This is a genomic window from Longimicrobium terrae, from assembly GCF_014202995.1.
GTDB classification, from domain to species: domain Bacteria; phylum Gemmatimonadota; class Gemmatimonadetes; order Longimicrobiales; family Longimicrobiaceae; genus Longimicrobium; species Longimicrobium terrae.
On the sequence record NZ_JACHIA010000001.1, the window covers coordinates 1 to 56832 of the forward strand.

A 56832-nucleotide genomic window follows, 5' to 3' on the forward strand; every position below is an offset into this window, starting at 1 on the left:
CTCCTGTCGTTGGCGGTTCTCGACAGGATAGACGGGGTCCGGCACCACTTTCAAATCGGCGCGTCCAGATTTACGACGCAACCCACTGTGCTAAAACAATTTATGGCATCCTCATCTGACAGTTAGCCGGACACTAGTGACCCTCCCCCAGTCTTTTTTGGGGGAGGGTGGGCCGGTGGTGCCGGCCCGGGTGGGGGCCGCCCGCGAACTCCGCCCATCGCACCCGAGCCTCGCTCACGGACAACGGACAGCGGGGCGAAGAAGCGCATCCGCTTCCCCGCCCCGTGTTGTCCATCCGCCCATCCGTCAGTTCCGGCCAGCCAACATCTGGGGATCATCATCTGATGAGAACGATCATCTGAGAACGATCATCCGATGATCACAATCGGCCTGATTACGCCGATCCCGCCTAGAACAGCACGCGGTAGACCAGCGACAGGTTGCGCCCCGGCGACGGCACCAGCAGGCGGCTCGTGGGCTCGCGGTACGCCTCGTCCAGCAGGTTGTCTGCGCGCAGCACGATGCTGTGAATGCGCGACCCCTGCCGCAGGCTCACGCCCGTGCTCAGGTTCAGCAGCGTGTACGCGTCCGTGCGGAACTCCACCAGGTCCGTGCGGTCCTGCTCAAACGCGTGGCGCCCGTCCAGGCTCACCGAGTACTTCCCGTCATCCCACCGCACCGAGCCACCCACCCGCGCCGCCGGCATGAACGGCAGCGCGCCGCCATCCACGAAGTCGCCGCGCACCATGTCGCCCATCACCCCCACGACCACGTGCGGCAGCGCCACCACCTCGATCTGCCCCTCCACGCCGCGAAGCTGCGCGTCCGCCTGGCGGAAGATGTTGAGCGGAACGGTGACCTCGTCGTCCTCCTCGCCCACGATCGTCGTATCGCCCGCGATGTCGGCGGTGATGTAGTTGTCGATGCGGTTGTAGAAGGTGGAGAACTGCGCGTTCACCCGTTCCGACTGCGCGCGCACCACCGCCTCGGCGCCGCGGTTGGTTTCCAGCGCGAGTTCCGGGTTGCCGATGTCGTACGTGCCGACCGCGGCGTGAAAGGCGTTGGAGTACAGTTCCTCCACCGTGGGTGCCCGGAAGCTGCGCGCCACGCTCACGCTGGCCGACAGGTGGTCGTTCAGCGGCACGTTCAGCCCCAGCGAGCCGCTGAAGTTGTTGAAGTCGCGGTCGCGCGCGCCGGCAAAGCGCGCGTCGTCCGTCTCGTCCGGGCGCACGCTGTACGCGTCGAAGCGCGCGCCCGCCTGCAGCGACGGCCCCGTGCGCGATCCGGAAAGCGCCAGCTCCTGGTACAGGAACGCGCCGCCGTTCAGGCTGCTGGCCGCCGGAGTGAGCGCCTCTTCCCCCTCGGGCGAGTAGTCCTTGCGCAGCCCGGACACACCAAGCGCGCCCGTCAGCCGTCCGAACGCGGTCCGCGCGGTGACGCTTCCCGTCTGCGTGTCCAGCCGGAACCGCGTGCCGATCTCGCCGCCGGACTCGATCTCGTCATGCCCGTACCGCTGCGCGCTGCCGTCCACGCGCAGGTTGGTGAAGCCGCTGCGGCCCATCGCCACGTCCAGCCGTCCCGTTCCCTCAAAGCGGTCGCCGTCGATGCTCACGCCGGACTCTTCCGCGCCGGGCAGCGAGGGCAGGCCGTACTTGAAGGTGTATCCGCCCAGCGACACGCCGCCCTGCACGCGCTCCGTCACGTATCCCAGCCCCGCCGTGCCGTACAGGTTGCGGTAGAAGGTGTTGTCCAGCACGCCCCCGCCGCCGACGCGCGTATCGTCCACGTTGCGCCCGCCAGCGCGCGCTGTGACGGCCAGCGTGGAGCTCACCGGCGCCGTCAGTTCACCCGTGAGCGCCGCGCCCGGGTTCACCGACTCGCCCTGCAGCGCCAGAAAGCCGGAGGTGCGGCCGGGGATCGTCGTGGGGATGTCGGAGGCGATCACGTTCACCACGCCGCCCAGCGCGTTGTTGCCGTACAGCAGCGACGCGGGGCCGCGCACCACCTCGATGCGGCTCGCGGCCAGCGGATCGATGGAGAGCGCGTGGTCCGCCGAGGTGGAGGACAGGTCGCCCGTCCGCTGCCCGTTCTGCACCACGAGCACGCGCTCGCCCGCCAGCCCGCGGATCACCGGGGTGGAGGCCGCCGGCCCGCCGTAGCGCACGCTCAGTCCCGGCTGCGTGGACAGCGTCTGCGCCACGCTGGTCCCCACGCTGCGGTCCAGCGCCTTGCCGGACAGTTCCACCGTGGACTGCGTGATGTTCAGCGGATCGGCACTCCGCGCGGACGCGGTGACGTTGATCCCTTCCAGCGACAGCACCGTCGAACGCATGGTGATGACGACGCGCACGTCCGGCCCGCTCTCCGGAACGGTGACCACGGCGTGCCCCGGCGCGTAGCCCAGCAGCGTGGCATCCAGGTGATACGTCCCCGCCCGCAGCGCGCGGATGGTGAAGGTGCCATCGCTCCCCGTGATGGCGGTGCGGTTGACTTCGTTGATGATGACGCGCGCGTTGGCGAGCGGCGTCCCGGCGGTGTCGCGCACCACGCCCGTGATGGGCGGCGCGACCTCGGGATCGGCGGCCGCGTGGGCGGCGCCGGACAGAACGAGCAGAGCGGACAGCGCCAGCAGGGCGCCGCGCCCGAATCGGTGCGACATGGATGGAGACTCCTGAATCCGGTTGCGTGCGCACGCGGGCCGGCCTCCCGTGCGGGAGCCGTCCGGCCGGTGCGGATTGCGAATGCCGCGCGAGGGCGGCGTTGGATCAGGAGAGGACGGGCGGGGCGCGCGCGCGTGCGTCGCGGGCCAGCCGCGGCGCGGGGAACGTGGGCGCGGGAGTGAGTTCCACGCGTTCGCCGGCTTCGGAGACAGGAATCTCCGGGCCGTCCGCCGCCATGGCGGCGGAACCGAACGCGTGGCAGAGTACGCAGTGCTGGTCGTCGTGCGGCGGAGCGTTCTGGTCCTTCCGCTCGCCCGGCGCCGTATCGCGGGCGGACCGCTCCACGGCGGCGCCCAGGCTCCACGCATGCAGCGAGGGAAGCGCGGCGGCACCCAGCAGGTGCAGCAGCACTCCCAGCAGCGCCGAAAGACGGCGCGCACGCGAGAAGGAGCCAGACGGTCGATTCATGGACTACCGGCTACACCATTCTCAGGTGGCCGGTTCCCCGTCCGCGCAGTACGAGCGCAGCCGGGCCAGGTTGGCGAGGTCCATCGAAACCATGTCCTTGGGGTCGTCGCCCTTGGGCGTTTCCAGAACCTTGGGCACGTGCACGAAGCGCGCGTCCGTCATCAGCCGGCGGAACGGCGCCTCGCCCAGCGAGCCCTCGCCGATCCCCGCGTGGCGGTCCTTGCGGCTGGCGAACGGCGTGGCGGAATCGTTCAGATGAAAGAGGTGGATGCGGTCGAGTCCCACCGTGTCGCCCAGGTGGTTGATCACCCCGTCGTAGTCGCCGCGAAGGTCGTATCCCGCGGCAAAGATGTGGCAGGTGTCCACGCAGACGGCGACGCGCCCGCGGATCTCCGGGCGCACGCGGGCAATCATCTCCGCCAGCTCCTCGAAGCGCGAGCCGATCACCTTGCCGGACCCGGCGGTCGTTTCCAGCAGCACGGTGACGGATCCGCCGGCTTCCTCCAGCGCGCGCTCGATCAGTTCCGCGTTCTGCGCCAGGCCGCGCGGCAGGTCGCCGTCCGTGGCGTTGCCGGGGTGCGTGACCAGCGCGTGCAGCCCCAGCCGCTCCGCGCGGCGCAGTTCGCCCACGAAGGCGGCGTAGCTGCGGTCGCGAAGGACGGGGTCCGCCGTGGCCAGGTTGATGAGGTACGAGTCGTGGGCGTTGGCGAACACCACGCCGTGCTCGCCCACGCCGGCGCGGAACGACGAGCACTCGTCGTCCACCACCTCCACCTCGGCCCAGCGGTTGGGCTGCTTGGTGAACACCTGGATGGCGGTGGCGCCGATGGCGGCGGCGCGGGCGGGGGCGTTGCGGCACCCTCCCGCGGTACTGACGTGGGCTCCCAGCAGCACGGCTTTTCGCGGTCTCGGATGGGGATGAACGGATCGGCCGCCAAGGTAGACGGGGTGCGCGGGGGTGTCAACGCGGGCGCGCGGATGGTATCTTTGCGGCCCGGCGAAGCACCGTTCCGCCGGGCCCGACCCTGACCTGATCGTTTTTGACGGAGGATAGATGTTCCATCCCTGGCACGAGCTGGAGCCCGGCCCCGACGCGCCCGACCGCATGCACGTGGTGGTGGAGATTCCCCGCGGCAGCCGCAACAAATATGAGCTGGACAAGAACACCGGGATGTTCAAGCTGGACCGGCTGCTGTACAGCTCGGTGCACTATCCCGGCGACTACGGCTTTTTTCCGCAGACGTACGCGCAGGACGACGACCCGCTCGACGCCATCGTCATGACGACGGTGCCCACCTTTCCCGGGTGCATCATCGAGGTGCGTCCCATCGGCATCTTCCGGATGACCGACAAGGACGAGATGGACGAGAAGGTGCTCTGCGTCCCCGCGCGCGACCCGCTGTACGACGGGTACGCGGCGCTTACGGACGTGGCGCCGCACTTTCTGCGCGAGGTGGAGCACTTCTTCAGCGTGTACAAGGACCTGGAAGGCGGCCGCGTACATCCCATGGGATGGGAGGACGAGGCCTCCGCCCGCGCTGTGATCGTGGAGTGCATGGCGCGCTACGCCGTCAAGCGCCAGGCGGAGAACCTGGGCCGCATCGCCCAGCAGTCCGCTTCCGAGCGCGCCGGCCACGAGCTGTAGGAACAGGTCTCACACAGAGCCGCAGAGGCACAGAGAGAACGGAACGGGGCGTCCACGCGGGCGCCCCTTCTGCATTCTGCCGGCTCCGCAGTGTCCGGTTGAACAGGGCGCGGTGGATCTGTAGCTCATTTGCTCAGAGCGCACCAAGAGCAGATCCTTGGTCGGCTCCGGGATGACATGCTGTTGCGGGGAAGCCAGTTACCACGCCCAGCCATGTCATCCTGAGGAAGCGGGAGCCGCCCTCTCCACCGCGCCAAGGCCATGCGCGACCGAAGGATCTACTCTCCGCCGAGCCAACGTAGCGACACGCACGCCCGTTCTCGCGGGAAGAGCAGATGCTTCGTCGGTTCCGGGCTCCGGCGCGACCGAATCTCTCAACATCCTCGCAGGAGAGGACGGATGCCGATCTTCGGGGGAATCAACGTCGTGTCCATCGCGGTGCCGGACCTGGATGCCGCGCGCGAGTTCTACCGCGACGTGCTCGGCCTGGGCGCGCCTGCGTACGATCTGCCGGACGCGGGGTGGATCGAATTCGCCACCGGCGGCGCGGGCGGCAATCTCGCCGTCACAAGCGCCGAAGCGGGATGGGAGCCATCGACCGGCACCACCATCGTCCTGAGCACCGGCGACTGCCACGCCGCATGCGCCCTGCTGCGCGCCCGCGGCGTGCGCTGCGACGACCCCGTCGTCTATCCCGGCTACGTGACGTTCTGCTCCTTGTACGACCCGTTCGGCAATCGCCTCCAGATGTGCAGCCCCGCGCCGGACGAAGCTCCGGACCCGTAGCGCACCGCCGCTCACCGGCCGACGTCGCGTTCGCGCCTGCATGCATCCGCGCAGGGGTGACCCGCGGAGATGACGCCGGCGATCCAGACCCGCCTGCGGTGCATCCGCACCGCCAATCACGAGACCCGTTCGCCACCCCGGAGGACGGGCCTCTTCGTCATCCATCCCCGCTGCCTGATTGGTGTTCGGATCGCGAACGGGCGGGTGCCGTGTACGAATTTCGTACAAACAGCCGAGAACCCCCGCCATCGTGCGAATATCTCCTCCGATGACGGCTCGCGTGTACGAAATCCGTACAGAACCGGGCCTGGCACCCCGCCCGGCAGATTCCGCTAAACCCATCAACTGCATGTAGATACGAGACACGGCACGCCGGGAACGGAGCTCGCCTTAGGGGAGGCCGTCCAGCCGCGCATCATGCGTGGCGTCCCCCGACGGAGCCCGACCCATGCGCAACTACTCGCCGATCGCCACTCTGCCCATCCTGGCCCTGGTCGCCGCATGCAGCGGCGGCGGTTCCGGAGCCGGTTCCGTGACCGCGTCCGAGTCCGTTTCGGCCGGATGCGCCGCCGCCGCCAGCTTCGCGCTGCAGCCGGGCGAAACGCGGATGCTGAGCGAGGCCGAGGCGCGCTGCTTTGCGCTGACCAAGGCCGACGGCGAATACGCGCTGGCCGGGTACGACGCCCGCGCGCTGGACGGTGCGCGCGACCGGACGGGCACCGGCGGGTTCTCGGAGCCGCAGTACACCGTGTCCGACCAGAGCCGCGGCCCGGCCGCCTCCCGCGCCGCCCGCTCGGCCTCCGCCACGGACGGCGAGCTGGCCCCGGAAGGCGACCTGCGCCGCGGCGTCTCGTCCGCCATCGCCGAGGGCGAGCCGTACGCCCGCGCCACGCCCTGGCGCCAGGGCGAGCGCTTTCAGGTCCGGCCGATGGTGGGGACCTCGACCGTTCCGGCGAAGGTGGTGGCGGTGGCCGGCCGGTTTGTGCTGGCGGTGCTGGAAAGCGACGCCGACGGCGCGGGCGGGGTGCTGGACCAGAGCGAAAAGGCCCTGCAGTTCCTGGCGAGCGACGGCGAAGCGGTGCTGCGCAGCGCCTTTGGCGGCGACGTGCCGGTGACCAGCACGGGAAGCGGGCAGCTGCTGGTGCTGGCGGCGGCCTGGCCGGCGGCCAACGGCGCGGCGGCCACGTGGACGCAGGAAGACGCCTCCGGCACGCGCAGCATGGTGTGGCTCAACACCAACCTGCGCGCCGGCAAGGGCGACGGCTACGAGATGTACGACCACGTCAGCTACCGCGTGAAGGTGCTGGCCCACGAGCTGACGCATGCCTGGCAGGTGCGTTGGGTCCGCTCGGCGGCCAACGGCGGCCACGCGGCCCCGGTGTCGGCGGCCTGGTCGCTGGAAGGCGGCGCGGACCTGATGGGAATGGATCTGCTGCGCCGCTACATGGACGTGGGCGTGGCCGCCAACTGGCGCTGGACGGACTACCTGGATTCGCGCCGCCCCTCGGTGGTGTACGCGCTGGAGCCGGCGGACGCGCGCGGCCGGGTGCCCTGGGGCTACTACGACGCGGCCAGCCTGCTGCGCGACCTGCAGATGCGCCTGGTGGCGTCGGGGATGAGCGCGGACGCGGCGCTGGCCGAGGTTTCGCGCGGCGCGGTGGAGGGCTGGTACGGCGACGACGGCGAGGGCGGCGCCTGCAACGGACTGGTGGAGCGGATGCGCGGCCGGCTGGGCGCCTCGTGGGATCCGGCGGCGGCGGTGCTCACCTGGACGCTGACGCAGGCCGCGGACGACCGCACCAGCAACCCGGCGCTCAACAACCCGGTGTACTACTCGGCCAGCGGCTCGGACTCGTACTACGGCTGGAAGGCCGCCGCCAGCGTGCGCGCCGGCAGCGGCGAGATCGAGAACTTCACGCAGGTGGCCGGCGGCAGCTTCTTCGTCTCGCTGCGCGGTCCCTCTGCGGGCGGAACGCTCTCCGCCACGTCGTCGGCGCCGGGCAGCCGGTGGATGATCGCCCGCATCAAGTAGAAGACGCAGACCGGTTCACGCAGGGAGTGGCGGGGGTTCGTGATGGAACAGGGGGACAGGATCGGAAGCTCCTTCGCGACCCCGCCCTCCCGGCGTGACACGGCAGGCATGACGGATACAGGATCACGGATGACAGGGGGCCGCTTCGCACGTCGCGAGGCGGCCCCTTGTCGCGTCGATGGATCAGGCGCCCCGTCGGGATTCCCGGGACTGAGCGCGGACGGATCGCCTCGCGACAGCCTCACGCCGAGGCCGCGGGAGGGTGCGGGAGGTCGCGGTGTAGCAGCGCGCCTGTCGCCGCGCATTACCCTGTCCGGATAATTCCAGATATACGTTTCACGTCATATAAACAGACAATCAATCCGCTTGCACCCGCTTCTCACCCCAGACGGTACTGTGGCAAGATCACGCTTGTTCATCGTCCTCGCGCTGGCGGCGGGGACGGCATGGGGGTGCGGCTCCGGAGAGCAGGACGCCCCGCCCGCAGCGTTTGAGCTGCAGGAAGTCGCAAGCACCATGCTTCCCGACTCGTTCGAGGTCAAGGGCGCGGCGCTGTCGCGGGACGGCCGTGTCGTGGTCTGGTCAGGCAACCAGCAGCACCTGCTCGTGGACGGCGGAAGCGGCGTGAGCGTTTTTCCAGCCGGTATTCCCCTGTCGCCGCTGGCCGTGGGGTTCGCGGCGTCGGACTCGCTGCTGGAGGTCGTCGACGCGGAACGGCGCAGCCTGCTGGTTCTGTCGTGGGCGGGAAAGGTGGTGGCGGAGCACGCGCTGGACCTGCCCTGGCGGGTGGAGTCGGCGACGCGGACGGAGAGCGGATGGTTTCTGGGCGGCCGCGACACCGCTGGCGACTTCACCATCGTGCGGTGGAGCCCGGACGGCGGGCGGATCAGCCCCGTGTCGCGCATCCATCCGCACGGCCGCGACCGGCGCACCGCCGTCCTGCTGACCGCGGCGGGGCCCGACGTCACCGCGTCGGAAATCGGCGCGCCGCACCGGGGCAGGCTCATCTCCGCGGGCCAGAGCGGGCCGGACGGCGACGCCCAGTTCGCGGCGCCGGCGTTCCCCAAGGCCCGCGGCCGCGACGGCGCGTTCTGGATCTCGCTCCCCATCTTTTCCATCGATTCCGGATACGTGCGCAGCTTTTCGGACCTGCGCAGCGACAACCGCCTGATCGCCCTGTACGACCGGCGGGGCAGGCTCACGCGGGTCACCCAAGTCGCCGTTCCCATGGCCGTGGTGGCCGCCAATCCAGAATCCAGGGTGCTGCTGTTCGCGCGCCGCACTGATCGTATAGAACTGGTCCGCTACACGTGGCGCTGGGTAGGCCCCAACACCGCCTCAGACCTCTGACGAGCGCGAGTTTCTCCAGGTACGGCGGTCCTGCGACGCGCGGCGGTTAGCCAAGCGCCTTCGCACCGAGTCGTGGACGGTTCGGATCTAACCAGCTCCCGCATCAGCTCATCGCATGGCGTAAAGCAGAGGTGCTGTCCCTCCACGGCACTGATCGTATAGAGATGTCCGCTGCACCTGGCGCCTGGCTGTCCTGACATTTGCTTCTGAACTCTCGACAACGGAACGGAACGATGAAGAAGATTCTGCTTCTCTCCGCGCTTCTCCTCACGGCCTTCCTCGGCCTCCCCGCCTCCAAGGCGGTGGCGTGTGAATCGTGCATCAGTACCCAGGACCCCAGGAATCCGGTGGAGAACCCGATCGTGTCGTGCATCGACTCGCCCGGGGCCGGGGGTGAGATCTGCACTTCGGGGGGCGGGCATTGCAACCCGGAAGGAACCTGCCCGCCCGATCCCATGGCGGACGGATCGGCCGTGGTTGGCAAGCCCGACGCGTACCGCTTCTATGCGCAACTCGCCGCCAACCGTTTGAAGGGCGACGCTGCGCACACCCGCAAGTTCGTTCAGGTACGGCGGCCCTGTGACCGTGCGGTGGTCTCGCGCACGTATTCCTCCGAGACGGCCAAGCGCCTGCGCACCGAATCGTCGACCCTGCGGATCTGACCAGCTTTTCCTTCAGCCCAGCGCCAGGTGGATGCGGATATTTCTTTCGGTTTCGATGATGGCAATGTGCCTGCTTGCGGCCTGCGACCGTCCTGCGCGGGAGGGGACGGCCGCGGGCTGGGCCGTCACGCGCGACGCGGTCGCGGGCGAGGACGACGGTCCGGGCGCCCTGACCGTGGTGGGCGATGTGACCGTCGGAGCGGACGGGGTGGTGTACGCGACGCAGCCGCAGGAATCCATCATCCGGTCCTATGACCGACAGGGACGCTTTCTGCGGGAGGTTGGTCGCGAAGGTGAAGGTCCGGGAGAGTTTGATCAGCTTGGGGAACTGGGGTGGCGGGCAGACACGCTGTGGGTGCAGGACCCGGGAAACCGGCGCATCAGCTTCTTTGGCCCGGATCTCAGGTATGTGCGCTCAGTCTCGTTCACCAGCGAGGAGCCGATCACGCGCGACCGGCCCAACATTCCCGGCTACGCGCTCGCCGACGGTTCCGTGCTGGGATACTGGCAGGCACCGCTGGAACAGCTGGTAGGGCGAACGGTGACGGACCGGCTGGTGCGGTTCACCGAAGCGGGCGAACCGGCGAGCGTGCTCGACAGCGTGGAACTGCGAAACCTGTTTTCGGTCGTGCCGACCCCAAACGGCGTTACCTACGGGCCGCAGCCCTACACCGACTCGCCCATCATGCAAGTGGCGCATGATGGTTCGTTCGTTGTGATCGTTACGCGCGAGGCGGCGAAGTCGGCGGACCGCGCCGCTTTCGGGGTTCGGCGGGTTGATCTTGCGGGGCGCGTGCTCATCAACCGGCAGTATCCCTACACGCCGGTGCCGCTGGCGTCTCGCGCCGCCGACAGCACGGTGAACGCAATGAGCAGCACGCTCAGCAGCAACGGCATGGGCCGGGCGTCCGAGGCGTCGCTGCGGCGCGAGGTGCGCAAGACGCTGTACATTCCGTCCCACCTCACCCCGGTCAGTTCGATGGTGCTGGGGCGCGATGGCACGATCTGGCTGCGCCGCGAGAGAACGGGCGAGCCCACGATCGGGTGGACCGTGCTGGACTCGGCGGGGGCGAAGCTGGCGGACCTGCGGCTCCCCACGAGCACCATGGTGCACTACGCCGACCGGTCGCAGATCTGGGCGGTGGAGCAGGATTCGCTGGACGTGCCCACCCTGGTCCGCTACCGCGTCACCCCGCGATAAGCGAAGTCTCCACGCAACGAAAAAGGCCGCCTCGCACACGCGAAGCGGCCTTTCCTTCATCCCGCGCTCCCTGCCCCGGCGCGCGTGGACATCCGGCAAACTGCCCTCACGCGGAGGAGCGCGGAGGAGCGCGGAGGTGGCGGAGGTACGGGGGGGAACAGCGTGGAGCGATCCGCTGACCATGATGCAAACTCCCTCTGTATCCTTCTCCGTGCCCTCCGTGCATCCTCCGTGACCTCCGTGTGAAACGGCAGTTCTCCCTTTCTTTCTCTGCGCCTCTGCGGCTCTGCGTGAGGCCCATCTGTAGAAGCCGGCGGCCTTTGCCGTAGTTCGTCAGATCCTGCCCATCACACCGCGATCAGTCGCGAGCGCGGAAGTTGACGATGCTTTCGCGGCCGTCCGGAAAGCGAACCTGCATCGACACCACCTGCCCGGCGCGCACCGCCGAAGCCGCGGACCGCAGCCCGGCGGCGTCGCCGATCTCGCGCCCGTTCACCCGCTGAATCACCATTCCGCGGGCCAGCACGCCCGCCGCCGCGCCGGACGGATCCACCTCGGCCACCACCACCCCCTCGGCCCGGGGCAGCTTGAGCTCCTGCGCGATCTGCGGCGTCACCGGAATGGCCCGGAAGCCCAGCCGCGAGCCCGCGTCCGACACCTCGCGCACGTCCGACTCCTCCTCCACCGCGGCCGCGGCGCGATCAGCCTGGAACTCCTGCAGCCGCACCTCGGCGCGGCGGCGGTCGCCGTAGCGGATCACGTCCAGCACCACGCGGTCGCCCGGGCGCTTGCGCATCACCGCTTCCATCAGCCCGCCCGCGTCGCGAACCGGCGTTCCATCCACCCCCACGATCACGTCGCCCATCCGCAGCCCGGCGGTCTGCGCGGCCCCGCGCGGCGCCGTGCTCACCACCGCGCCGTCCGGCGAGGGGAGCCCGAACACCTCGGCGTCCGCCGGCGAGGCGTCGCGGATCTCCACGCCGATCATGGGCCGGTGCACGCGGCCGTCCTTGATCAGGTCGTCGGCCACGCGGCGCGCCAGGTTGATGGGCACCGCGAATCCGTATCCCGAGTAGAAGCCCGTGGGCGAGGCGATGGCGCTGTTGATCCCCACCACGCTGCCCTGCAGGTCCACCAGCGGCCCGCCGCTGTTGCCGGGGTTGATGGCCGCGTCCGTCTGGATGAAGTGCTCCAGCGGCGCCTCGGCCCCGTTCTGCCCCATGATGCCCAGGCTGCGGCCCTTGGCGCTCACGATGCCGGCCGTGGTGGTCTGCCCCAGGTCCAGCGGGTAGCCCAGCGCCAGCACCCAGTCGCCCACCTCCAGCCGCTCGGCGTCGCCCATGCGCGCCACGGGGAGGTTGCGGGCGTCGATCTTGACCACTGCCACGTCGGTGTTGGGATCGCGCCCGATGACGCGGGCCTCGAACTCGCGCTTGTCGCCCAGGATGACGGTGACGCGGTCGGCGTCGGCCACCACGTGGTTGTTGGTAAGGATGTATCCGTCCGGGCTCAGGATGAAGCCGGAGCCGCTGGACGCCTGCGGTCCCCTGCCCTGTCCCCGGAACATGTTCTCGAACGGCGTCCCGCGGATTTCGGGCGGGATGTTGGACACGTTGCGCGCGCCGCTGCTCACGCGGACGTGCACCACGGCGGGGAGCGCCGTGCGGCTGGCGGCGCGGAATACGCCGGAAAGACCTTCGGCGGTCGCGACCGCGGCGGGGGGCGCCACGGCCACGCGCTGCGACTGCTGGGCGTCCAGGTCCGTTACCGGATCGCGCACGATGTCGGCCGCCGTCATGGCCGCGGCCGTCCCCGCGACCAGCACGGCGGGCATGGCGAGCTTGCGTACCGTTCCGTTCATCGTCAGTTATCCTCTGTCCCTCGGTGAATCGGGCGGCCCGCCCCGCACGGCCGCCCCAGGTGCCGCGAATGGGTACACGATGCGCCGAAACCCCGTTCCTGTCAGGGATTAACGGATGATTAGCCCTCTCTTAACCGCGCTTAATCCAGGGCACGCATGCGCATTCTGATCGTAGAAGACAATCCGCGGATCGCCGGCTTTCTGCAGAAGGGGCTGCGCGAGGAGGGATACGTGGCCGAGGTGGCGGGCGACGGCGACACCGCGTTCGAGAAAGCGACCACGCAGGGCTTTGACGCGGCCGTGGTGGACGTGATGATCCCCGGCCGCACCGGCGTGGAACTCGTGCGAGACCTGCGCGAGCGCGAAGTGCGCATTCCCGTGCTCCTGCTGACGGCACGCGACCGGACCGAGGACAAGGTGGCCGGGCTGGACGCGGGCGCGGACGACTATCTCACCAAGCCGTTCGAGTTCAGCGAGCTGAGCGCCCGCCTGCGCGCGCTGCTGCGGCGGGCGGGAAGCCCCGGCGCGTCGGCCACGCTGCGGGCGGGGGACGTGGAGATGGATCCCGCCACGCGCGAGGTGCGGCGCGGCGGCAAGCCGGTGGACCTGACGCCGCGCGAATACGCGACGCTGGAGTACCTGCTGCGCAACTCGGGGCGCCCCCTGAGCCGCGCGGCCATGATGGAGCACGTGTGGGGAATCCGCTTCGATCCGGGGACGAACATCGTGGACGTCTGCATCAACTCCCTGCGCACCAAGCTGGACGACCGCGAACGCGGCCTGATCCAGACGGTGCGCGGGGTCGGCTACGCCATCAAGGCTCCGGCGGAAGAGAGCGAAGGGTGATTCTGGGCCGACGCTGGTCGCTGCGGCGGGAGATCGTCGCCGGGTACTCGCTCATCCTCCTGGTGGCGCTGATGCTCTTTGCCGGCGCCACCTACGCGCTGCTCAAGCGCACCCTGGCGCGGGCAGGGACGCAGTCGCTGCGGCAGACCGCCGCCGCCGCGGAGCGCCTGCTGGCCCCCGGCGTGCCCCGCGTGGCGGTGGAGGAAACGCGCATGCCGCCGGCGGAGGGCTCGGTAGAAACGCTGCGCCGCCGCTCGCGGCTGGTGACGGGCGACATGGTGGAGATCTACGTGGCGCGCACGGGCGACGTGGAGCACCACGCCCTGCGCTCGTTCGCGCTGATCGCGCTCGTCCTCATCCCCGTCACCACGCTGCTGGCCACCCTCGTCGGACGAACGGCGTCGGACCGCATCCTGATGCCGCTGAACCGCTTGGTGACAGCGTCGCGGGAGATCGGGATCGGCGGCCTGGCGCGGCGCGTGGACGAGCCGGAGCGGCCGGCGGAGCTGCGCGAACTGGCGCAGGCGTACAACGGCATGCTGGAGCGGCTGCAGCGCGCGGTGGAGGCGCTGCGCAGCTTTACGGCGGATGCCAGCCACGAACTGCGCACCCCGCTCACGGCCATCCGCGGCACGGCGGAGGTGGCGCTGGCCCGCCCGCGCGACGCCGACGAACTGCGCGACACGCTGGGCGAGGTGCTGGACGAGACGCGGCAGATGCTGCACCTGGTCGAAGATCTGCTGACACTGGCGCGAGGCGAGCAGACGGACGACGCGCACGTGCAGCCGGTGGACATTTCCGACGTGCTGCGCGACGTGGCCGACGTGGGCGAAGCGCTGGCGGCGGACCGTCCGCTGCAGGTGATTCTGGACGCGCCGCCCGGGCTGCGGGTGCGCGGGGACGGCGGCGCGCTGCGGCGGCTGTTTCTGAACCTGGTGTCCAACGCCATCAAGTTCACGGAAAGCGGTTCGGTGACCATTACCGCCGGGCGCTCCGCGGGCGAGGCGGCGGAGGGAGTGGAGCAGCCGGCGCCGTGGGTGGAGGTGGCCGTAGCTGACACGGGCGCGGGGATTTCGCCGGAAGCGCTGCCGCGCGTGTTCGACCGCTTCTACCGCGAGGACGCGGCGCGCATCCGCAGCGGCGGCACGGGGCTGGGGCTGGCCATTGCGCAGATGGTGGCGGAGAAGCACGGGGGGATGATTTCGGTGCAAAGCACGCCGGGCGCGGGGAGCGTGTTTCTGGTGCGGATTCCCGCGATGTAGGGAGGAGAAGTGCGTGAGTGCTGGGTGCGTTAGTGCGGGGAGTGCGGGGAGTGACGTGGGAACTGAGGCATCTCCTGCACCCGCAACGCCGCCGCCACGGCGTCATCCTGAGGCCCAGGCGCGCCGGACTGTCCCGAACGCCACCGATTGCGGGCCGAAGGATCTACCACTCGCGGCACCTCAGCACGGGCGCGGCAGCGGCACGGGGCGCCGCAGGGAGAACCTTGGTAATCGTGCGTTGCGCGACGTTGGCTCGGCGGAGAGTAGATCCTTCGGTCGCGAAGGGTTCGGCGTGACGGAAAGGGCGGCGCACGCTCCCTCAGGATGACGCCTTTGTGGCGTGGTGCGCCAGGTTGTGGTGTGGCAGGAAGTTGGGAGCACTCAGCGGCCTCCCACCTGCTCGCCCCGCAGTTCCCCCCGCGACCTCCGCGCACCCCCGCGGCCTCCGCGTGAGGGCAGTTTACGGAGTTGGCCGCCGCACGGCCGCGTGGAGCAACAGACAAATCGCCCCCGCCTGGACGAGCCAGGCGGGGGCGATTGCAACACGGAACCGGGCGTTCAGCTGCCCGGAACGGAAATGGGGACGGCCGGCCGGGCGCTCTCCGCGGGTGCGGGGGACGCGTCGGACCGGGCGAAGCCGGTGGGCCGCTCGGGGCGGCCCCGGCCATCGCCGCACAGCAGCGCCTCCGCCGCCTCCAGCACGAACCGCTTGCCGGGAAAGCGAAGCAGCCGCATGGCTTCGTCGTACGTGGCCCAGCGAAATTCCTCGGCCTCCCGCGAAATGATGACCCGCTCCTCGTCCGTCTTCGCGAGAAAGTAGATCACCCGCTTCACGATCAGCGTCCGCGACTCGCCCTTGCCCTGGGTGAACACGTACCGCTCCTCCTCGCGAAAGCCGTCGAAGAGCGAAATGCGGGTTTCCCCGATTCCCGCCTCTTCCCACAGCTCGCGAACCGCGGCCTGCTCGTCGGTTTCCCCGGACTCCACTCCGCCCTTGGGAAACTCCCAGATGGGACGCCTGGTCAGCGCGGAACGCATGAGAAGGTAGCGCCGCCCGTCCTCGCTGTCGCGGAACAGAACGACGCCGGCCGCCATCTGCGAAACCCTTTTCATCCTCCCTCCGGCGCGGAGAGGTGGGGACGGTATCACCACGAATCTGCTACAAAGTCGGTGCACAGGCAACGGGCACGATGGTTGCCCCCGCCCCGCGGCTCGGATTCGTGCGTTCAGAACCAAAAAAACGACAGAGATGATGGACACGCCCACACGCCCCCCCGTTCCCGATCCGGGTGCGCCCGACGGCCACGACGCACGTTCGCTGGGCGACCTGTTCCGCGCGCTCAGCAACGACGCCTCGGCCCTGGTGCGGCAGGAGATCGCGCTGGCGCGCACGGAGGTCAAGCAGAGCGTGACGTCCATGGCGGCCGACGCCGTCAAGATCGTCCTGGGCGCCATTCTGGCCGGGCTGGGCGGGCTGGTGCTGCTGGCCGCGCTCGTCGTTTCGGTCGGCGACCTGCTGGGCGACCGCTACGCGCTGGGCGCACTGATCGTGGGGCTTGTGCTGCTGGCCGGCGGCGGCGTGCTGGCGCTGATGGGCCTGCGCGACGCCAAGAAGACCAAGCTGGCGCCGGAGCAGGCCCTCTCCTCGCTTCGCGACACCGGCGAGTGGGCGCGCGGCGAGGTGTCCGGCATCCGCAGCGCGCTGGGCGGCCATGCGGCGGCGGATTCCGGGACGGCCACCCTGGGCCGTCCCATCGCCAGCGGCGGCGCGTCCGGCGGTCACTCCGGCGGCGGACAGGCACAGGGTGGGTCGCGCGGCGGCACATCGTCCATGCCACACGGGGGGAGCCCGGACGAGCCCGCGCCGCTTCCCGGACCGGCGGCGCGCACGTGGAGCGAGTCGGACTACCACGGGCTGAAGAAGGCGGACATCGACCGGGCCCGCAAGAAGCAGGAGCGCCTTCCCGCCGGCGCGCCGCTGTGGAAGCGGGTGATGAAGGAGTTCAGCGCCGACGACCTGAGCAACCAGGCCGCCAAGGTGGCCTACTTCTTCTTCGGCTCGCTGCCGCCGCTGATCATGGCGCTGTTCGGGCTCACGGGGGTCATCGGCGGGCAGAAGACGGGCGACTGGCTCACGGGGCGGCTCACCAGTTCGCTCCCGGCGGAGGCGTCGGGGCTGGTGATGGGGTTCGTGAACGACATCGTGCACAAGAACGCGCCGGGCCCGATTTCCATCGGACTGCTGCTGGCGCTGTGGGCGGGCAGCAACATCTTCAGCACGCTGGAAGACACGCTCAACCAGGTGTTCTCGGTGCCCGCCGAGCGCTCGTTCATCAAGAAGAAGCTGGTGGCGGTGGGGATGCTGGTGGCGTGCTCGCTGCTGTTCATCACCGGAAGCGCGGTGCTGCTGGGCGGCGGCAAGATCGCGGACGCGCTGGGGCTGGGCGAGGCCGGCCGCATCATCTGGGCGGTCGCGCAGATTCCGCTGGCGTTCGCGCTGATCACGGCCACGTTCTGGCTCATCTACTACGTGCTGCCGCTCAAGGACCAGAGCAAGTGCAAGAAGACGCTGCTCAAGGCGTCGGCGATCGTGACGGTGCTGTTCGTGCTGGCGTCGCTGGCGTTCCGCTTCTACGTGACCAACTTCGGCTCGCAGACGGAAACGTACGGCCTGCTGGGGACGGTGATCGTGCTGCTTCTGTGGATGTACGTCACCTCGCTGGTGATTCTGCTGGGGGGTGAGGTGGCTTCGGAGATGGAACGCGGCTCCTGATCGCGCCGGTTCGATGACGGAAAACGGCCCTCCCGCACGCCGGGAGGGCCGTTTTCTGTTGATGCGCATCGTAGTCGCGAATTGATGAGGTCGCACTCGTGGATCGATAAGGATGAACGCTTCGGATTCGTCGCAGCCGGCCGGGCAGGATCAGCGGCCAGACAGAAGACGACGATGGGCAGCGCGGTCGATCACCAGTGCCCGGCGTGAACATCCGTGAGCGGATGAATCCGCGCTCCAGAAGCGCTAAGCCCCGAGTCCGTTGAGCGGATGAATCCGCCGCTCCAGAAGCGCCAAGCCCCGACTCGCGGCCGCTGTCGCGTCCACGATCGGGGCTTCAACTGCGTTACGTCAGTGATGCATGTGGGGCGGGATGCGGCGCGGAGCCCGTCCAATCCAACCCCGCTCCGAGAAACAGCAGACGAACGAACCTAGTTCTGCTGCAGGAGCAGAATCGCGCCCGCGACCGATCCCAGGGCGGCGATGATGCTGGAGCCGAAGCTCACCGTTTCGCGCAGGCGCTGGGTGCGGCGCGGAAGGCGCAGGATGTCGCCGGACTGCACCTTCATCGCGGCGACCTCGGGGGTGGGGCGCAGCAGGTCGATGATCGTTTCCCGCCCGTCGCGCAGCAGCACCGCCTGGTCCAGCCGCGCGTTGTCGCTGGCGCCGCCAGCCGCCGCAAGCGCCTGCACGATCGTGGTTTCCGGCGTGAGGGTGTACAGGTTGGGAAGCCGCACCTCGCCGCTCACCCCCACGCGGTACAGAAAGTCGAACACGAACTGCGGCTCGCGCTCGTACCGCTGCAGCGTGCGCAGGATCTGCTCGCGGATCTGCGCCCGCGTGGCCCCCGCGACCCGCACCTCCGACAGCAGCGGATGCTGAATCGTGCCGTCCGGCGCGACGGGAAAGTCGCCCGAGAAGTCCGGCTGCCGCCACACCGCGAGGCGGATCTGGTCGCCCGGGCGCACCGAAACGTCCGCGCCGGTCTGGGCGGCGGCGGGCACGGCCCCGAACAGGGCCAGGATCACAAGGACGAAGATTCGGCGCATCGGTCTGGCGGAGAAAAGGAAATCATGAACCCGCCGCAACGTATGCCGCGGCCCGCGCCCTGTCCATCCGTTCGCCCATCTGCCACCATCCAACGTATCAGCCTTGTGGCAGGGGCAGAAACCCGGCATATTGCCCAAGTCGATTCGCTACGGTAGTTTGCGACAGTTCTCCGTCGGGACCGGTCCCCGCGCTCCGCTCCGCCCCCCTCGCGCCATCGCCCATGGGCATCGCCGCCTCCACGCTTCTCGCGCTGGCCATTGCATCCGGGCGACCGGATGCGCCGCCCGCCGTTCCGCCCACGGCCCGGGCTGCGTCCGAGTGCGACCTGGCCCGGTTCGGCATCCGCTACGTGCGCGGCATTCAGAGCGACACGCCCCCCGCGACGGAAGAGGAGTACGACCCGTGCGCCCCGCTGCCGCGGCGCCGCCCGCGGCCCGAGCCGCGCCTGCTGGGCACGCCCGTGCCGCCGCCCGTCGACGCACCGCCGCCGAGCGTGGTTCCGCCGCTGCCTCCGGTGACGGCGGCCCCGGCCACGCGGGTCTGCCTCCCCGACGGGAGTTCGCTGGCCGGTTCGGCGCTCTCGCCGGGGCTGGGCGGCACGCTCGTGGCCGCGCGCACCGGGGGCGACCGGCGCCAGGCGCGGCGCAACCGGGAGATGCTGGTTCTGCGCTCGCTGTCGGTGCGCGACGCGGTGCGGCCCGGCCCGGCGGGCAGCATCACCACGCCCACCGCGGCGGGGCTGGAAACGGGCGAGGTGTACGCCGGCGTATCGTACCAGGCGCGCACGCGGTACACGCAGAACTCGGACGCCGGCGCGGCGATCGCGACGGGGCTCGGCTCGCGCGACATCATCGCGGCGGAGTTCGCGCTCACCACCTACTCCACCCTCCGCGGCGCGGGCCCGCTGGAAACGGGCGCCCTGAGCGTGAAGCTGCACCGCTCGCTTCCACGTGAAACCTCCATCGCGGTCGGGGTGGAAAACGCGGCGCTGTGGGGAGATTCCGACACGGAGCGCAGCTACTACGGGGTGGTGAGCCACATCACGCGGCGCGTGCGCGACTCGTCGCGGCCGTTCAGCTCCGCGCTCATTTCGGTGGGCGTGGGCGACGGGCGGTTCCGCAGCGAAAATGCCATCAGCAACCGCCGCAAGGAAACCAACGTCTTCGGCTCCGTGGGCGTGCGGGTCATCGAGCCCATGTCGTTCATCGCCGACTGGACGGGACAGGACCTGAACGTGGCCGCCTCGTTCACCCCGTTCCGCAGGCAGCCGCTGGTCATCACCCCCGGGCTGGCCGACGTGACCGGCAACGCGGGTGACGGAGTCCGCTTCATTCTGGGCGTGGGGTACGTGACCGCGCTTCGCCGCCCCTTCTGAATCATCGGGAGTCCATCATGAAGTCCCTTGTCATTGGTCTGGCGCTGGCCCTGGCGCTGGTACGGCCGCTTGCCGCGCAGCCCTTTCTTTCGGATGCGCCGGGCCCCATCCCCACGGGGAGCGGGCTTGTGGGAATGGCGTTTCGCGACGTGGAAAACGCCATCTTCGGACGCAGCGACAACACGACCATCTTTCGCACGCGCGGCGTAGCCAACGCGATCGGGCGGCAGGCGGCAATCCTCTGCGGACAGATGGGCGAGGATTCGCTGCCCCACCCGCGCGGCTTGCCGGCCGCCATGCGGGTGAGCGCCGCGGCGCAGGATACCGCGCGGCAGCTGCTGTGCGCGCCGGACCCGGACTGCTTCGCGGCGCCGTGGATCGTGGCGGAGCTGCGCGGCGGCGCGGCGGGAATGGACGGCGATGCGGCCAGCCGGCTGGTGCGCGCCCTGCGCGGCCTGTTCGTGGAGCCCATGGTGACGCAGGACGAGCGCGGGCGGCGCATCGTCGGCACGCGGTGGCTGGCGGCCATGCGGGCGTACGACGAGTACCTGGAGGAAGCGCCGGAAGCCGTGCTCGCCGACCCGCCCGGCGTGCTGACCGCCATCGGGATCGCGCTGGCGCGGATGGTGGACGTCGGCGTGGAGGCCTCCGGCCGGTGACGCACGCCCGTCCGCTTGACGCCACGTCGCGCATCGTCGCGGCGGGCGACCAGGTTTCCACCGAACTCGAGGGGGAAGCCGTCATCCTGCACCTGGGCGACGGCATCTACTACGGGCTGAACGCCGTGGGCGCGCGGCTCTGGTCGCTGCTGGAGGAGCCCCGCGCCGTCGCCGAACTGCGCGACGCGCTGGTGGCGGATTACGAGGTGGATGCGGAAACGGCGGAGCGCGACGTCATTGAACTGATGGACGAGTTGATGGAGCGCGGGCTGGTAGAACCCGCCACGGACGGCTGATCTCGTCCACCGCGCGCGCGGCCTCCATGCCGGACCCGAACCGATTCCTGCTCGATCACGGGCGCCCCGCCAGACCTGGCTCGGGCGCCTTCTCCATCTCCGGAACCTGATGCAGTCCCACCCGCCCGCCGCACCATTCTCGTGCAGACCGCCCGCCCGGCCCACCCGTGGCGGGATGAGGGTGCGTGGCCGCTGATCCGGCGCGGATGGGTCGACGCACGGAGGACGCGCTGCTGCTGGCCTGCGCGCGGCGGATGGTGAATCCCGCGGCGGGCGAGCCCATCGCGGAGCTTGCCGCGCGCGTGGCGGATTGGGACCGGCTGATCGCGCTCGCCGAACGCAACCGGCTGCTCCCCATCGCCCATCGCGAGCTGCGCCGGGTGGACGAGGTGCCGCCGGACGTCCGGGACCGGCTGCGCGCCTTTGCAGAGCGCAACGCGGGAGACGCGCTGCGGCTGTCCGCGGAACTGCGGCGCATCATGACGGCGTTCGCGGCGGATGGCGTGTCGGCGGTGGCGTACAAGGGACCGGCACTGGCCGGCCGCGCGTACGGCGACCTGGGGCTGCGCACCTGCTCGGACCTGGACCTGCTCGTCCATCCGGCGCACCTGGACGCCGCGCTGGATGTGCTGCGGGCGGCGGGATACGAATCGGCGTACGCCTTTACCCCTGCCCAGGACCGCGCCTTTCGCGCGGTGGACGGCGACTATCCGCTGCATCATCCCGCGACGGGCGCGCTGGTGGAGGTGCACGCGCAGGTCTCGTCCGCGCGCTTCTGCGTGCGCCTGCCAACGGCGGCGCTGATCCGTCACGCACGCGCCGTTTCCCTCGGCGGCGGAACCGTTCCCGCGCTGGCGGATGACGATCTCTTTCTGGCCCTCTGCGTCCACGGCGCCAAGCACCGCTGGGCGCGGCTGGAATGGCTGTGCGCCGCGTCCGCACTGGCGGTACGAGCCGGGCTGGATCTGCGCGCGATGGCGGAACGCGGATGGCGCATCGGCGCCGGGCGGACGGTTCTGCTGGCCCTGCACCTTGCCGGCGAGGCGCTGAACCTGCCGATTCCCGCCGACACCGCGCACACGGCCGCGGCGGACGACACCGTTCGCGCGCTGGCCGCGGAGGCGCGCTCTCTCTGGTTCACCGGCGCCGCGGATGACGCATCCGCGGCGGAAAACCTGCGATTCAACCTGCGCATTCGCGACACGCGGGCGGACCGGCTGCGGTTTGCCGCCCACTGGCTGCTCACGCCCACCCCGGAGGATTGGGGGTGGATCCGTCTTCCCGACCCGATCGCCCCGCTGTACCGCGTCACGCGTCCGCTGCGCCTGGCGCTTCGCTACGCACCCGGGCGGCGCGGATGAGCGCGCATCCCGTACTGGCGTTCCTGCGGCAGATCGCCCGCGAGATGCCGCGGCAGGTGGCCGCGGCGGGCGCGCTCTCGCTGCTGCTGACCGCGGCGGAGGCGGCGGGTGTGCTGCTGCTCATCCCCCTGCTCACCATCGCCGGTATTCCCACCGGACGCGGCGTGGCGGGAAGCGTTGCCCGCGCGGTGGAGCGCGGCTTTCTGGCCATCGGCGTGCAGCCGGGCGCGGGCGCCGTGCTTCTGCTGTTTGTCGCCGTGACGCTGGTGCAGGCGGTGGTGCGGCGCGCGGAGGCGCTGGTGGGGCACCGCATGCAGTTCGGCGTCTCGCACCGCATGCGCACACGGCTGTACGCCGCGGTGACGGAGGCGCGCTGGCTGCCGCTGGCCCGCATGCGCGGCGCGGACCTGCTGAACGGGCTCACGACGGAATCGGACCGGGTGGGGAGCGCGGCGGGCTTCGTGGTCGCGTTCGTGGTCAACACGCTGCTCGCCCTTGCCTACATCACGCTGGCGCTGCGGGTTTCGGCGCCGGTGACCGCGGTGGCCATGGTGACCGGCGCCATTCTGATGGCCGTGCTGCGACCGCTGCGGCGCGCGTCCCGCAGCGCCGGGCAGGGGCTGACGGCGGCGACGGCGACGGTGGCGGCGGCCGCCACAGAGCACCTGGGCGCGCTCAAGGTGGTAAAGAGCTACGGCGCGGAGGAGCGCAACGCGCGGCACTTTGGCGCGGCGGCCACGCTCGCCATGGAGATGGGGCTGCGCGGCTGGCGCGCCTACGCGGACGCGGGCGCCGTATTTCTGATCGGCTCCGCGGCGCTGCTGGCCGTGGTCGCCTACGCCGCGGTGGAACTGCTGAACGTGACCGGCGGCACCGTGCTGCTGCTCATCTTTGTCTTCTACCGGCTGGTTCCGCGCCTGTCGCAGCTGCAGACCGTCTACCAGATGGTCGCGCGCGACATCCCCGCGTGGGAGGCGCTCTCTGCCCGCATCGAGGCGCTGGAGGCGGAGCGGGAAGGATTGCGGCCGGCGGACGGAACGGTGCGGCTGGCGGAAACGGTGCGGTTTGATGACGTCTCGTTCACCTACGAACCCGGCGTGCCGGACGTGGTGGCGGGGCTGAGCATGGACATCCAGGCGTTCCGCACCACGGCGCTCGTCGGCCCGTCGGGCTCGGGAAAGACGACGGTTGCGGACCTGATGATGGGACTGGTGACGCCGCGGTCGGGCAGCATCACCGTGGATGGGCGGCCGCTGGAGGCGTCGTGGCTGCGCGGATGGCGGGATGAGATCGGCTACGTGGCGCAGGAAACGGTGCTCTTCAACGAGACCGTGCTCGCCAACCTGCGCTGGGCGCGCCCCGACGCCACGGAGGACGAGGTGTGGGATGCGCTGCGGCTGGCGGCGGCGGACACTTTCGTGGCGGCGCTCCCGGACGGGCTGGAAACCACGGTGGGCGACCGCGGCGTGCGCCTTTCCGGCGGCGAGCGGCAGCGCTTGGCGCTGGCCCGCGCGCTCCTGCGCCGCCCCGCGCTCCTGATTCTGGACGAGGCGACCAGCGCGCTGGATACGGAGAACGAGCGTCGCATCCGTGACGCCATCCGTGCGCTCCACGGCCGCACCACCATCCTGCTGATCACCCACCGCCTGCCCAGCGTGCGCGACGCGGACGTGATCCACGTGATGGAAGCCGGGCGGCGGGTGGAATCCGGATCGTTTGATGAACTGATGGCCCGGGCGGGCGGCCGCTTCCGGCGCCTGTGGGCCAGCCAGTCCGGCGCGGACCCGGACGATCCGCCGGAGTGATCCGGCCGCCGCGTCCGCTCGATGCTGGCGCCCGCCGCCGTACTCTCCGCAGATTGCGCGGGATGACGCGGACGATCCTCAACGCCATCGACGCCCCGTGACGCAGATCCTGGAATCCACCCACTCCGAAGCTGCCACCGACGAGCGCGAGATTGAACGCGCGCGGCGGCTGTTCCAGCTTCAGCGCGGCAGCCGCTGGCGGATCGCCACCTCCACGGCGGCGGAGCGGATCGCGCGGCTGCGGCGGCTGCGCACGTCCATCATCCGCCACAGGCAGGCGCTGTATGACGGGGTGCATGCGGACTTCCGCAAACACGCCTCGGAGTTCGAGATCACCGAAATCCAGCTGGTGCTGGGCGAGATCGCGCACACCATCCGCCACCTGCGGCGCTGGATGCGCCCGCGTCGCGTCGCCACCCCCGCCCTGCTGACCGGGGGCGCCAGCCGCGTGCAGATGGAGCCGCGCGGGCAGGTGCTGATTCTGGCGCCGTGGAACTACCCGTTCCAGCTCCTGTTCGGCCCGCTCGTCGCCGCGGTGGCGGCGGGGAACGTGTGCCTGCTGCGCCCGTCGGAAAAGGTGCCGCACACCTCTGCCGCCATGGCGCGGATCGTCGCGGAGGTGTTTCCGGAGGACGAGGTGGCGATGGTCACGGGCGGCATCCCCACCGCGGACGCGCTGCTCACCCTGCCGTGGGACCACATCTTCTTTACCGGATCGACGGCGGTGGGGCGCAAGATCATGCGCGCGGCCGCCGAGCACCTGTCCACGGTGACGCTGGAACTGGGCGGAAAGTCGCCCGCGATCGTGGACCGGTCGGCGGATCTGGCGCAGGCGGCGGAGCGCATCGTCTGGGGCAAGTTCGTGAACGCGGGGCAGACGTGCGTGGCGCCGGACTACGTGCTGGTGCACGAGCGCGACGCGGACGCCTTTCTGGCCGGGGCCCGCTCGGCGCTGGACCGCTTCTATGGCGCCACGGACGATGCGCGGCAGGCGAGCGAGTCGCTGGCGCGCATCATTGACGATGGCGCGTTCCGGAGGCTGGCGGAGGCGCTGGACGCCACGGTCGCGGGCGGCGCGCGTGTGGTGGCGGGCGGGCAGCGCGACGCGGCGACGCGCTATCTTGCCCCCACGATCCTCTCGGAAGTGGACACGAACGCGCCGGTGATGCGCGAGGAGATCTTTGGGCCGGTGCTTCCGGTGCTCACCTATTCCGCCATGGACGAGGCGATCGCACGGGTGAACGCGGGCGGCAAGCCGCTGGCGCTGTACATCTTCAGCGAGGACGGCGAGACGACGCGGCGCGTGCTGCGCAACACCACCGCGGGCGGCACCATCATCAACCACGTGCTCTGCCACCTCGCCAACCCGGACCTGCCATTCGGCGGCGTGGGCGAGAGCGGCCAGGGGAGCTACCACGGGCATGCCGGCTTTCGCGCATTCTCGCACGAGCGCGCGGTGCTGCGGATGGGGCGCCTGGGACTCGGCCGGCTCTACTATCCGCCGTACGGCCCGCGCATGCGGCGGATCGCGGGGTTGGTTTCGCGGTGGATGGAACGGCGGTAGCGTTCGTGTCGGGATTTGGAGTGCGCGCATCGCCTCGATGGACACGGTGCATCCGGATTGCGACAGCGGCGGAGCGCTGATACTCCCGCGGACCGCGGATCTCGATCGGTTGCGGAAGAGAACAGTACCCGCGCCGCGTTCCGGTCAGTCGCGGCGGGAAAAGACGGAGGCGGTTTCGCGGATGACCATCACCGGCTGAGATTGCATTGAGCGCTCTGACCATCCGCGCGGCGGCGGAAAGTGACGTTCCGCTGATCCTGGCGTTCATCCGCGAGCTGGCGGAGTACGAACGGCTGCTGCACGAGGTCGTGGCGACGGAGGAGCGGCTGCGGAGCACGCTCTTCGGCCCGCGCCCGGCGGCGGAGGTGGTGATTGCCGAGATGGACGGCGAGCCGGCGGGGTTCGCGCTCTTCTTTCAGAACTACTCCACCTTTCTCGCGCAGCCCGGCATTTACCTGGAGGACCTGTATGTCCGCCCGGAGGCGCGCGGACGCGGCATCGGGCGCGCGCTGCTGGGGCACCTGGCGCGGCTGGCGGTGGCGCGCGGCTGCGGCCGGCTGGAGTGGTGGGTGCTGGACTGGAATGCGCCCGCCATCGGCTTCTACCGTGGGTTGGGCGCCGAGCCGATGGACGACTGGACCGTGTACCGGCTGGCGGGAGATGCGCTACTGAGCATGGCCGCCGCGACGAATCCAGCCACCTGAACGGAGCGGGAACGATGAACGACCTGTGGCGTGTGATGGGTGGATCGGTGGTGGCGCTGCTCGCGGGATGCGCGGGTTCGGCGCCCGCCGCGGAGTCGTACGTGGGGCTGCGGCACCCGCCGGAGCCGGACGGCGTGGAGGATGAGGCTGGATGGCTGCTGGAACCGCGGGATGGCGGAGAGTTCGCCGTCGCCGTGATGCGCGACGGCGAGGGGCGCATGCTCTGGCTGCAGCGGCTGGTGAGCCGCGACGCCGGCGGTAACCCGATGTTCGAGGTGCTCGGCGTGGAGCGCCTGCCGGACACACAGCGCGGCGAGGAACTGGCGATGGTGGGGTGCAGGATCGGCACCCGCGGCGACATGTCCACCGACCTCGTCGCCATCGTCCGATCCGATCCCGCCACGGAAACGCTGACCGGCGCGCGTCACGCGTGGCGCGTGGATGCCGCCGGCCGCCGCTTCGTCCCCGTATCCACCAAACAGGTGGAGTGCCTGAACGAAGCCGCGGGCCTGTGATCGTCCGCGGCGGTTGTTGAAACGTTACGGCCACGGAGCGGGAGCCAAGGATCTTCCGTGACGCAGCCGGGGTTGAGCGAATAAATCCGCCGCTCCAAAAGCGGGAAGCCCCGACACGTCGCCCACAGGCGCCGTTCGGGGCTTCAACTGCTTCAAAGGCAATCGGGTAGGCACATCCGCGAACGTTCATCCTGGCGGTACGAACGCGCAATGACGGGTCGGCGTCTTGGACACGAGCGCGAATTGCCCTATATCTTAGGGCAAAAAGGGGGCACGATGGATCAACTCAGTGAACTGCTCGGCTCGGAGGCACGGGCGCGGCTCCTCGCGCATTTCGTGGTGCGTCCGGAATCGCGGATGCACGCGCGGGCGCTCGGACGACACCTGGGGCTGGCGGGCAAGCGCTCCCTGCAGACGGAGGTAGACCGGCTGGTCGACCTCGGCCTGCTGGAACGCGCCACCGATGCGACACGCGTGCTCATCACCCGCAACGCGGCGCATCCGCAGTGGACGGCGCTGGCGTCGCTCGTGCGGGAGTACGGCTCCGCGCTGGTACTGCGCGATGCGCTGGCGGACGTGCCCGGGTTGCGCGCGGCCTTCGTCTTTGGATCGTACGCCCGGCGCGACGCCCGCCCCGACAGCGACATCGACCTGCTGCTCTTTGGCGACGAAGTACCGGAGCGCGAGCTGGGGCGTGCGCTGCTCGATGCCGCGCTGGTGCTCGACCGTCCGGTGGACGCCAAGCGGTACGATACATCCACGTTCCTCCAGGACGCGACGGAAAAGGACGGCTTTCTCCCGAGCGCCCTGCGCGGCCCCAAGCTCTGGCTGGCCGGTTCGCCCGCTGAGTTTCCGGTACTCGCATGAACGAGCGGATCAACGCGCTGATCCAGATGGGTCGCCTCGTAGCCCACGAAGCGCCTGACGAGGAGATCGCGGGCGTGTGGGAGAACGCCGTGGAGGCGTGGACGGATGCGTCCCTCACCATCCGCAGCGCCAACCGGCGCCTCACATCCGCCTATGATGCCGGACGGATCGCGGTGCTGGCGGTCGTGCGCGCCGCAAATCTGCGCGTGAGGGCGCAGAACCATCACGAGGTCACACTCGCGACGGCCGGGCTGCTGGCTGGCGGGGAGCTTCAGGGGATGCTGCAGGAGTTTCAGGCCCTGCGGCTGGAGCGGGTGCAGATCGAATACGGCTGGCGCACCCGGGCGTCTGCGGCAGACGTGGAGCGCGCGACCGCCGCCGTCGGCGGCATCATGAAGCTGGCCGCCGGGTGGATCTCCACCCGGCGGCCACTAGTCGTCCTCGTCCGGCTTCCCTGACCCTACTCGCGGACCGGGAGCGGCTGGGATGAGATGCGGAGCAGTTCGTCATGCACAGCGCCGTTGGAGGTGGCGATGCCGCGCCAGTCGGGATTCGGCTGGTTGAAGACGGGTTCCGCGCCGTCGATGCGCGTCACCCGGCCGCCCGCCTCGCGCACGATGACCACGGCCGCGGCCACGTCCCACTCGGACTTGGGGCCGCGCGAAACGAACGCTTCTGCGCCGCCCTCGGCCACGCGGCACATCTTGTACGCCGTGCTCCCCAGCGGCTCCACGCTCCAGGCGTCGCCGAACCCGTCGAACTCGCCGCGCTTCATCTCCCAGCGCGACGCCACGATGCGCGGCGCGTGCGAACCGGGCGCGGCCACGTGGATCGGCTCGCCGTTCCGAAAGGCGCCACCACCGTCGCGGGCGGAATACATCTCGCCCGTGGCGGGATTCAGCACCACGCCGACGACGGCGCGGTCGCCATCCACCAGCCCCACGCAGACCGCGAACTCCGGGCGCCCGGCCACAAAGGAGTTGGTACCGTCGATGGGATCCACCACCCAGACACGGCGGCGCTTGAGGCGCTCCGGCGAGTCGGCGCTCTCCTCCGAAAGCCATCCGTACTCCGGCCGCTCGCCCATCAGCACGCGGTACAGCGCGCGGTCCGCGGCCAGGTCCGCCTCGGTCACGGGCTGCTCCGGCGATTTGTAGCGCACTTCCTGCTCCACGCGAAAGGCGCGCATCACCGCGTCTCCCGCCGCGCGCGCGCCGCGGATGGCGAGTTCCAGATCCTCGTCCAGACTGTACTCCGGCATCAATCCATCACTTTCAGGAAGCCGATCAAAAAGAAGTCCCAAGTGCCCAGTCCCGAGTGCCCGGTCCGAAGGCCCGGTACATCTCTCTCCCCCCACCGCTCATCCACCCTATTCCCTATCCCCTACTCCCTATTCCCTCTGCTCTACTCCCCGCCCTTCAACCACTTCACCGGCCGCGTCGCCCGCGGATGAACGTCCAGCTTGCGCGCCCACGCGCGAAACTCGCCGCCGTGGTCCGGCTTGCCGCCCTGCGCGTGCTGCCACAGGTGGATCATCTCGTGGCGCATGGTCGCTTCCGATTCCGCCGGGGCGGCGTGCGTGCACAGCCGGCGGGAAATGACGATCTCCAGCGGCGATGACGAGAAGTGGCCGTTGCGCCTGCGCATCTGCCCGCTCAGGTACAGCGGAACGCGCGGCAGCTCTCCGCCGAAGTACGCGTCGTTCACCCGGTCGAACTCCGCCTGCAGCCGCGCGATGTGCGCGGCGTCCGCCGGGGCGACGCTGCGGGTTCGCGTGCGGGCCGGCGCGCCCTCGCCGGGGATGGCGGCGATGAACCGGCGCACCGCGTCCCGCGCGCGGTTGCGGGTGCGCGTGTCGCGGGCCGTGAACAACCGCCCGACCGCGACCAGCACGTCATCCGGCGCGGCGGAAAAGGCTACGTTCAGACGCAGCGCCCGGCCGCGATCCGCCACGCTGGCCATCACCCGGCGGTTGCGGGTGAACACCAGCGACGCAAACTGCGGGGCTACGCGCGCGACCACCGCCAGCGTTTCCGCCACGCTGCGCCCCTGCGGAACTGCGGCCGCGCCGGGCGTTATCCTGGGCTCCGGCTTCCGCGCCGGCTCGCGCTTCTGCCTGGGCTTCGGCTTCGGCTCGACGGATGGTGCCGGAGCCGCCGACGGACGTCCGGACGCGGCGGCGGGTGCCGGAGCGGGCCGGGGCGCGGGCGGAACGGGTGCGGCGGATGGCGGCTTCGGTGCCGGAGACGACTTCGGCTGGGCGCGCGGCGGCGGCGCCCAGCCGAACAGGTCCAGCACTTCGTCCAGCAGGCTCACGCGGCGGCGACCGCGGGCGGACGGGCGGCGTGCCGGTACTCCACCTCGTATCCCATCGCGCGGGGCACCGTCAACAGGCGGTCCAGGTCGCGGTCGATGGTGGCGCCCGCCTTCTGCGTGACCTCGTCCTCCACCGGGAGATCGAAGTCGTCCGCGCCGTACTCCAGCGCACGGAACGCGTCCTCGTTGAGCGTAAGGACGGAGGTGCGGATGTGCTTGACGTTGTCCAGAAAGATGCGGGAGAGCGCGATGTTTCTCCAGTATTCCTGCGGCGTGATCTCGCGCCCGCCCAGCGCCGTGCCGTACGGCTTGTACGTCCAGCTCAGGAACGAGAAGATGCCGTCGTGCCCGTCCGCCAGACACGCGTCCTGCAGCGTACGGGTGCGGTCCAGGTGCTCCAGCCGCTCCTCCAGCGTCTCGTCGAAGCCGATCACCATCGTCGCCGTCGTCCGCAGACCGGCGTCCACCACGGCCTTCTGCGCCTCCAGGTACTCGCGCACCGTGTACTTGAACTTGGCGTGGCGCTTCCGGAAATCTTCCGTCAGGATCTCCGAGCCGCCGCCGGTGATCCAGTGCACGCCTGCGTCACGCAGTCGCGCAGCGGTGTCGGCAAACGACAGGTTAGCGCGATCCGCCAGGAACATGAATTCGGCGATGGTCAGCGCGTAGAACTCCACCTTGTCGCCGTAGCGCTCGCGCACGGCGGAGAACAGGTCGGCGTAGTAGTGCAGCGGCAGCTTGGGGTTGAAGCCGCCGTTGAAGCCGACGAGGTCGCCGCCCAGTTCCAGCAGTTCGTCGATCTTGGCGAACACGTCCTCGCGCGTCATTACGTAGCCGCCTTCCTGGTTGGGAAGGACGTAGAACGCGCAGTAGTCGCACTGGGCGACGCAGACGTTGGTGTAGTTGATGATGCGCATCACCATGTAGGTGGCGCGCTTGGGATCGTGATAGCGGGCGCGCACCAGCGAGGCGAGGCGCTTGAGCTCCTCGTCGGAGGCGTGCGTCCACAGAAGGTGCGCGTCGTCCACGGTGATGCGCTCGCCGCGCGCCACCTTGGCGCCAACGGCGGCCATGGACGAGTCGATTTCCAGCCCGGTTTCGGGAACCACGGTGCCCTTATCCTGCGTTCGTTGCGTCGTTTGGGACCTCCGGAAAGATAACGGGTGTGCGACGGCGCGCGAAAGGCTCCGCAAGCGGGATGATGGACGCCTGCCGCGTGGGGAGATTGATTGCTGTCTCTGGCGGAGGCTGGCGGATGCCGGTCCGCCGTCGACAGCAGTTCCGGTGCATTCGACCGGCTCTACGCCGGCCGCGGAAATCGTTGAGCGAATGAATCCGCCGCTCAAACAGCGGGAACCCCCGACACCGGCCGCTGGCGCGTCCGGTTCGGGGCTTCAACTGCATTCGAGGCGGGCAGCAAACTGGTGGGCGCAGTCCGCGGAGGCGGACTTCGTGTTTGTCGAGGCGCGGTTTCAACTGCCGGGGGCAAAGCGCGCGACAGGCTCCAGATTGTTCCTGCACGCCGGGCGCGGTGGGTGCCCCGCCCCTCCCCGAGATCGTCCGGGGCTATCGCCATCGCACCAAAACAGCTACTTCGGTGCGCGCGTAGGCGGACGGGAGCAAGGAAACGCTCGCGGAGACCGCGTCACGCGCCGCATGGCCGACCGGAAGGAACATGGAGAAACCGAGGAACACGGTCGTGAACACGGCCGGCATCACCGTAGCGGTGGCGAATGGACCGGGGCGCGCCCACGCGGCTCGGGGCGGCGGCATGCGCCGCGAGTTGATGCGCAAGTCGTTTCACATGAGCAGCATGGCGCTGCCCCTGTTCGCGTGGATCGCGCCGCGCGCCGTGGGATTGGCCGTGCTGGTGCCGCTGGCCGTGATCGCGGTGGTGGTGGATTCGGTGCGGCTGCGCTTTCGCGGTCCCAGGTACGTGTTCCTGCGCGCCACGCGAACCATGCTGCGGGTTCACGAGCGCCGCGGGTTTGCGGGGGCCACGTACATGGCGGTGGCGTACGCGACGGCGCTGCTCGCGTTTCCGCAGCCCATCGCGGTTGCGGGCATGCTGTACAACGCGCTGGGAGACGCCGCCGCCGCGCTTGTGGGAAAGCGCTGGGGACGGCACCGCACATCGTGGGGAAAGAGCTGGGAGGGGTACGCGGCGGGGATGGCCACGAGTATGGCCGTGGGCTTCGCCGTGCCGGGCATTCCCCCCGCCGCCGCGGTCATCGGCGCCGTGGCCGCGTCCACGCTGGAGTTTCTGCCGCTACCGCTGGACGACAACCTGCGCGTCACCCTCGGCGGCGCGCTCGCCTGCTGGCTCGCCGCCACGCTGCTTTGATGGACGGAGACGATGGACAACGGGGCGGCCACCGATGATGGTGACCGCCCCGTTTCTCGTCCACGGAGAGAGCGTAAGATCCGCATGGATTTTGGAGATCGTTCCGATGGCGGGCACCCTGAGCGGATAAATCCGCCGCTCAACAAGCGCTAAGCCCCGACTCATGGCCGCTGACGCGTCCACGATCGGGGCTTCAACTGCATCCTGGATCCCGCGCGAATCCTGGGGTGTGCTCCCTCTCCCACATCTGTTCGTGGGAGAGGGTCGTCGTGCGCAGCACGCGGGGTGAGGGCCACAGCCGGAGACCGGCACCGAACCTCATCGCCCACGCCGAACGGCTCCCCCTCCCCCGCGGAGCGGGTGGAGGGGGCTGGGGGGAGGGGGCCTCTCCGCCCGCACCTCAACCTGCCGCCGCGCGCGAACCCGCCGTTCTCCCCTCTCCGTGCGTCTGTTTGCACGGGGAGGGGCCGGGGGCATAGGCGCGAACTTAAGCCATATCGAGCCCTCTTAGCCCCGTATTTTTACATTCACGGTGGCGCAAAGCTGGCGAAATCTGGTCGAATTAGCCGTCGCGAATAAGCTTTGCAAAATAAAGTTGACGCCTATGGGGGCCGGGGGAGGGGCCTCACAGCCGCAGCGGCTCAGAATCCTCCGAAGCCAACCCGTCCCTCAGGTGTCGAAGTTCTCCAGCACCGCGCCCGGCAGCGGCGTCACAAGCGCCTCGTTCACGCCCATCCCCTCCAGCGACAGCACCTCGAAGCGCACCTGATCGTATTCCACCACGTCACCCACCACCGGCGGCCGGTCCAGCATGGTGAGCACCAGGCCGCTCACCGTATCCACCTCCTCGTGCTCCAGCACCACCCCCAGCTCGTCGCCCACCTCGCTGATGCGCACCGTTCCGCCGGCGATCACGCGACCCTGCTCGTCACGGTACATGTCCGGCCGCGCCACCCAGCCCTCCTCGATCTCCCCGACGACCTCCTCGAACAGGTCCTCGATGGTGATCACCCCCGCGGTGCCGCCGTGCTCGTCCATCACCACGGCCATCTGCGAGTTCACCCGGCGCATGGCGGCCAGCACCGTGTCCATCGCCGCCGTTTCGGGGATGTACGGCACCTCGCGCACCTCCGACGGGCGCAGCGCGCGGCGGTTGGGCATGCGGCGCAGAATGTCCTTGATGTGCACCACGCCCACGATGTGGTCCAGGCTTTCCTCGTACACGGGGTAGCGCGTGTGCGGGCTGCGGCGCAGCGTGCGCAGCATCTCGTCGGCGCTGGCGCCGGCGCGGATCCCCGTGACCCGCACGCGCGGAATCATCACCTCGCCCGCCGTCAGGTCGCCGAACTCCAGCAGCTCCTGCAGCACGTCGGCGCTTTCCTGCCGCAGCATTCCCCCCGCCTGGCTTTCGCGGACGATGAACTGCAGCTCCTCCGGTGTCCGGTACTGTTCGCCGGACGAGACGTAGCGGTTGATCCCCGCCATCCGCAGCAGCCCGTTGCCGATCGCGTTCAGCGCCAGCACCACGGGGTAGACCAGCTTCTGGACGACGAGCACGGGTGGCGTCACCCACACCGCGGCTTTGTCCGCATGCTGCAGCGCGATCGTCTTGGGGATCATCTCCCCCACGACGATGTGAAAGTAGGTGAGGATGGCGACGGCCAGCACGCTGGCCAGCGTGTGCGACGCGGCGGCCTTGAGCGGGCCCAGCCCGGCGAGCGCGTGGCCGATCCACTCCGCCAGCACGTGCTCGCCGTACATGCCCAGCCCCAGCGAGGCCACGGTGATGCCCAGCTGCGCGGTGGCGATGTAGCGGTCCTGCCGCCTCGGATCGTGCAGAATGTTGGCGACGATGCGCGCCACGCGGTCGCCCTCCGCCGCGCGCCGCTCGATGGACGCCTTGGGCGCGCCCACGATGGCGAACTCCGCCGCCACGAACAGCGCGTTCAGCAGAATCAGCACGGCGATGATGAGGATGGGCACGACCTTATCCATCACGCCCGTCCTCCGTCCCGGCGCGCGGGCGGGCGGGGAGCGCCAGGATGGTGCGCACCGCATGTCCCGCCACCGCTTCCACTTCCACCTCTACGCCGTCGATGCGCACGCGCTCGCCCGCGGTGGGAACGTGACCCAACTCCTCCATCACTCGTCCACCTACGGTGTCGGAGTCTCCGTCCCACAGAACGTCCAGCCAGGGCTCGGCCTGGTCCAGGCGCATCCAGCCCGGAAGGCGCACCCGGCCGTCGTCCAGCCGCTCGGCGCCGGGCTCGTTCACGCGGAACTCGTCGGCCACCTCGCCCATCACCTCGGTGAGCACGTCGTCCAGCGTCACCAGCCCGGCCACGCCGCCAAACTCGTCCAGCACAATGGCGAGGTGGCTGCGCTTTTCGCGCATCAGCGTGAGCAGGCGGTCGGCCGTGACGCTCTCGTGCACCATCAGAATGGGGCGCATGAGCTGGCGGACGGACGTGAGCGGGCCGCCGGCCAGGTAGCCGCGGAACAGGTCCTTGGTGTGCAGCAGGCCTTCCACGTGCTCGATGTCGCCGCGGTACACGGGAAGGCGCGTGTACGGCGCGTCCGCCATGGTGCGCAGCAGTTCGGCCACGGGCGTATCCACGTCCACGCCCACGATCTCCTGCCGCGGCACCATCAGGTGGCGCGCGGGGCGGATTCCCAGCTGAAGGGCGCGCCGCAGCCGCCGGTGCTCGTCGGGCTCCAGCAGCCCTCCGTCGCGGCTTTCGGCAATGAGCAGGTCGATTTCCTCGGGGGAATGAATGTGGCGGTGGCCGGTCGTCTCCACCCCCATGACCCGCAGCGCCAGCGCCCCGCTGCCGTTCAGAAAGCGGATGAAGATGCCGAACGCCGAGATGGACCACTTCATCGGCAGCGAGGTGCGCAGCGCCACCTGGGTGGGAAACTGCAGCGCCAGCGACTTGGGGACGAGTTCGCTCAGCACCATCGACAGAACCGTCAGCCCCACCAGGATGACGACCGCCGAGGTGGAAAGGGCGGTGGCGGGGGTCAGGCCGCTCCAGATGCGCTGGAGAAGCCCGGCCAGCGGTTCGGCCAGCGCGGCCTGCCCAAAGGCGCCGATGATGAGCGACGTGAGGGTGATGCCGATCTGGCAGGCGGCGATGTAGCGGTCCAGCGCCTGCGGGTTGTCCAGATAGGGAAGCACGCGGCGCGCCGAGGCGTCGCCCTGCTCGGCGCGCTGGCGAATGCGGCTGCGGCGCACGCTTACCGCCGCGAATTCGGCCGCCACGTACAGCGCCGTGAGGGCGATCAGAACCAGGATGACGAGGACGGACAACAGCATTCAGACCAGGCCGCAGAAGGACGAAAGCGCGCGGCCCCGACCAGCCCGAAGGGGCCGGCGGGGCGGCCCGGCGCGCGTCGGGCTTGTGCTGGTGGTCCGAAAGACGCTCATTAGAGGGAATTTCAACGCAGGGAGCACGCCACACCACCTGTCGGCGGACGCGGCACCCCGCGTACGATGCAGGGTACGTGTTGCGCGAACCCCCCGCAAGACGATCCTATTAGGCACTCGCGGTGGCCGTCCGGCCCCGCGCGGGCACACCGAACGCCAGTCTCCACCGGATCGATGGATCAGGAAACCGCTCTCAGCGACAAGCTGCGCGACCGAATTCTCAGCTCGCTCCACCTGGGGCTGCTGCAGCCGGGGGACCGCCTCCCCAGCATCCGCGCCCTGTGGCGCGAGATGGGGGTGGACCACCGCGTGGTGGCCCAGGCCTACCGCATTCTGGAAGACGAGGGGCTGGTGGAGGTGCGCGGCCGGTCCGGCGTGTACCTGGCCCCCCAGGACCAGCTCGGCGGCGAGATCCTGGCCGAGACGGCGCGCTGGATGGCCGGCGTGCTGGTGGAGGGATGGAAGCGGCGCATGACGCTGGCCGAAATCCCCGAACTCATCCGCCGCTGCACCAGCACGGTGCGCCTCACGTGCGCGTGCGTGGAAAGCAACGTGGACCAGATGACGGCCTACTGCGCGGAGCTGCGCGAGCAGTTCGGCATCGAGTCCGTCCCCGTCTACATTTCGCCCGTTCCCCTGCCGCGGCCGGAGCGCTCGGTGGAGTTCCACGCGGTGGAAGAGGCGATCCGGCAGGCGGACATGGTGGTCACCACCAGCTACCACTCGCGGCTGGTGCGCAAGGCGGCGGAAAACGTCGGCGTGCCGGCGGTGACGCTCACGGTGAACACCGAGGTGATCGAGACGGTGCAGCGGCAGATCCGCAACGGCGGGGTGACGCTGGTGTGCGTGGACCCGGAGTTCGGCAACCGGCTGCGGGCCATGTACGCCGACACCCTCGACGGTCCCGGGGAGATCCGCGTGGTGCTGGCCGACGACCCCGAGGCGATGGCGGCGCTGAACCGGGACGAGCCGGCCATGCTCACCCTGGCCGCGCGCGAACGCCTGGGCGAGGGCTTCGACTTTCCGCCGCTGCTGCTGCCGCACTCGCCCACGTTCTCGGCGCACACCGCGCGCGAGCTGCTGCAGCTGATCATCCGGCTGAACCTGTCCGCGGCGGAGCGGCAGGATGCCACGCAGCTGCTGGCGGGAACCGGAGCCTGAGGGTTCCGTTCGCGTTCCTCCCCCGTCGTACGGTCGCCGGGGTGGGTAACGGCCGTTTCACACGGAGGTCACGGAGGATGCACGGAGGGCACGGAGGAGGCAGGCGCGGTCCGCGGGCCTTCGCTCCGTGACAGGGTGAAATGATGAAAGAGCGGGGCCGGACGCATCGATGCGTCCGGCCCCGTTTCCCGTGCGGCGGGATCGCGGTCAGAAGCGGACCACTTCGCCGCCTGCGGGCATTTCAAGGGTGCGCACGCGGGTGGGGCCGGAGGGGCGCCACGCCGCGCCGCGCTCGTCGTACTCGTCCAGCCCCGTCAGCACGCCCAGCAGCGTGTAGCGGTAGATGACGAACGGAATTCCCTCTCCCGCGATTGCGGACGGGGCATCCAGCAGGTGAAAGTGCAGGTGCGGCCCGGTGGAGTTTCCGGAGTTGCCGATGTCCGCCAGCACCTGGCCGCGCTGCACGCGGTCTCCCGCGCGCACCCGCAGGCTTCCGCGCCGCAGGTGCGCGTAGGTGGCGTACTGCCGCTCGCCCACGCGCAGCACCAGGCGGTTGGCCTCGCCGCGCACGATTTCCGGCGGCGTGTTGTCGGGAAGGGTGTCTACCGCCTCCACGATCTTTCCGTCCGCAACCGCCAGCACCTCCGCGCGCCAAGTGGCCGAGTTCTCGTTCCGCGTCGGCGCGCCGCGCCAGAGCCGCCCGTCGTCCCCCAGCCGCACCCAGTCCGTGGCGAACCGCTGGGGCGTGACGATGCGCCCCGCCACGTTCACCAGCAGCCGGTTGTGGCCGGGCATGGAATCCGGGTCCGGTCCGTTTGCCGCCACCCAGTCGCCGCCCCGCAGCGGCGGCCCGATCTCCACCGGCGGCGTGGGGGGAATGGGCAGCGATTCAAGGGCCACGGTGCGCTCCGCACCGCTCGCCGCCGCCAGAACGACGCTCACGTCCAGCGAGGACGTGGCCGCGCGCATCGGAATCCACAGGTACACAATTACGCGTCCGCCGGGCGGCAGCAGCGTGGCGCCCGCGGAGTCCGCCGCGCCGAACGCCTTGAGGTTGGCCCGGAGTTCCGCGCCGGAATACTCCCGTATCGCCACGGTGCTACCCGGGACGGCGGCGCGGACGCTCGTCAGCCGCAGCGGCTGGTCCAGCAGGTTGCCCACATGCAGATCGATGACCGCGTACCAGGCGCCACGGACGACGGCGATGACGGGAGGCTGCGGCAGACGGAGTTCCACCGGGATGCCCGCCTGCGGCTGCGCCGCCGCTGCCCTGGCGGAAAAGGCGATCATCGCGAGCAGAGACACCGGGCGGAGGGAGAGGAAGCGCATCGCAACCGGGGGAACGTGTGGGCGGAGGAGACGGGCGGGCAATCATCAACGATCCTGCGTACATCCAGCGTACCGGCCACGCGCTCGTCCGCGATCCGCCGGGCCCTCCACCGCAACTCCCCCGCGACCTCCGCGCCCCCCGCGGCCTCCGCGTGAGATGCAGTTCCTCCCCTCACCATCCAAAGAAATCCCAGGCCCACGCGAACCGCACTCCCGCCGCCCGCGCCGCCTCCTCGTCCGACGGCGCGTTGCCGACGAATACCGTCTCATCCGCCCGCGCGCCGAAATGGCGCATGATGTCCATCAGCATGCCGGGGGCGGGTTTGCGGCACTCGCATTCCACCTCCAGCGCGTGCGGGCAGAAGCGGATGAATGCTTCCGGCACGTCGCGCCCCACTGCCGCGCGGATCAGATCTTCGAACAGCGCGTGACACGTTTCCCGCGTCATGTGGCCGTAGGCGACCTGGTCCTGGTTGGAAGCGATCCCCAGCCGCAGCGTCGTCCAGTCCATCGCGGACAGCCGCTCGTGCACGCGCGGCAGCAGTTCCCACTCGCCGAGGCGGTGCGGGCACGGCTTGCCGGGGACGGTGGTGCGCCGCAGTGTGTCGTCGGCGTCAAAGATGTAGAGGCGAAGGGCGGAATCGTCCGTCATCGTCGTCGAGTGGGCGGCACCTGTGTTGCGCTGGCGCCGGCCGCGTGCAGGATCGGTTCCGTGAATGAAAGGATTCGGGCGGATGAACGGCGGAGGCGCGTGATTTCGTTTCGCGACGCATGGCGCGACGTGCGGTTGATGGATGAAGTTCAGGAGCTGGAGCAGGCCGCGCGCGATGGCGACGCGGTCGCCTTTCTGGTGCGCGCGGGCGAACTGGAGCAGGCCGTCCTGGACGCGCGGGACGCCGGGTCGCTTGACCAGCCCGTGTCGGAAGAGGAGTTCACGCGGTTGATGGTGGAAGCCGGGCGCGCGTACCTGTCCCGCCAATCCCCCGCCCCGCGTGCGCTCGACCGCGCCGCGGAGGCGCTGGCCGCCATCCGGCTCACGTACGAAGAACCGCTGCGCATCAAGGCCCCGGAGGGCTACCTGCACTACGCGCTGGATCCCGCGGCGTTTGCGGAAGCGGCGCGGCGCTACGCGGCGGAGGTGGGAGCGGAGCAGGCGCGGCGCGCGGTGGTGCTCGGCATCCGCAGCATCGGCACCAGCCTGTCCGCCGTGGTCGCGGCGGCGCTGGGGACGGAGCGGCGCGCCACGCTGCGCCCGCGCGGCCCGTCCGGCCAGCGCACGATCGAGGCGGAATCCGTGTGGCGCGACGTCGTTCGCCCGGGCGTGGCGGACGGCGGCGACGTGCTGGTGGTGGATGAAGGGCCCGGCGCCACGGGCGAGACGTTCTGGCGCGTCCACGAGTGGCTGAAAACGCATGGGGTGGATGAACGGCGGATCGTCCTCTTTCCCAGCGGCGAGGGCGCGATGCCGCTGGCGCCGGAGGAGCGCCGCGCGTGGTTCGCCTCCGCGCGTCGGTACGCGCCACAGGTCGATCCCGAGCGCGTCCGCCGCGTCGCCGAGCGCTTCGGGCTGACGCTGGGCGACGATCTTTCGTGGGGCGCGTGGCGCGGGGTGGTCGATGGCGCCGCGGAGCTTCCTGCCGCGCCCATCCACGAACGGGTGAAGGTGCGCGCGGTTGATCCCGCGGGGACGCAGTGGCTCATCCGCTACGCCGGCTTGGGGCGATGGGGCGCCTCCGCGCGCGACCGGGCCATCGTGCTCGCCGACCTCGGCGCCGGGCCCGCCGTGCTGGGCGCGTGGGATGGTTTCGTGGTGCTTCGCTGGATTCCAGGAACGCCGCTCACCCGCGCGGACGTGGCGGATCCGGATGCGCGCGCGGCGGTGGCGCGCTACCTGGCCGCGCGCGCCGGGCGGTTCCGCACGGGCAAGGCGGTGGATCCCGCGCCCGTCCGTGCGGCGCTGGAGGAAAACGCCCGCGAAGCGCTGGGCGACGTGCCCGGGCTGGCCGCTGCGCTGGCGCGGATCGATGCGCTTCCGCCGCGCGATGCGGTGATCGCCGACGCGCGGTTGGCGCCACAGGAGTGGATTCGCGGTCCCGCAGGCATCACCAAGGTCGATGCGGTGGACCACGGTGCCGGCACGCGCCTTCCCGGCCCCGCCGACGCAGCCTGGGACCTCGCGGGTGCCGCGGTGGAGTGGGGATTCGACGGCGCGGAACTGGATGCGCTCATCCACCAGTGCTCCGCGGGAGAACCGGTGGATGAGCTCAGGCAGGCCGTCGCCGCGTACCGACCCGCGTACGCCGCCGCCTGCCTGGGCGAGATGCAGTTCGCCCGCTGGGAGGCGGGTTCCGATGCGGAAGCCGCCATCCTGGACACCGAGCTCGACCGCTACCGCACCGCGCTCACCGCGGAACTCGCCACCGGCGGATAACGACCGTTGCCGCGTTCGGACGGAGTTCGCCGCTGGCGGATACTGATCCGGCCGCGCGCATCACGAAGTTTGTGGCTGGCGGATACTGATCGGCGCCGCGCCGTCCCGGAGCGCGCGGCTGACGATCAGTTCCGCGCGGGCTGACGGGGTGCGCGCGGCAGAAAGAAGCTCAGCAGCGACACCGACGCGCCGCTCACGATCATCAGCCACCAGGTGTGGTGGAATCCGGTCATCGGGTTGGCAGAGGGATGGCTGGTGAAGGCCAGGACCAGCGCCACGCCCAGCGTCGCGCCCAGGTTGCGGACGGCCTGGTTGACCGCGGCGCCCGCGCCGTAGCTGTCGGACGGAAGGCCCTGCACGGAGACCGACGACAGCTGCGGCATGCACAGCGCAACGCCCAGCCCCGTAAGCAGAAGCGCGGGCAGATAGTGCGCGGGGGATCGCGGCGCGGTCGTGGCGGTCAGAAGCAGCAGGGCGGCGCCGGACGCCCACACCAGCCCGCCCGGCACCAGCAGCGCCCGCTGCCCCACCCGCCCCGCCAGCCGCCCGAACACCGGCGCCATCACCGCCACCACCAGCGGCCCGGCCGAGATCACCATCCCCGCCCGCAGGATGGGATACCGCCACACCTGGGTCAGAAAGAGCACGTTGCCCAGGAACATCGCCGAGAAGCCGGTCGAAAAGACCAGCATCGCCCAGTTGGCCAGGCGAAACGGGCGGGAGCGGAACAATCCCAGGTCGAACAGCGGGTTCTCCACCCGCCGGCACCGCTCGATGAAGGCGCCCAGCAGCAGCAGCGAGGCCGCGAACGCCGCCGCGAAGCGCACGCTTACCCACCCCCACTCCTCCGTCTGCACGACGGCGTAGGCGCTCAGCGCGAGCGAGGCCATCAGCAGCACGATGCTGGCGGCATCCGGAAAGCGACCCGGATTCTGCTCGCGCCCCTCCGGCAGCACGCGCATCCCCAGCAGCAGGCTGATGATGCCGACGGGAAGGTTGATGTAGAACGCCCACCGCCATCCCAGGTGCTCCACCACCACGGCGCCCAGCGTGGGCCCCAGCGCGCCCGCCACCGCGCCCACCGCGCTCCACACCGCCACCGCGAGCGGCACCCGGGCGCGCGGAAACGTCTGCAGCACCAGCGCGAGCGACGACGGCACCAGCGCCGCCGCGCCCACCGCCTGCAGCATTCGCGCAATCACCAGAACGCCGACCGTGGGCGCCGCGCCGCACAGCATGGAGGCCACGGTGAACACGACGACGCCGGCCAGAAACGTCCTCCGCCGCCCGATGCGGTCCGCCAGCCGCCCGGCGGGGATGAGCATGGCCGCAAAGACGATGGTGTACGCGTTCAGCACCCACGACAGCGCGGAGGTCCCGGCGCTGGCGAAGTCAGCGCCGATGGCGGCAAACGCGATGAACAGGATGGTCGTGTCGAGAAACACGGCGAACATGGCGAACGCCGTCGATACGAGCACGATCCACGGGTTGATGACGCGCGCCGCCCGCGAGTTTGGTTCGGCGACGGGCATCGCGGCGGCGTCCTGTGCGACCGCCGTCATGCGGGCCACACTCCGACGAGGCCGGCCAGCGCGCCGGCTTCCCCGCCGGTCGCGCGGCCACGTGTCGCGCCCACGCCTGCCCTCCCCCGTCCCGCGGCGGGCGGACGCACGCCTGCACGGCCTTCAGAACTCTCATCCCGCATCGTGGCTCCCGTGCTCGCGCGTCGGATTCCCCGGGTCAGCATCGCCCGGCAGTTTCATATGACGATTATCATATGATAGCCGTCATCTCTGGTCAAGCACGCTCGGGACGACAAGGCGCTCAGCACGGCGGCGCCGTTCGGGCGAGGTGTGCGGGTATCCCTGAGCGGATGAATCCGCCGCTCGAACAACGCGAAGCCCCGACTCGCGGCCGCTGGCGCGTCCACGATCGGGGCTGCTGCACGGGAGACGCGCGGGGACACGAGGCATGCTCGCCGGAACGAACGAAGCGCCCGGAGGCGGCTGCCTCCGGGCGCGTTGGCGTGAACGTCAGCGTGGATCACGGGCCGAAGCCGGCGGGCGCCGCGTGAGGGATTCGCGCCCGGAGGGCCGAGAACCCGGTTCGCGCGTGCCTCGACTTCGCTCTACGAGATCAACCGTGGCGCGAACCGGGGGCTCGGCGCCGTTGGCAACAGCTGTATCGTTGCCTACGGCGCGCGAAGCCCGGCCCCGCGCAGCGGGGACACGCCCAGAACCGAAGTGCGTGAGTGCGTTAGTGCTGTGTGCGTCAGTGCGTGAGTGCGGAAACGGCTGTGCGAACATCCAGGCCGTTCCCGCATTCAGATCACGTGGACGGGATGTCGACCACGACCTCGGCGCTCATCCCCGGCCGCAGCGGGTGCGCGGCGTCCATTCCGCCGGTGACGCGCACCTTGACCGGAATGCGCTGCACCACCTTGGTGTAGTTGCCCGTGCTGTTGTCCGGCGGCAGCAGGCTGAACTTGGCGCCCGTGGCCGGGCTCAGGCTCTCGACCTCGCCGTGAAAGGCGTGGCCCGGATAGGCGTCCACCTCGAACTCCACGTCCTCACCCGGCACCACCGTGCGGACCTCGGTCTCCTTGAAGTTGGCCACCACCCACACGTCGGTGAGCGGCACCACCGTCATCAGCGGCTGGCCGGGCTGCACCAGCTGCCCCGCCTCCACCGTGCGCTTGCTCACCACGCCGTCCGCCGGGGCGACCACGCGGGTGTAGCTCAGCTGCAGCGCCACCCCGTCGCGCGCCGCGCGGGCCGCCGCCACCCGGGCGTCGGCGCCCTGCAGCCCGGCCTGCGCCACCGTCACCTGCTGCGACGCCGCGCTGGCGTTGCGCTGCGCCGCCGTCACCTGCGCCTGGGCCGCCGACACCGCCGAGTTGGCCGCCTCGGACGCCGCGTTGGCCGCGTCCAGCTGCTGCTGGCTCACGATGTTGCGGGCCGCCAGCGTGCGCATGCGCTCCAGGTCGGAAGTGGCCTTGCGGGCCGCCGCCTGCGCCTGCCGCACTTGGGCCTGGGCCTGGGCCACCTGGGCCTGCGACGCCGACGCCGAAGCCTCCGCCCCGCCGATCTGCGCCGCCGCCTGCCCCACGTGCCCCTCGCCGCCGGAGACGGCCAGCAGCGCGTTCAGCTCGGCGTTGGCCTGGGCCAGCCGGGCCTGCAGGTCGCGGTCGTCCAGCACCACCAGTACATCGCCCGCCTTGACGTGCTGGTTGTCCTGCACCATCACCTTGTTCACGTAGCCGCCGGTGCGCGCCAGCACGGGGGTGATGTGCCCCTCCACCTGCGCGTTGTCGGTGGTCACGTGCGACTGCGACCACTGCCACTTGCGGAAGCCCCAGATCGCGAGCCCCACCAGCGCCACCGCCACCACGCCAAGGATGATGCGCTTGCGCATTCCCCCGCCGGCGGGCTCCGCCGGAGCGGTGCGGGCCGGCTGCGCGGGCGCATGCGCCGCGCGCGGTTCCACTGTCTCTTCCATCTGGGCCATGGGGCCTTCTCCCTCGTCGTTCGTCAATATGAATCCGGCTCCGCGCCGCGCGGCCGCCGCAGGTTGTTCGTCCGTCCCGCCAGAAACGCTCAGCGCAGCGTGTCGGCCGAGCCCACCGCGCGCGCCAGGTTGGCCTGCGCCGCCGCCGTGGTGAAGCGCGCCTCGATCACCGCGTCGCGCGCGGTGATGAGCGAGGCCTGCGCCTGAATGAGTTCCAGGTTGCTCGCCACGCCGTTGGTGAAGCGCTCGCGCGCCAGGGCCAGCTCGTCTTCCGCAAGCCGCAGCCGCTCGCCGGCCACCTGCGCCTGCTCGCGCCCGTTCTGCAGGTCCAGCAGCGCGCCCTGCACCTCGGCCTGCACCTGCTGCCGCAGATCTTCCGACCGCACCGCCGTTTCGCGGATCACCGCGCGCTGCTCCTGCAGCCGGGCCTCGCGGCGGAAGCCGTCCAGGATGGGAAGCGACAGCTGCAGCCCCACCTGCCCCGTGCCGATGGCGTCGCCGGCGTGCAGGCCGTTGGCGCCGTAATCGGCCACCACGTCCACGCGCGGCAGCCGCTCTGCCTGAATGGCGCGCCGCTGCGCCTGCGCCGTCGAAGCCTGCGCCAGCGCCTGGGCCAGCTCCGGGCGCCGCTCCAGCGCCTGCGCCACGGCCGCGTTCTGCTCCGTGGGCACGCCCGCGCCGAAGCCGCCGTCCGCCAGCGAATCGGTGAGTACGAAGCGGGTGGCCGGGTCCGCGCCCAGCGACCGCGCCAGTTCGATCTGCGCGCGCTCGGCGGCATTGCGGGCCACCAGCACCTGCCCGTCGGCCGCCACCTTCTGCGTACGCGCGCGGGTCACGTCGATGGCCGTGCTCACCCCGGCCTCCAACTGCGCCTGGGCCAGTTCCAGCAGTTCGCCGGCGAGCGCCGCGTCCGCCTGGCGGGCGCTGAGCGTGGCCGCCGCGCGCGTGGTGCGCAGGTAGGCCAGCGCGGCGCGCTGGGCCGCCGTCTGCGCCACCGTGGCGCGCTCGGCCGTCACCGTGCCCACGAACTCGCGGGCGGCGCGGGTGCGCGCCACGCCCGCGGCGTCAAACACGGTCTGGTTCAGCCGCAGGCGCGCGTCCACGCCGCTCACCGGGCCGATGAGCGGGTCCGGCGCCGGGGTGCCTTCCGCGCGCGGAAGGCTGATGCCCATGGCTTCCAGGTTGAAGGTGCGTTCCGACACGCCCGCCGCGGCGCTCACCGAGGGGAGCAGCTCGGCGCGCGCCTGCCGCACCCGTGCCTCCGCCTCGGTCACCCGCAGCTGCGCCGCGCTCACGCCGGCCGTGGTGGTGGCCGCGCGGGACACCGCCTCGGACAGGGAAAGCGGCTGGGGAGCCGTCTGCTGCGCCGCCGCCGGCGCCGCGCACAGAATGCCCACCGCGAGCGCCGCCCGCGACCACTGTGCTGCGTCCGTCCTTATCTTCCGCATCGTACGGTTCTCTTGTTTCGGCATCCCCGGCGCGCCCCCACGGGCGGTCCGGGTGAAGGGAGCGCGGACCGTCATGCCGCCGCGCGCTCGCCGCAGCAGCCCGGAAGCAGCAGCGGATAAAGCAGTTCCATCGCCCGGGTCACCAGGGCGCGGTCTTCGTCGCCCAGCGGGGCCAGCATGCTGTCGATGGACAGCTGCGCGGGGCGGATGGCCGATTCCAGGCTCAGGCGCCCTTCGCGCGTCATTTCCAGCAGCACCTTGCGGCGGTCGTCCTCGGCCGTCTGCCGGCGCACCAGCCCGGCCTGCACCAATTCGTCGATGAGCTTGGAGGTGGTGGGCGCCTGAATGCCCAGGAACTCGGCCACCTCGGAAAGCGAGGCGCCCGGAGTTCCGTACAGGTAGATCAGCGACCGCACCTGCGAGTAGGTGAGGCCGTCGGCCTCGCGGTGCTTCAGGCCGGCGCGAATCTGCCGCATCACCAGCGCCGAAACCTCCATGAGGCTGCGCCCGATCCCCATGGGCGCTTCGCCGTCAACGGTTTCAAATGCAAATGGTTTCATAAACGAAATATATCACGAACACCGATTTCGTGCAAGAGCCAGAGTAGCTGGAAAGCGGGGACGTTCGATCGGCGGCGGGACGATGCCGGACGCACGAACGCGCCCGGACCACTGCTGCGGTCCGGGCGCGTTCGTTTTTCCTGCGATGGAGCGTATCGGGTTCGAACCGATGACCTTCCGCTTGCAAAGCGGATGCTCTCCCAGCTGAGCTAACGCCCCTGATGCAGCAAAACTAACCGCATCCCCTCGGTTCCTCAAGCCCGTCCGCATCTCGATTCCCGGCGCGCCTCCACGAAACTGCCGTTTCACACGGAGGTCACGGAGGATGCACGGAGGGCACGGAGGAAAGAGAAGAACCTCACACAGAGCCGCAGAGACACGGAGAGAAAAGATCAAAGGAATGGGAGATGGGTTGATTCTCGTGCAGTTCTTTCTCTGTGTCTCTGCGGCTCTGTGTGATCGTTTTCCGTTGCTGTTCCTCCGTGACCTCCGTGCATCCTCCGTGTACTCCGTGTGAAACGGCAGTTTTCCCGTTCGGTCGCTCGATCGAAGTTGCCCGCACGGGTTGCACGCGCGCCCGCAAGGCCGCAGATTCGAACGATTGCGGACGTTCCGCGGGCCGGAGATCCATCCCGGCCCAGCTCCCTGCTTCCCCGCGGGTACACGAATGATTGCCTCGCTGCTCACGCGCCCGATCGAAAAGCTGCCGCCCGAGGTTCGCCTCCACGGCCGCGTCCTCTTTCTTCTGGACGACCCGGACCTGGTCCGCCGCCAGCTGGCCGGCGAGGACGTGGAGCTCACCGACGAACTGCGCGGAAAGCTGCGCGACAACATCTCCACCGACGAGATCACGCCCGCGTACATCTGCTACTACTTCGACGAAACGCTGGGCGAGTTTCCGTACCTGGGCCTCAAGGCCGGCGACGAGTTCCCCATCAAGCAGGGCAGCGTCAAGAAGGGCGGCTTCGTGGCCTCGGTCAGCGGCCGGCGCCGCGGCAAGGGCAGCTCGCGCGAGCAGAGCCCGTACGCCGAGATGATGGCCGGCATCCAGGTGGTGATCGCCGAAAACATCGAGCGCATCTACCGCGAAAACTGCCAGAACCTGGGCGTGCTCACGTCCACCAATTTCGAGCTGATCGAGCGCATCCGCGCGGGCGAAACCATTCCGCTCAGCGAGTTCACCGACGGGGCGGACGAAATCACCCGCGGCATCATCGAGCACGGCGGCCTCTTCAACTACAACGTGGCCCGGCTGCAGGGCGCGGTGCGCACGCCGCCCATCAGCTGCCACCACGACCAGCCGGGCACCGTGAGCCCCGCCGCGGACGACGTGGCGGCGCTGCGCGGCAGCGGCGCGGACAACGAGCCCGGCCCCGGTCCCGGCACCGGCGTGGACTACGCGGCGGCCCAGTTCGTGGCCACCTCCACCAGCAACGTCGACACCGACTCCGGCGCCGCCCCCGACGGCACCGCGCACGGCCGCAAGCCGCGCCCCATGACCATCGGCGAAAAGATCTTCGCCCGGCACTGGGTCACCGACCTTTCCAATGGTGACATCGGCGTGCAGTGGGTGCAGCCGGGCGACAGCGGCTTCGTGCAGACGGACATCCGCTTCAGCCACGAGTACGTCACCCCCATGTCGGCCATCTTCTTTGAGCACTACGTGGGGCCGGATGAAAAGGTGCTGGAGCCGGAAAGCATCCTCTTCTTCCGCGACCACCTGACGTTCCTCAAGGACGCCATGCCGGCGGACCGCGTGCAGCTGGGGCTGCTGGACGTGGCCAACCAGCTGGAGGTCAAGCAGCGCCAGTTCGCCGAAAAGCAGGGCGTGCGGCTGTACGGCGAGCTGGGCCACGGCAAGCACGGCTCGGAGGCCATCTGCCACAGCAAGATCCTGGAGGCGTACGCGCTTCCCGGGCACATCATCATCGGCAGCGACAGCCACACGCCGCACGCGGGCGCCGTCGGCTGCATTGCGTTCGGCGTGGGGACCACGGCCATCTTCAACTCGTGGATCACCAAGGACGTGCGCGTAGAGGTGCCCCGCTCGTTCAAGGTGATCGTCAACGGCCAGAAGCCCGAGAACGTGTCGGCCAAGGACTTCATGCTGGAGATCCTGCGCCACCCGTACATCAAGGACGGCCACGCCATCGGCCAGATCATCGAGTACGCCGGCCCCGCGGTGGAATCGCTTTCCGTGGACGAGCGCGCGACGATGACCAACATGGCCGCCGAGGTGGGCGCCTTTACCGGCATCGTGGCCCCGGACGCCAAGACGGTGGAGTACCTGGTGCAGCAGCGCGGAATGGACCGCGCCGCGGCCGAGGCGCTCATCGACGGGCTGTACAGCGACGAGGGCGCCGACTACGTCAAGGTGATCGAGATCGACGCCAGCCAGCTCAAGCCCATGATCGCCCTTCCCGGCGACCCGGGGAACGGCCTGTACGTGCAGGAGCTGGGCGAAGAGGTGCGCATCGACATCGCGTACGCCGGCAGCTGCACGGCGGGCAAGAAGGAGGACATGGACATGTACGCCCGCGTCCTTCGCGAGTACCACGACCGCGGCCACCGGAAGCCCGAGCACGTGCAGCTCTACATCCAGTGCGGCTCGCAGGAGGTGTACGCGTACTGCCAGGAGCAGGGCTACGACCGCGTGTTCGAGGAGGTGGGCGCCACCTTCATCGAGCCGTCGTGCGGCGCCTGCATCAACGCCGGCCCCGGGGTGAGCCGCAAGCCCACCGACGTGACGATCAGCGCCATCAATCGCAACTTCCCCGGCCGCAGCGGCCCCGGGCAGCTGTACCTGGCCTCGCCGTACACCGTGGCCGCCAGCGCCATGGAAGGCCGCATCGTGGAGTGGGAACCCCAGCCCGAGCCCGCGCTGGTCTGACGGCGGTCGTGGGAGATGACGAGAGGGGCGCCCGGCGGAATGCCGGGCGCCCCTTCTTTCGTTCGCCGCCACGCGGGCGGCGCTACCAGGCCGTGCAGCCGCCGTGCGCCCGCCGCACCTGCGCAAGGGACAACGGGCGCCATCCGGCGGGGCGCGGCGCAAACCGCTGCGCGGCGGGGTTGATGCGGCGCGCCACGATCTCGATCGCCAGCAGCGAGTCGATGGGGACCGGCTTGTAGCCCGTGATCCGGCGTCCGTCCCAGGCGTTGGGAACCAGGATCACCGTGCAGGGGCCGACAGTCCCCACCGTTCCGGCGCGCCACCCCCGGCCGAACGGGCGCGCGCGGATGCGGACGTCGGCGCTCAGGGGCAGCACCACGGCCTGGTCCCCGGCGCGGGGCGGGGTCGAGGGGGAACGGGCCGGAGCCGAGAGGCTCGCGGCGGCGACCGGCGCGGGGCCGGCCGCGGCGCGCATCCCCAGGCTCGCGATGGCGGCGGCCAGGCAGAGCGGGACGGCGTGAGAAATCTTCATCCGTGACCTTCGGTGCAGAGTGGCGAGTCCGCGGCAGGCGGAATTGAGGTCAGGTACGACGGATTAAAGTCAGGTACGATGGATAAAATTCAGGTACGACGAATCAAATTCAGGTACAACGGATCAAGTCAGGTACGACGGATCGAACTCAGGTACCGCGGATCGTCATCAGCGGACGCCGGGCACCGGTCAGGTGGGCTCGCACGACACGCCGCCCGTGCAGCAGTATCCGGTGCTGCAGCATCCTCCGCAGTTCGCGCCCGTCTGGCTTCCGATGTAGAACTGCATCGGCTTTGCCGCGGAGGCGGGCCGGGGTGGCAGAACGGCGGCTCCCGCCGCCAGGGCCGTCAGAAGCGCCACCCACAGCCGGGAGCGCCCGCGAAGTTTCTGTTCGTTTCTCATGATGGATACTCCTATTGTGGTCGGGGTGCCTGCCGCGGCTCGGTAAGAGGGATGGCGGATGGACGTGCCGGCGCGGCCAGCGCGGCGAGCGCGTGGTCGAGCCGTGCGGAAACCTGGTCCGGGTTGTCGGAAAGCCGGGTGTGCCAGCGGATTACGCCATTGTCCGCCAGGTACACGGCGGGGATGGCGGTGTCGGGCAGAATGCGCCGGTGCACGGATGTCGGCACCGTGCACAGTTCCGCCCGCACGCGCCGTTCGCGCAGGTACGCCCGCGGAATCCCCTCGTCCCGCTCGGCGCCCACGTGAACCACGACCACCCGCACGCGTTCGCCCAGCCGGCGCTGCACCCGCCGCACCTCGAAGTCCAGGTTCTGGCAGGTCAGGCAGTCGGCGGTGCGGAACACCCAGAACAGCGTCGGCTCGTTCGCCCCGGCCGCGGACGCCCGCCACGCCGCGGGGACGGCGGAGCCCGGGTGCAGGGGCGCGGCCTCCGGAGCGGCGCAGGCGGCGGCGAGCACGGCCGCCGCGATCAGCGCAGACTGGCGAGCACCCATTCGTTTTCCGCCTCCGCTCCGGGCGCCACGAAGTACAGGCGGTCCGAGTGGGAATCCACCGCCAGCAGCCGCGGCACGGACCGCATCTCCAGCTTCTGCTCGCCGGAGCGCCCCAGCCGCAGCAGGTGCCACTCGCGGGTGTAGGCCCCGTCCGGCACGATGCTCTGGTAGGGGACCAGCAGGTCGCCGTCGTGCATCCAGAACACGTCGGCCACGTAGTCGAAGGAGGCCAGCCATCGCGCGCGCGTGCGGGGATCGTCCCCGTTCTCCGGCACGTCCCGCCCCACCCGGCGGAACCGGGGAGAGGGGAGCGCGAGAGTCCGCACCGGCGTCCCCGCGGTGGTGAACAGGTACACGCTGTCGCTGAGCGCAAAGATGGCGGCGATGGTGTCGCCGCGGACGGACGCCTTGGTCCACCCCGCGATGGTCGCGGCCACCGGGTTGCGCGCCTGCCGGAACGGAGCGAAGAAGCTGCGCACGATGCGGTCGCGGTCCACGTTCCACACGTGCAGCCGGGGGGAGGAGTTGTCGCCGTTCAGGATTCCGGAGATCAGGATCGTAGAGTCGGAAAGCGACTGTACGTCTTCCACGAAGCTCAGCGGCGACCGGATGGTGCGCACCACCCGCCGGCCGACGGAATCGAACACGGTAAAGCGGCCGTGGAAGTCCGCGGCAAAGACCTCTCCCGAGCGAAGGCGCACCACGTTCTGCACGTTGGAGAACTCGCCGGGCCCGCCGCCGCGCGCCCCGGCCTTCCACAGCAGTTCGCCCCGCGCGCCGTACCGCCGAACCTGGCCTTCCGGGCCGTCCGCCACCAGGAACCCGCCCCGCCCGTCGAACTGCACGGACGGGGACACGGTCACCACGTCCTCGTTCTCCTGCAGGGCGAATGGGCGGGAGACGGAGACGGCCTGGTCCCACGTGGCCAGGGCGCGCGCGGCGTCGGCCGCCGGAGGCGAACAGCCGAGAACGGAAGTGGCGGCGAGCGCCGCGATGCGCAGCCGGGGGCGAGGGACGGGCATGGAGCGCTCGCGGGCAGGAGGAAGGGAGGCGGTTCGGGAACGGCCGCAGTACATAGTAGCACGCCCCAAATAGACTTCAAAGGATCTTGTGCAATAGTCGGACGCGGCGGACGGAATTCCCCGCGCCCCCCACTCCCCGTGCGCCGCCGGGACCCGCTCTGGCAGGTGCCGGCGCGCACCCGTATTGTCCGCCCTCTCAGCATCCCCAACGTGCCGCCCACCAAGGAAGCCATGTCCCGCTACACCACCGACCAGTTCGTCGCCGCCACCGGGCAGAAGGACGACGCGCACGGCAAGTTCGAACTCGAGAATCCCTACACGCTGGAAGTGAACCTGGACGGCCGCGTGTGGTGCAAGGCGGGGGCGATGATCGGCTACGTGGGCGGGGTGAAGTTCACGCGGCAGGGGCTGTTGGAGCAGGGACTCGGCACCCTGCTCAAGAAGATGGTCACCAGCGAAGGGCTGCAGTTGATGAAGATGGAGGGCCGGGGGCGCGTGTACCTGGCCGACGCGGGAAAGCGGGTGCAGATCCTGGAACTGGCGGCCGGCGAGCAGATCTTTGTGAACGGCAACGACCTGCTCGCGCTGGAAGACGGGATGAAGTACGAGATCAAGATGATGCGTCGCGTGGCGGGAATGGCGTCGGGCGGGCTCTTCAACGTCCGCGTCACCGGGCCGGGGATGATCGCCATGACCACGCACTACAATCCCATCACCCTGCTGGTGCGCCCCGGCGAGCCCGTGTTTACCGATCCCAACGCCACCGTCGCGTGGGCCGGCACGCTCTCCCCCGACGTGCACGTGGACATGAACCTCAAGACGCTGCTGGGGCGCGGCAGCGGCGAAACCTTCCAGCTCCGCTTTCAGGGGAGCGGATGGGTGGTGCTGCAGCCCTACGAGGAAGTCTACATGCAGCAGTCCAAATAGCGGGCTCCGGACGCGCGAACGCCGCCGGAAATGCGCTCCCGGCGGCGTTCGTGTCCCGCGGCGGCGCGTCGGGACGGCGATCAGCCCAGCATCTTCTTGAACAGCGCGATCTGGCCGCAGTGATAGGCGTAGTGCTGCGCGGTTCCGTGCAGCATCACCGCGAAGCTGTTGGTGGGCGCGTCCGCCTGGCGCGGATCGGCGCAGATCTCGTGCAGGTCCGCGGGGGGAAACCGGCGAACCTCCTCCACCAGCGCGGCGTGCGCGGACACGAGGGCCTCGCGCGCGTCCGTCCAGGCCTTCTCCCCGCCGGCGAACGCGGGAAAGTCCACCGCTGCATCGCGCGCCACGCGGTCGCGCAGCCGGCGCGCCACCTCCGCCGTCCACACGCCCAGATGCAGCACCAGCTCGCCCACCGAGTGCCCGTCCGCGACGGGGCGCGCCGCCGCGTGCTCCGCCGTCACGCCCCGCAGCGTGGTCAGGAGCGAGTTGCCGTGCCACGGCTCGCCATGCAGCGCGCGATGGAGTTCGTCCAGGATCACGTCGTGCTCGGTGGGAATCACCGTCATCCGTTTCGTCATCGGCCCCTCCCTCACGCGGTGCCGTGGCCGGTGAGCGCGCGCCCGCCCATCAGATGGATGTGCAGGTGGGGCACCGTCTGTCCGCCGTCCTCGCCCGTGTTGATCACCACGCGGTAGCCCTGCCCGGCGATCCCCTCCTGCTCCGCCAGTCTGGAGACCACCAGCAGCAGGTGTCCGGCGAGCGCCTGGTCTTCGGCGGTGAGCTGCGCCAGCGACGGGATCGGCTTGCGGGGGATGATGAGCAGGTGCACCGGCGCGGCGGGGTTGATGTCGCGGATGGCGATGCAGTGCTCGTCCTGGTGAACGAACTGGCCGGGGATTTCCCCGTCGATGATGCGCGTAAAGAGCGTCCTGGCGGTCATGGCGTTCGCGTCCGGGTGGAAGGGTAGATGGGCGGCGCGGCGAAAAGCTTATCGGTTCCCGCCTCCCCGCGACAGGGACGCGGCTCGACGCGCGCGGCCGCGCCCGGGATGTGCCGGTGGTCGAAATCCATCGAGGAACGTAGATTCCGTCTGCGATACGGCTCCCGCCCCGGGCCGATGCCCGCCTGATCATCCCCGCCGCCCCATCCAGGACAGCTCATGCTCGAAACGTTTTCCATCGACACCTTTCAGCCCCGCGTGGGCGAGATCTTTCACTTCGTGGTGGGCGACGCGCGGCTGCCCACCAAGCTTACGGAAGTGCACCGCTGGAGCGACGCATCGGCCAACGGCCGCCCGCGCCAGCCGTTTTCGCTGATCTTCCATACCGTTCCCGACGCGCTCGTCCCCCAGGCCATGTACAGGGTGGAGCACGAGGAGATGGGCGGGTTCGAGCTGTTCCTGGCCCCCATCGGCCCGGATGAGCGCGGGATGCGCTACGAGGCCGTCTTCACCTGATCGCGCTTCGGACGAGGATGAGAGAAGGGGCGGACGGCTGATGCCGTCCGCCCCTTCTCGTTTCGCGTCAGCCGCCGGTCAGGGCTGCGGGCACCCCGCACCGCCCACGAACCCGCCTCCACCGGTGGCCACCGCGTTCTGCGCGAGCCCGGTGGGCGTTCCGCCGTTGCGCGCCTGCTCAAAGGCGACCACGGCCGCGTTGTCCGCGTTGCCGCCCGCGTATCCGGGCAGCCGCACGGTGGTCAGAAAGCGCTGCCGCAGGCGCAGATCCGTGCCCGCCGCCCCGCCCGATCCCGAGCCCGTGACGGCGTTGGCCAGCGACCCCGGGCCGCCCAGATCCACGCAGACCTGCGGATTGTCGCTGGTGATGAGCCCGGCGTTCAGGTGAATGCCGTTCTTGGCGGTGGGCGCGGTGCCCGGCTCCGCGATCACATTGCTGGTCACCGTGGCGTTCAGCGTCCCGTTTCCGCCAGCGGACGCATCGCCGATCTGCAGCAGCACACCCTGGTTGTTGTACTGCCGCACCTGGTTGCCCGTGACGGCAACCGTGTGCGATCCCGCGCCCACCGAGGTGAGGCTGATGCCAGAACCCTGCTGCGAACCCGAGTTGGCGAAGCCGGCCACGCCCACCGTGTTGCCGCGGATGACGCCGGACACGGTGCCCGTGCCCACCCCCTCCTGAACCGACAGCGCCGATCCCACGGCATCGCGGAAGCTGTTTCCGGAGATGTCGTACGTCAGCGCCGCGGCGCCGCCGCCCGTCTCCAGTGCCACCCCGCCCGCACCGGGCACGATGGCGGGATGGGTGTTGCCGAAGCTGTTGGAGCCCAGCACCACGTCCCCCTGCGCCGATCCGGAAAGCGCCACCCGCAGCAGGTTTACGCGTGCGCCGGTGAACTGGCTGTTCTGCACCGTCACGTTCACCACGGCCGAGCCGGAGCCCAGGATGGAGACGCCGTCCCCGCCCGTGGCCGCCGCGTTCGCGGCAAAGGTCGCGGACGACAGGGTCAGCCGGTTCAGCACACCGGAGCTGTTGGCCACGCGCAGGTTGTCTTCCACGGATCCACCGATGAACGATCCGGTGATGGAGGACGAGCCGAGGAGGTTGTGGAAACGGATCCCCGCCTCGTCCGCGGCGGGGCTGTCGCCGTTGTTCAGCACGGTGGATTCGGCGAGCGCGAAGCCGCTCACGTTTTCTCCCGCGATCCCGCTTCCCAGGTTGTCGCGGATGATGACGGACGCGAGCGACACGCCCGACACGTTCTCCATCCGCACCGCGTCACCGCTCATGGACTGGATCGTTCCGCCGCTGCCGGCCGATCCCGTTCCCGTCACCTGCAGCGTGTTGGCGCCGCCGGTGTTCTGCAGCACGATTCCGTTTACGCCATCGGCCGCGGCAATGGAGCGGAAGCTGAGCCCGGCCGCGCCCGTCGTGGCATCCACCACGCGCAGCGCCGTTCCCGCGGAGGTCAGGATGGCGTTCCCCGCCCCGGTCACCGTCACTACGCCGCCGTCCGTCGCGCGGAAGCCGTCACCGCTGGTCGTGGTGATGGCCAGCCCGCCGCCGGCGAACTGGATCGCAGCGGAACCGTTGTCCGCCAGCGTGACTCCGGTGGAGGCGCCGGTGCTGATCACCTTGGAGGCGCCGGTGAAGGCGATGGTCCCCGCCGCGTTGTCCTGCACCAGTATCCCCGCGCCGGTGTCGTTCAGCGAGCCGCTGAGCGTCAGCACGCCGCCCGTGCGCCCGTCGACGCGCGCGGTGCGAACCGTGGAAACGACATCGCCTGCGTAGGTGACGATCCCGTTGCCGCCCGCGACAAGCACCGCGGGACCCGCGGCCCCGGTCAGCAGCCCGCCCGTGGCGGAAAGCGTCCCGCCCACGTTCACCAGCCGCAGCCCGTTCGCCCCGCTCCCGGTGGACGACACACTGCCGAACGCGGCCGCCGCCGTCCCGTTTTCCAGATCCAGCGCCGCGCCGCCGGTGGCGTCCACCGACACCTGCGCCGCGGTGAACGTCCCGAAGCCGTCACCCGCGATCCCCGCTCCATCGCTGGTGGCGACGCGCACGCCCTGCACCGTGTTGTTCGTCGCCAGCTGGATTCCCGTCCCGGCGGTCGCGCGGGCTAGGTTGGGGGTTCCCGCCGGGGCCAGCAGCGTCACCGTGGCGCCGTTGAGCACCACCTGGATGGGGCTGGTGATTCCCTCGCCCGTAAGCGACTGTCCCGCCTTCATGATGAAGCCCTCGTCGTACCCCGCCGCGCCGCCGTTCCCCCCGCGGACGAACACCGTCTCCCCCGCGGCCGAGGCGCTCTCCGCCGCCTTGAGCGTCGCGAAGGGCGAGGCGTCGCGCCCGTCTCCCGCCACGCCCGCGCTGTTGTCCACGTACCACACGCGGTAGGCGGACGATACCGTGGCGACGGCGGTGGAGGTCGCCTGCCCGTCCGTCACCGTGTACGCAAAGGTGTCTGCGCCCGTGAACCCGGCGGCGCTCAGGTAGCTGAACCCGCCATCCGCGGCCAGCGTCACCGTTCCGCCCCCCGTGGTGGCGTACGTCCCGGCGACGGCGGAAAGCGAGTTGCCCTCCGCGTCCGTGTCGTTCGCCAGCACGCCGGGCGCGGCAACCGGAACCGTCACGTTGCCGATGGCCTGGAAGGTGTCCGCGGCCGCGACGGGCGGTGTGTTGGGGTTCAGCACCGTCAGCATCGCGGAGCCGGACGAGGCACCCGACGTGGCGGTAATCGTGGCGGTTCCAACCCCGGTTCCGGTCGCCAGTCCGCTGCCATC

Annotated in this window: 49 protein-coding genes and 1 tRNA gene (1 of these 50 only partly in view); 25 read left to right on the top strand and 25 right to left on the bottom strand. The window is 70.2% G+C overall.

Annotation, left to right across the window (positions count from 1 at the left end; all coding sequences use genetic code 11):
• Positions 1-409 precede the first annotated feature (409 nt).
• From HNQ61_RS00005 to HNQ61_RS00015, 3 genes are all read right to left on the bottom strand, one after another.
• Positions 410-2659, bottom strand: coding sequence for a TonB-dependent receptor (locus HNQ61_RS00005; RefSeq protein WP_170039261.1), 2250 nt, complete (start codon positions 2657-2659; stop codon positions 410-412).
• Positions 2660-2765: 106 nt separating this feature from the next.
• Positions 2766-3128 carry a DUF2946 family protein gene (locus tag HNQ61_RS00010; protein ID WP_170039262.1) on the bottom strand — a complete coding sequence of 121 codons (363 nt, stop codon included), beginning with the start codon at positions 3126-3128 and terminating at the stop codon, positions 2766-2768.
• A 21-nt stretch (positions 3129-3149) separates the two neighbouring features.
• On the bottom strand, positions 3150-4022 hold the full coding sequence (locus tag HNQ61_RS00015; RefSeq protein ID WP_170039264.1) for a deoxyribonuclease IV: 873 nt from the start codon (positions 4020-4022) through the stop codon (positions 3150-3152).
• A gap of 160 nt (positions 4023-4182) precedes the next feature.
• On the opposite strand from HNQ61_RS00015, the gene HNQ61_RS00020 reads away from it, so the two are divergent.
• The 6 genes from HNQ61_RS00020 (at position 4183) to HNQ61_RS00045 (ending at position 10804) form a co-directional block, all read left to right on the top strand.
• The gene (locus tag HNQ61_RS00020; RefSeq protein WP_170039266.1) at positions 4183-4773 is read left to right on the top strand and encodes an inorganic diphosphatase; all 591 of its coding nucleotides are present in this window, start codon (positions 4183-4185) and stop codon (positions 4771-4773) included.
• Between the two features lie 399 nt (positions 4774-5172).
• On the top strand, positions 5173-5559 hold the full coding sequence (locus tag HNQ61_RS00025) for a VOC family protein (RefSeq protein WP_170039268.1): 387 nt from the start codon (positions 5173-5175) through the stop codon (positions 5557-5559).
• Positions 5560-6007: 448 nt separating this feature from the next.
• Positions 6008-7591 (top strand): hypothetical protein, encoded by a 1584-nt coding sequence (locus HNQ61_RS00030; RefSeq protein ID WP_170039270.1) that lies wholly within the window; start codon positions 6008-6010, stop codon positions 7589-7591.
• Between the two features lie 411 nt (positions 7592-8002).
• On the top strand, positions 8003-8941 hold the full coding sequence (locus HNQ61_RS00035) for a hypothetical protein (protein WP_170039272.1): 939 nt from the start codon (positions 8003-8005) through the stop codon (positions 8939-8941).
• A gap of 233 nt (positions 8942-9174) precedes the next feature.
• Positions 9175-9603: a hypothetical protein gene (locus tag HNQ61_RS00040; RefSeq protein WP_170039273.1), complete on the top strand. Its 429-nt coding sequence runs from the start codon at positions 9175-9177 to the stop codon at positions 9601-9603.
• 64 nt (positions 9604-9667) lie between these two features.
• Complete coding sequence (locus HNQ61_RS00045) at positions 9668-10804, top strand: NHL repeat-containing protein (protein WP_183685487.1); 1137 nt, start codon at positions 9668-9670, stop codon at positions 10802-10804.
• A gap of 358 nt (positions 10805-11162) precedes the next feature.
• On the opposite strand, the gene HNQ61_RS00050 is transcribed toward HNQ61_RS00045, so the two are convergent.
• Positions 11163-12665, bottom strand: coding sequence for a trypsin-like peptidase domain-containing protein (locus tag HNQ61_RS00050; protein ID WP_170039275.1), 1503 nt, complete (start codon positions 12663-12665; stop codon positions 11163-11165).
• Positions 12666-12821: 156 nt separating this feature from the next.
• Here HNQ61_RS00050 and HNQ61_RS00055 point away from each other — a divergent pair, with 156 nt between their 5' ends.
• Both HNQ61_RS00055 and HNQ61_RS00060 read left to right on the top strand, forming a co-directional pair.
• Positions 12822-13511, top strand: a complete 690-nt coding sequence (locus tag HNQ61_RS00055) for a response regulator transcription factor (RefSeq protein WP_170039276.1) — start codon at positions 12822-12824, stop codon at positions 13509-13511.
• On the top strand, positions 13508-14773 hold the full coding sequence (locus tag HNQ61_RS00060) for an ATP-binding protein (RefSeq protein ID WP_170039277.1): 1266 nt from the start codon (positions 13508-13510) through the stop codon (positions 14771-14773). Before HNQ61_RS00055 ends, HNQ61_RS00060 begins: the two co-directional genes overlap by 4 nt.
• A gap of 558 nt (positions 14774-15331) precedes the next feature.
• Here HNQ61_RS00060 and HNQ61_RS00065 read toward each other — a convergent pair.
• Positions 15332-15886, bottom strand: coding sequence for a bis(5'-nucleosyl)-tetraphosphatase (locus tag HNQ61_RS00065; protein ID WP_170039278.1), 555 nt, complete (start codon positions 15884-15886; stop codon positions 15332-15334).
• A gap of 139 nt (positions 15887-16025) precedes the next feature.
• Here HNQ61_RS00065 and HNQ61_RS00070 point away from each other — a divergent pair, with 139 nt between their 5' ends.
• Positions 16026-17546, top strand: a complete 1521-nt coding sequence (locus tag HNQ61_RS00070; protein ID WP_170039279.1) for a YhjD/YihY/BrkB family envelope integrity protein — start codon at positions 16026-16028, stop codon at positions 17544-17546.
• A 431-nt stretch (positions 17547-17977) separates the two neighbouring features.
• Here the strand turns inward: HNQ61_RS00070 and HNQ61_RS00075 are convergent, their stop codons facing one another.
• Positions 17978-18595 carry a polysaccharide biosynthesis/export family protein gene (locus HNQ61_RS00075; protein WP_170039280.1) on the bottom strand — a complete coding sequence of 206 codons (618 nt, stop codon included), beginning with the start codon at positions 18593-18595 and terminating at the stop codon, positions 17978-17980.
• Between the two features lie 221 nt (positions 18596-18816).
• Here HNQ61_RS00075 and HNQ61_RS00080 point away from each other — a divergent pair, with 221 nt between their 5' ends.
• The 10 genes from HNQ61_RS00080 to HNQ61_RS00125 all read left to right on the top strand — a co-directional run bounded on the left by HNQ61_RS00080 (position 18817) and on the right by HNQ61_RS00125 (position 28200).
• A complete protein-coding gene (locus HNQ61_RS00080) occupies positions 18817-19971 on the top strand; it encodes a hypothetical protein (RefSeq protein ID WP_170039281.1) in 1155 nt (384 codons plus the stop codon).
• A gap of 17 nt (positions 19972-19988) precedes the next feature.
• Positions 19989-20630, top strand: coding sequence for a hypothetical protein (locus HNQ61_RS00085; protein WP_170039282.1), 642 nt, complete (start codon positions 19989-19991; stop codon positions 20628-20630).
• Entirely contained in the window at positions 20627-20926 is a 300-nt protein-coding gene (locus tag HNQ61_RS28420; RefSeq protein WP_170039284.1) for a PqqD family peptide modification chaperone, read from the top strand. The genes HNQ61_RS00085 and HNQ61_RS28420 overlap by 4 nt, the downstream gene beginning before the upstream one ends.
• A gap of 206 nt (positions 20927-21132) precedes the next feature.
• Positions 21133-22287 carry a nucleotidyltransferase domain-containing protein gene (locus HNQ61_RS00095; protein WP_170039286.1) on the top strand — a complete coding sequence of 385 codons (1155 nt, stop codon included), beginning with the start codon at positions 21133-21135 and terminating at the stop codon, positions 22285-22287.
• Complete coding sequence (locus tag HNQ61_RS00100; protein WP_170039288.1) at positions 22284-24092, top strand: ABC transporter ATP-binding protein; 1809 nt, start codon at positions 22284-22286, stop codon at positions 24090-24092. The genes HNQ61_RS00095 and HNQ61_RS00100 overlap by 4 nt, the downstream gene beginning before the upstream one ends.
• 97 nt (positions 24093-24189) lie before the next feature.
• Positions 24190-25656, top strand: coding sequence for an aldehyde dehydrogenase family protein (locus tag HNQ61_RS00105; protein WP_205762117.1), 1467 nt, complete (start codon positions 24190-24192; stop codon positions 25654-25656).
• 206 nt (positions 25657-25862) lie between these two features.
• Positions 25863-26360, top strand: coding sequence for a GNAT family N-acetyltransferase (locus HNQ61_RS00110; RefSeq protein ID WP_170039290.1), 498 nt, complete (start codon positions 25863-25865; stop codon positions 26358-26360).
• A 14-nt stretch (positions 26361-26374) separates the two neighbouring features.
• Positions 26375-26875, top strand: coding sequence for a hypothetical protein (locus tag HNQ61_RS00115; RefSeq protein WP_170039292.1), 501 nt, complete (start codon positions 26375-26377; stop codon positions 26873-26875).
• Positions 26876-27151: 276 nt separating this feature from the next.
• Positions 27152-27742, top strand: a complete 591-nt coding sequence (locus HNQ61_RS00120) for a nucleotidyltransferase family protein (RefSeq protein ID WP_170039294.1) — start codon at positions 27152-27154, stop codon at positions 27740-27742.
• Complete coding sequence (locus HNQ61_RS00125; RefSeq protein WP_170039296.1) at positions 27739-28200, top strand: hypothetical protein; 462 nt, start codon at positions 27739-27741, stop codon at positions 28198-28200. Before HNQ61_RS00120 ends, HNQ61_RS00125 begins: the two co-directional genes overlap by 4 nt.
• A gap of 2 nt (positions 28201-28202) precedes the next feature.
• On the opposite strand, the gene HNQ61_RS00130 is transcribed toward HNQ61_RS00125, so the two are convergent.
• The 3 genes from HNQ61_RS00130 to HNQ61_RS00140 all read right to left on the bottom strand — a co-directional run bounded on the left by HNQ61_RS00130 (position 28203) and on the right by HNQ61_RS00140 (position 31167).
• Positions 28203-29003: a 3'(2'),5'-bisphosphate nucleotidase CysQ gene (locus HNQ61_RS00130; protein ID WP_170039298.1), complete on the bottom strand. Its 801-nt coding sequence runs from the start codon at positions 29001-29003 to the stop codon at positions 28203-28205.
• Positions 29004-29146: 143 nt separating this feature from the next.
• Positions 29147-30058 carry a SprT-like domain-containing protein gene (locus tag HNQ61_RS00135; protein WP_170039300.1) on the bottom strand — a complete coding sequence of 304 codons (912 nt, stop codon included), beginning with the start codon at positions 30056-30058 and terminating at the stop codon, positions 29147-29149.
• Complete coding sequence (locus HNQ61_RS00140) at positions 30055-31167, bottom strand: radical SAM protein (RefSeq protein ID WP_205762122.1); 1113 nt, start codon at positions 31165-31167, stop codon at positions 30055-30057. Before HNQ61_RS00140 ends, HNQ61_RS00135 begins: the two co-directional genes overlap by 4 nt.
• 566 nt (positions 31168-31733) lie before the next feature.
• Here HNQ61_RS00140 and HNQ61_RS00145 point away from each other — a divergent pair.
• Complete coding sequence (locus HNQ61_RS00145) at positions 31734-32402, top strand: diacylglycerol/polyprenol kinase family protein (protein WP_170039302.1); 669 nt, start codon at positions 31734-31736, stop codon at positions 32400-32402.
• A gap of 669 nt (positions 32403-33071) precedes the next feature.
• Here HNQ61_RS00145 and HNQ61_RS00150 read toward each other — a convergent pair.
• Both HNQ61_RS00150 and HNQ61_RS00155 read right to left on the bottom strand, forming a co-directional pair.
• Positions 33072-34397, bottom strand: coding sequence for a hemolysin family protein (locus tag HNQ61_RS00150; protein WP_183685485.1), 1326 nt, complete (start codon positions 34395-34397; stop codon positions 33072-33074).
• On the bottom strand, positions 34390-35718 hold the full coding sequence (locus HNQ61_RS00155) for a hemolysin family protein (protein ID WP_170039304.1): 1329 nt from the start codon (positions 35716-35718) through the stop codon (positions 34390-34392). Before HNQ61_RS00155 ends, HNQ61_RS00150 begins: the two co-directional genes overlap by 8 nt.
• 285 nt (positions 35719-36003) lie before the next feature.
• Between HNQ61_RS00155 and HNQ61_RS28205 the strand changes: the two genes are divergently transcribed.
• Complete coding sequence (locus HNQ61_RS28205) at positions 36004-36990, top strand: GntR family transcriptional regulator (protein ID WP_221239649.1); 987 nt, start codon at positions 36004-36006, stop codon at positions 36988-36990.
• A gap of 207 nt (positions 36991-37197) precedes the next feature.
• Here the strand turns inward: HNQ61_RS28205 and HNQ61_RS00165 are convergent, their stop codons facing one another.
• A complete protein-coding gene (locus HNQ61_RS00165; protein WP_183685483.1) occupies positions 37198-38319 on the bottom strand; it encodes a M23 family metallopeptidase in 1122 nt (373 codons plus the stop codon).
• Positions 38320-38491: 172 nt separating this feature from the next.
• Complete coding sequence (locus HNQ61_RS00170; protein ID WP_170039312.1) at positions 38492-38971, bottom strand: HAD-IIIA family hydrolase; 480 nt, start codon at positions 38969-38971, stop codon at positions 38492-38494.
• 99 nt (positions 38972-39070) lie between these two features.
• On the opposite strand from HNQ61_RS00170, the gene HNQ61_RS00175 reads away from it, so the two are divergent.
• Positions 39071-40750, top strand: a complete 1680-nt coding sequence (locus tag HNQ61_RS00175; protein ID WP_170039314.1) for a protein kinase family protein — start codon at positions 39071-39073, stop codon at positions 40748-40750.
• Between the two features lie 125 nt (positions 40751-40875).
• Here HNQ61_RS00175 and HNQ61_RS00180 read toward each other — a convergent pair whose 3' ends face one another.
• From HNQ61_RS00180 to HNQ61_RS00200, 5 genes are all read right to left on the bottom strand, one after another.
• Positions 40876-42312: an MFS transporter gene (locus HNQ61_RS00180; protein WP_170039316.1), complete on the bottom strand. Its 1437-nt coding sequence runs from the start codon at positions 42310-42312 to the stop codon at positions 40876-40878.
• A gap of 766 nt (positions 42313-43078) precedes the next feature.
• Positions 43079-44257 (bottom strand): HlyD family secretion protein, encoded by a 1179-nt coding sequence (locus HNQ61_RS00185; RefSeq protein ID WP_170039318.1) that lies wholly within the window; start codon positions 44255-44257, stop codon positions 43079-43081.
• Between the two features lie 89 nt (positions 44258-44346).
• Positions 44347-45705, bottom strand: coding sequence for a TolC family protein (locus HNQ61_RS00190; RefSeq protein WP_170039320.1), 1359 nt, complete (start codon positions 45703-45705; stop codon positions 44347-44349).
• 71 nt (positions 45706-45776) lie between these two features.
• Positions 45777-46265, bottom strand: coding sequence for a MarR family winged helix-turn-helix transcriptional regulator (locus HNQ61_RS00195; protein WP_170039322.1), 489 nt, complete (start codon positions 46263-46265; stop codon positions 45777-45779).
• Positions 46266-46411: 146 nt separating this feature from the next.
• A tRNA-Ala gene (locus HNQ61_RS00200) sits at positions 46412-46484 on the bottom strand.
• Positions 46485-46932: 448 nt separating this feature from the next.
• On the opposite strand from HNQ61_RS00200, the gene HNQ61_RS00205 reads away from it, so the two are divergent.
• The gene (locus HNQ61_RS00205; protein WP_170039324.1) at positions 46933-49155 is read left to right on the top strand and encodes an aconitase family protein; all 2223 of its coding nucleotides are present in this window, start codon (positions 46933-46935) and stop codon (positions 49153-49155) included.
• A gap of 82 nt (positions 49156-49237) precedes the next feature.
• On the opposite strand, the gene HNQ61_RS00210 is transcribed toward HNQ61_RS00205, so the two are convergent.
• The 4 genes from HNQ61_RS00210 to HNQ61_RS00225 form a co-directional block, all read right to left on the bottom strand.
• Positions 49238-49687: a hypothetical protein gene (locus tag HNQ61_RS00210; protein WP_170039326.1), complete on the bottom strand. Its 450-nt coding sequence runs from the start codon at positions 49685-49687 to the stop codon at positions 49238-49240.
• Positions 49688-49876: 189 nt separating this feature from the next.
• Complete coding sequence (locus HNQ61_RS00215) at positions 49877-50089, bottom strand: hypothetical protein (protein ID WP_170039328.1); 213 nt, start codon at positions 50087-50089, stop codon at positions 49877-49879.
• Positions 50090-50100: 11 nt separating this feature from the next.
• Entirely contained in the window at positions 50101-50643 is a 543-nt protein-coding gene (locus HNQ61_RS00220; RefSeq protein ID WP_170039329.1) for a hypothetical protein, read from the bottom strand.
• The gene (locus HNQ61_RS00225) at positions 50619-51665 is read right to left on the bottom strand and encodes an NHL repeat-containing protein (RefSeq protein ID WP_170039331.1); all 1047 of its coding nucleotides are present in this window, start codon (positions 51663-51665) and stop codon (positions 50619-50621) included. Before HNQ61_RS00225 ends, HNQ61_RS00220 begins: the two co-directional genes overlap by 25 nt.
• 231 nt (positions 51666-51896) lie before the next feature.
• On the opposite strand from HNQ61_RS00225, the gene HNQ61_RS00230 reads away from it, so the two are divergent.
• Positions 51897-52592: an AIM24 family protein gene (locus HNQ61_RS00230; RefSeq protein ID WP_170040476.1), complete on the top strand. Its 696-nt coding sequence runs from the start codon at positions 51897-51899 to the stop codon at positions 52590-52592.
• 80 nt (positions 52593-52672) lie between these two features.
• On the opposite strand, the gene HNQ61_RS00235 is transcribed toward HNQ61_RS00230, so the two are convergent.
• Together HNQ61_RS00235 and HNQ61_RS00240 are read right to left on the bottom strand one after the other, a co-directional pair.
• Positions 52673-53170 carry a DinB family protein gene (locus HNQ61_RS00235; protein ID WP_170039333.1) on the bottom strand — a complete coding sequence of 166 codons (498 nt, stop codon included), beginning with the start codon at positions 53168-53170 and terminating at the stop codon, positions 52673-52675.
• An 11-nt stretch (positions 53171-53181) separates the two neighbouring features.
• On the bottom strand, positions 53182-53532 hold the full coding sequence (locus HNQ61_RS00240) for a histidine triad nucleotide-binding protein (RefSeq protein WP_170039335.1): 351 nt from the start codon (positions 53530-53532) through the stop codon (positions 53182-53184).
• 219 nt (positions 53533-53751) lie between these two features.
• Here HNQ61_RS00240 and HNQ61_RS00245 point away from each other — a divergent pair, with 219 nt between their 5' ends.
• Positions 53752-54048: a DUF6916 family protein gene (locus HNQ61_RS00245; protein WP_170039337.1), complete on the top strand. Its 297-nt coding sequence runs from the start codon at positions 53752-53754 to the stop codon at positions 54046-54048.
• A gap of 78 nt (positions 54049-54126) precedes the next feature.
• On the opposite strand, the gene HNQ61_RS00250 is transcribed toward HNQ61_RS00245, so the two are convergent.
• Positions 54127-56832, bottom strand: partial view of a beta strand repeat-containing protein gene (locus HNQ61_RS00250; RefSeq protein WP_183685481.1) — the 3' portion only. It continues 678 nt past the right edge of the window; 2706 of the gene's 3384 nt are visible here — the last part of the coding sequence; its start codon lies off the right edge, out of view — the gene reads right to left on this strand; its stop codon occupies positions 54127-54129.

What these genes read in the sequence shown, in the direction of transcription:
- HNQ61_RS00040 (WP_170039273.1), top strand. Translation starts at nt 9,175, where the DNA reads ATGAAGAAGATTCTGCTTCTCTCCGCGCTTCTCCTCACGGCCTTCCTC.
- HNQ61_RS00230 (WP_170040476.1), top strand. Translation starts at nt 51,897, where the DNA reads ATGTCCCGCTACACCACCGACCAGTTCGTCGCCGCCACCGGGCAGAAG.
- HNQ61_RS00075 (WP_170039280.1), bottom strand. Translation starts at nt 18,595, where the DNA reads ATGCGCCGAATCTTCGTCCTTGTGATCCTGGCCCTGTTCGGGGCCGTG.
- HNQ61_RS00235 (WP_170039333.1), bottom strand. Translation starts at nt 53,170, where the DNA reads ATGACGAAACGGATGACGGTGATTCCCACCGAGCACGACGTGATCCTG.
- HNQ61_RS00225 (WP_170039331.1), bottom strand. Translation starts at nt 51,665, where the DNA reads ATGCCCGTCCCTCGCCCCCGGCTGCGCATCGCGGCGCTCGCCGCCACT.
- HNQ61_RS00170 (WP_170039312.1), bottom strand. Translation starts at nt 38,971, where the DNA reads ATGACGGACGATTCCGCCCTTCGCCTCTACATCTTTGACGCCGACGAC.
- HNQ61_RS00005 (WP_170039261.1), bottom strand. Translation starts at nt 2,659, where the DNA reads ATGTCGCACCGATTCGGGCGCGGCGCCCTGCTGGCGCTGTCCGCTCTG.
- HNQ61_RS00245 (WP_170039337.1), top strand. Translation starts at nt 53,752, where the DNA reads ATGCTCGAAACGTTTTCCATCGACACCTTTCAGCCCCGCGTGGGCGAG.
- HNQ61_RS00155 (WP_170039304.1), bottom strand. Translation starts at nt 35,718, where the DNA reads ATGCTGTTGTCCGTCCTCGTCATCCTGGTTCTGATCGCCCTCACGGCG.
- HNQ61_RS00220 (WP_170039329.1), bottom strand. Translation starts at nt 50,643, where the DNA reads ATGGGTGCTCGCCAGTCTGCGCTGATCGCGGCGGCCGTGCTCGCCGCC.
- HNQ61_RS00180 (WP_170039316.1), bottom strand. Translation starts at nt 42,312, where the DNA reads ATGACGGCGGTCGCACAGGACGCCGCCGCGATGCCCGTCGCCGAACCA.
- HNQ61_RS00025 (WP_170039268.1), top strand. Translation starts at nt 5,173, where the DNA reads ATGCCGATCTTCGGGGGAATCAACGTCGTGTCCATCGCGGTGCCGGAC.
- HNQ61_RS00120 (WP_170039294.1), top strand. Translation starts at nt 27,152, where the DNA reads ATGGATCAACTCAGTGAACTGCTCGGCTCGGAGGCACGGGCGCGGCTC.
- HNQ61_RS00190 (WP_170039320.1), bottom strand. Translation starts at nt 45,705, where the DNA reads ATGCGGAAGATAAGGACGGACGCAGCACAGTGGTCGCGGGCGGCGCTC.
- HNQ61_RS00130 (WP_170039298.1), bottom strand. Translation starts at nt 29,003, where the DNA reads ATGCCGGAGTACAGTCTGGACGAGGATCTGGAACTCGCCATCCGCGGC.
- HNQ61_RS00095 (WP_170039286.1), top strand. Translation starts at nt 21,133, where the DNA reads ATGGGTCGACGCACGGAGGACGCGCTGCTGCTGGCCTGCGCGCGGCGG.
- HNQ61_RS28205 (WP_221239649.1), top strand. Translation starts at nt 36,004, where the DNA reads ATGGATCAGGAAACCGCTCTCAGCGACAAGCTGCGCGACCGAATTCTC.
- HNQ61_RS00010 (WP_170039262.1), bottom strand. Translation starts at nt 3,128, where the DNA reads ATGAATCGACCGTCTGGCTCCTTCTCGCGTGCGCGCCGTCTTTCGGCG.
- HNQ61_RS00205 (WP_170039324.1), top strand. Translation starts at nt 46,933, where the DNA reads ATGATTGCCTCGCTGCTCACGCGCCCGATCGAAAAGCTGCCGCCCGAG.
- HNQ61_RS00065 (WP_170039278.1), bottom strand. Translation starts at nt 15,886, where the DNA reads ATGAAAAGGGTTTCGCAGATGGCGGCCGGCGTCGTTCTGTTCCGCGAC.
- HNQ61_RS00145 (WP_170039302.1), top strand. Translation starts at nt 31,734, where the DNA reads ATGGAGAAACCGAGGAACACGGTCGTGAACACGGCCGGCATCACCGTA.
- HNQ61_RS00115 (WP_170039292.1), top strand. Translation starts at nt 26,375, where the DNA reads ATGAACGACCTGTGGCGTGTGATGGGTGGATCGGTGGTGGCGCTGCTC.
- HNQ61_RS00215 (WP_170039328.1), bottom strand. Translation starts at nt 50,089, where the DNA reads ATGAGAAACGAACAGAAACTTCGCGGGCGCTCCCGGCTGTGGGTGGCG.
- HNQ61_RS00165 (WP_183685483.1), bottom strand. Translation starts at nt 38,319, where the DNA reads ATGCGCTTCCTCTCCCTCCGCCCGGTGTCTCTGCTCGCGATGATCGCC.
- HNQ61_RS00050 (WP_170039275.1), bottom strand. Translation starts at nt 12,665, where the DNA reads ATGAACGGAACGGTACGCAAGCTCGCCATGCCCGCCGTGCTGGTCGCG.
- HNQ61_RS00195 (WP_170039322.1), bottom strand. Translation starts at nt 46,265, where the DNA reads ATGAAACCATTTGCATTTGAAACCGTTGACGGCGAAGCGCCCATGGGG.
- HNQ61_RS00210 (WP_170039326.1), bottom strand. Translation starts at nt 49,687, where the DNA reads ATGAAGATTTCTCACGCCGTCCCGCTCTGCCTGGCCGCCGCCATCGCG.
- HNQ61_RS00150 (WP_183685485.1), bottom strand. Translation starts at nt 34,397, where the DNA reads ATGGATAAGGTCGTGCCCATCCTCATCATCGCCGTGCTGATTCTGCTG.
- HNQ61_RS00100 (WP_170039288.1), top strand. Translation starts at nt 22,284, where the DNA reads ATGAGCGCGCATCCCGTACTGGCGTTCCTGCGGCAGATCGCCCGCGAG.
- HNQ61_RS00045 (WP_183685487.1), top strand. Translation starts at nt 9,668, where the DNA reads ATGTGCCTGCTTGCGGCCTGCGACCGTCCTGCGCGGGAGGGGACGGCC.
- HNQ61_RS00125 (WP_170039296.1), top strand. Translation starts at nt 27,739, where the DNA reads ATGAACGAGCGGATCAACGCGCTGATCCAGATGGGTCGCCTCGTAGCC.
- HNQ61_RS00085 (WP_170039282.1), top strand. Translation starts at nt 19,989, where the DNA reads ATGAAGTCCCTTGTCATTGGTCTGGCGCTGGCCCTGGCGCTGGTACGG.
- HNQ61_RS00020 (WP_170039266.1), top strand. Translation starts at nt 4,183, where the DNA reads ATGTTCCATCCCTGGCACGAGCTGGAGCCCGGCCCCGACGCGCCCGAC.
- HNQ61_RS00240 (WP_170039335.1), bottom strand. Translation starts at nt 53,532, where the DNA reads ATGACCGCCAGGACGCTCTTTACGCGCATCATCGACGGGGAAATCCCC.
- HNQ61_RS00055 (WP_170039276.1), top strand. Translation starts at nt 12,822, where the DNA reads ATGCGCATTCTGATCGTAGAAGACAATCCGCGGATCGCCGGCTTTCTG.
- HNQ61_RS00185 (WP_170039318.1), bottom strand. Translation starts at nt 44,257, where the DNA reads ATGGCCCAGATGGAAGAGACAGTGGAACCGCGCGCGGCGCATGCGCCC.
- HNQ61_RS00030 (WP_170039270.1), top strand. Translation starts at nt 6,008, where the DNA reads ATGCGCAACTACTCGCCGATCGCCACTCTGCCCATCCTGGCCCTGGTC.
- HNQ61_RS00080 (WP_170039281.1), top strand. Translation starts at nt 18,817, where the DNA reads ATGGGCATCGCCGCCTCCACGCTTCTCGCGCTGGCCATTGCATCCGGG.
- HNQ61_RS00070 (WP_170039279.1), top strand. Translation starts at nt 16,026, where the DNA reads ATGGACACGCCCACACGCCCCCCCGTTCCCGATCCGGGTGCGCCCGAC.